The 44,027-nt window shown below is 64.2% G+C and carries 31 protein-coding genes (1 of these 31 only partly in view); 12 read left to right on the forward strand and 19 right to left on the reverse strand.

Features of this window, described 5'->3' with window-relative positions; translation table 11 throughout:
- From yhfZ to ACFMO7_RS07525, 7 genes are all read right to left on the reverse strand, one after another.
- On the reverse strand, positions 1-643 hold the 5' portion of the coding sequence (yhfZ, locus tag ACFMO7_RS07495) for a GntR family transcriptional regulator YhfZ (protein WP_376794901.1). 281 nt of this gene lie to the left of the window's left edge; 643 of the gene's 924 nt are visible here — the first part of the coding sequence; the start codon lies at positions 641-643; its stop codon lies off the left edge, out of view.
- Positions 644-1,136: 493 nt separating this feature from the next.
- Positions 1,137-2,138 (reverse strand): fumarylacetoacetate hydrolase family protein, encoded by a 1,002-nt coding sequence (locus ACFMO7_RS07500; protein WP_376794902.1) that lies wholly within the window; start codon positions 2,136-2,138, stop codon positions 1,137-1,139.
- Positions 2,139-2,236: 98 nt separating this feature from the next.
- Positions 2,237-3,340, reverse strand: coding sequence for a branched-chain amino acid ABC transporter permease (locus ACFMO7_RS07505; RefSeq protein WP_376794903.1), 1,104 nt, complete (start codon positions 3,338-3,340; stop codon positions 2,237-2,239).
- Complete coding sequence (locus ACFMO7_RS07510; RefSeq protein WP_376794904.1) at positions 3,337-4,206, reverse strand: branched-chain amino acid ABC transporter permease; 870 nt, start codon at positions 4,204-4,206, stop codon at positions 3,337-3,339. Before ACFMO7_RS07510 ends, ACFMO7_RS07505 begins: the two co-directional genes overlap by 4 nt.
- 218 nt (positions 4,207-4,424) lie before the next feature.
- Positions 4,425-5,642, reverse strand: coding sequence for an amino acid ABC transporter substrate-binding protein (locus ACFMO7_RS07515; RefSeq protein WP_376794905.1), 1,218 nt, complete (start codon positions 5,640-5,642; stop codon positions 4,425-4,427).
- 165 nt (positions 5,643-5,807) lie between these two features.
- A complete protein-coding gene (locus tag ACFMO7_RS07520; RefSeq protein ID WP_376794906.1) occupies positions 5,808-7,526 on the reverse strand; it encodes an ATP-binding cassette domain-containing protein in 1,719 nt (572 codons plus the stop codon).
- A 113-nt stretch (positions 7,527-7,639) separates the two neighbouring features.
- Complete coding sequence (locus ACFMO7_RS07525; RefSeq protein ID WP_376794907.1) at positions 7,640-8,401, reverse strand: SDR family NAD(P)-dependent oxidoreductase; 762 nt, start codon at positions 8,399-8,401, stop codon at positions 7,640-7,642.
- Positions 8,402-9,126: 725 nt separating this feature from the next.
- Here ACFMO7_RS07525 and ACFMO7_RS07530 point away from each other — a divergent pair.
- Complete coding sequence (locus ACFMO7_RS07530; protein WP_376794908.1) at positions 9,127-10,539, forward strand: FAD-binding oxidoreductase; 1,413 nt, start codon at positions 9,127-9,129, stop codon at positions 10,537-10,539.
- Positions 10,540-10,737: 198 nt separating this feature from the next.
- On the opposite strand, the gene ACFMO7_RS07535 is transcribed toward ACFMO7_RS07530, so the two are convergent.
- The 3 genes from ACFMO7_RS07535 to ACFMO7_RS07545 form a co-directional block, all read right to left on the reverse strand.
- Entirely contained in the window at positions 10,738-11,736 is a 999-nt protein-coding gene (locus ACFMO7_RS07535) for an amidohydrolase family protein (protein ID WP_376794909.1), read from the reverse strand.
- A 116-nt stretch (positions 11,737-11,852) separates the two neighbouring features.
- Entirely contained in the window at positions 11,853-12,992 is a 1,140-nt protein-coding gene (locus tag ACFMO7_RS07540) for an FAD-dependent oxidoreductase (protein WP_376794910.1), read from the reverse strand.
- A 57-nt stretch (positions 12,993-13,049) separates the two neighbouring features.
- Complete coding sequence (locus ACFMO7_RS07545; protein ID WP_376794911.1) at positions 13,050-14,081, reverse strand: VOC family protein; 1,032 nt, start codon at positions 14,079-14,081, stop codon at positions 13,050-13,052.
- A 517-nt stretch (positions 14,082-14,598) separates the two neighbouring features.
- Between ACFMO7_RS07545 and ACFMO7_RS07550 the strand changes: the two genes are divergently transcribed.
- From ACFMO7_RS07550 to ACFMO7_RS07575, 6 genes are all read left to right on the forward strand, one after another.
- Positions 14,599-18,372 (forward strand): NB-ARC domain-containing protein, encoded by a 3,774-nt coding sequence (locus ACFMO7_RS07550; protein ID WP_376794912.1) that lies wholly within the window; start codon positions 14,599-14,601, stop codon positions 18,370-18,372.
- Positions 18,373-18,759: 387 nt separating this feature from the next.
- Positions 18,760-19,761: an NAD-dependent epimerase/dehydratase family protein gene (locus ACFMO7_RS07555; RefSeq protein WP_376794913.1), complete on the forward strand. Its 1,002-nt coding sequence runs from the start codon at positions 18,760-18,762 to the stop codon at positions 19,759-19,761.
- A gap of 147 nt (positions 19,762-19,908) precedes the next feature.
- Positions 19,909-20,241 carry a putative quinol monooxygenase gene (locus ACFMO7_RS07560; RefSeq protein ID WP_376794914.1) on the forward strand — a complete coding sequence of 111 codons (333 nt, stop codon included), beginning with the start codon at positions 19,909-19,911 and terminating at the stop codon, positions 20,239-20,241.
- Positions 20,242-20,244: 3 nt separating this feature from the next.
- Complete coding sequence (locus ACFMO7_RS07565) at positions 20,245-21,294, forward strand: fumarylacetoacetate hydrolase family protein (protein WP_376794915.1); 1,050 nt, start codon at positions 20,245-20,247, stop codon at positions 21,292-21,294.
- Positions 21,295-21,357: 63 nt separating this feature from the next.
- On the forward strand, positions 21,358-22,395 hold the full coding sequence (locus tag ACFMO7_RS07570) for an SMP-30/gluconolactonase/LRE family protein (protein WP_376794916.1): 1,038 nt from the start codon (positions 21,358-21,360) through the stop codon (positions 22,393-22,395).
- A gap of 206 nt (positions 22,396-22,601) precedes the next feature.
- Positions 22,602-23,183, forward strand: coding sequence for a VOC family protein (locus ACFMO7_RS07575; protein ID WP_376794917.1), 582 nt, complete (start codon positions 22,602-22,604; stop codon positions 23,181-23,183).
- Between the two features lie 231 nt (positions 23,184-23,414).
- Here ACFMO7_RS07575 and ACFMO7_RS07580 read toward each other — a convergent pair whose 3' ends face one another.
- Entirely contained in the window at positions 23,415-23,573 is a 159-nt protein-coding gene (locus ACFMO7_RS07580) for a DUF5679 domain-containing protein (protein WP_052890408.1), read from the reverse strand.
- Positions 23,574-23,903: 330 nt separating this feature from the next.
- Between ACFMO7_RS07580 and ACFMO7_RS07585 the strand changes: the two genes are divergently transcribed.
- A complete protein-coding gene (locus ACFMO7_RS07585; protein WP_376794918.1) occupies positions 23,904-25,316 on the forward strand; it encodes an MFS transporter in 1,413 nt (470 codons plus the stop codon).
- A gap of 158 nt (positions 25,317-25,474) precedes the next feature.
- Here ACFMO7_RS07585 and ACFMO7_RS07590 read toward each other — a convergent pair whose 3' ends face one another.
- Together ACFMO7_RS07590 and ACFMO7_RS07595 are read right to left on the reverse strand one after the other, a co-directional pair.
- Positions 25,475-26,155: a GntR family transcriptional regulator gene (locus tag ACFMO7_RS07590; protein WP_376794919.1), complete on the reverse strand. Its 681-nt coding sequence runs from the start codon at positions 26,153-26,155 to the stop codon at positions 25,475-25,477.
- A gap of 145 nt (positions 26,156-26,300) precedes the next feature.
- Positions 26,301-28,082: a DUF2079 domain-containing protein gene (locus ACFMO7_RS07595; protein ID WP_376794920.1), complete on the reverse strand. Its 1,782-nt coding sequence runs from the start codon at positions 28,080-28,082 to the stop codon at positions 26,301-26,303.
- A 530-nt stretch (positions 28,083-28,612) separates the two neighbouring features.
- On the opposite strand from ACFMO7_RS07595, the gene ACFMO7_RS07600 reads away from it, so the two are divergent.
- Entirely contained in the window at positions 28,613-31,237 is a 2,625-nt protein-coding gene (locus tag ACFMO7_RS07600; protein ID WP_376794921.1) for a hypothetical protein, read from the forward strand.
- A 115-nt stretch (positions 31,238-31,352) separates the two neighbouring features.
- Here ACFMO7_RS07600 and ACFMO7_RS07605 read toward each other — a convergent pair whose 3' ends face one another.
- Genes ACFMO7_RS07605 through ACFMO7_RS07625 form a run of 5 tightly spaced genes read right to left on the reverse strand, consistent with a single transcriptional unit; the run spans position 31,353 to position 35,847 of the window.
- Entirely contained in the window at positions 31,353-32,048 is a 696-nt protein-coding gene (locus ACFMO7_RS07605; protein ID WP_376794922.1) for a riboflavin synthase, read from the reverse strand.
- Between the two features lie 10 nt (positions 32,049-32,058).
- Positions 32,059-32,586: a 6,7-dimethyl-8-ribityllumazine synthase gene (ribH, locus tag ACFMO7_RS07610; RefSeq protein ID WP_376794923.1), complete on the reverse strand. Its 528-nt coding sequence runs from the start codon at positions 32,584-32,586 to the stop codon at positions 32,059-32,061.
- Positions 32,564-33,892, reverse strand: coding sequence for a GTP cyclohydrolase II (gene ribA, locus ACFMO7_RS07615; RefSeq protein WP_376794924.1), 1,329 nt, complete (start codon positions 33,890-33,892; stop codon positions 32,564-32,566). Before ribA ends, ribH begins: the two co-directional genes overlap by 23 nt.
- Entirely contained in the window at positions 33,864-35,117 is a 1,254-nt protein-coding gene (ribD, locus tag ACFMO7_RS07620; RefSeq protein ID WP_376794925.1) for a bifunctional diaminohydroxyphosphoribosylaminopyrimidine deaminase/5-amino-6-(5-phosphoribosylamino)uracil reductase RibD, read from the reverse strand. The genes ribA and ribD overlap by 29 nt, the downstream gene beginning before the upstream one ends.
- The gene (locus tag ACFMO7_RS07625) at positions 35,110-35,847 is read right to left on the reverse strand and encodes a sigma-70 family RNA polymerase sigma factor (RefSeq protein WP_376794926.1); all 738 of its coding nucleotides are present in this window, start codon (positions 35,845-35,847) and stop codon (positions 35,110-35,112) included. The genes ribD and ACFMO7_RS07625 overlap by 8 nt, the downstream gene beginning before the upstream one ends.
- A gap of 657 nt (positions 35,848-36,504) precedes the next feature.
- Here ACFMO7_RS07625 and ACFMO7_RS07630 point away from each other — a divergent pair.
- From ACFMO7_RS07630 to ACFMO7_RS07640, 3 genes are all read left to right on the forward strand, one after another.
- Entirely contained in the window at positions 36,505-37,647 is a 1,143-nt protein-coding gene (locus ACFMO7_RS07630; protein ID WP_376794931.1) for an amino acid deaminase/aldolase, read from the forward strand.
- Positions 37,648-37,834: 187 nt separating this feature from the next.
- Entirely contained in the window at positions 37,835-39,193 is a 1,359-nt protein-coding gene (locus ACFMO7_RS07635) for a D-arabinono-1,4-lactone oxidase (protein WP_376794927.1), read from the forward strand.
- 225 nt (positions 39,194-39,418) lie between these two features.
- Positions 39,419-40,063: a hypothetical protein gene (locus ACFMO7_RS07640; protein ID WP_376794928.1), complete on the forward strand. Its 645-nt coding sequence runs from the start codon at positions 39,419-39,421 to the stop codon at positions 40,061-40,063.
- Between the two features lie 386 nt (positions 40,064-40,449).
- Here the strand turns inward: ACFMO7_RS07640 and ACFMO7_RS07645 are convergent, their stop codons facing one another.
- Complete coding sequence (locus ACFMO7_RS07645) at positions 40,450-43,842, reverse strand: glucodextranase DOMON-like domain-containing protein (protein WP_376794929.1); 3,393 nt, start codon at positions 43,840-43,842, stop codon at positions 40,450-40,452.
- Positions 43,843-44,027 lie beyond the last annotated feature (185 nt).

Here is a 44,027-nt window from a genome sequence, read left to right on the forward strand (position 1 = left end):
CCCAGTCTTGGCGCTCACGGAACTCCTCGGCGGTGAGCAGGATCTCATCGAGGGAGGTCTGGTCAACGCCGACGCGCCGGATCTGCTCGCGCGGCAGGCGACTGATGAGAATATGCTCGCTGACGTAAGAGCCGGGCGGCAGGCTGGTGACAATGGCCAGCTCGGGATAACGCCCTACCAGATGCTCGGCAGCCAGCAGCGACATCACGGCGTAGTGATAGTGCCCCTGGCGCACCATCTCGGCCCGCGAGAGCGAGCCTCGCTGATAGGTCATGTTGAAGGGCAGACCCGAGGCCTCCAGTCGGTCGTAAAGGGCCGTCGCTAGCCCCTCATAGCGCAGCGTGTAGGGCAAGGGCATGGAGCCAATCACCCATTCGTTGCCAGCATAGCGCCAGAGCAGCGGATAGTCTACCTGCTCCAGCACCGAGCCTTGAGATCCATGGGCCGCAACCACGATGGCTCCCGCCCGCGTCAGATAGCTGAAGGCTTCTTGCACGGTCCCATTGCCCGCACGCAGCCGACGCGCTACGTCTACCATGCGCGGCAACCGCTCACCCTGGCGATAGCTCAGCAGCAGGCGCGCCAGCCCCAGGGTCACCTTGCCCGTCTGGGAGAGGAAGTCTTCGGTCTCCGGCAGAGCCATATTGGTGGCGCTCTCCTTCTCTCTCCTCACCGTCTTCACTCAACTCAATATCCAGAATACTGGATAGAGTATAACCGATGGTGCACCCTTTGTCAATGCGGCGCCTTCCTTGTCCAGGGAGAGGAAAGTGGGAAGGCCGCCCCCTGTCACGGAAGGGAGTGAGATCGCTCTCCTCATGGTAGAGAAGCGTTGCTCAGCTTGCGCTCTCCTCTGGAGAGCACCCGAGTGAGCCGCGCAGATGGGCCTGGGCGCCCAGGGAGCGCCAGCCGGTCTGCTCCCTGGTCCATCGAGAGGGGCAGAAGGCCACAGACAACGGGAGGGGAGGGGCTGCCGGCGGGGGAAAAGGGGAGGCCGCGGATGGACGCCCGGGACGGACCGTCCACGAGCGCAGGCAGAGGTAGGGGCAACGTGCTCCGCAGCCTCCCCGTCTGCTCGGGGCTGGAAACAGGGGAGGACTGCCCGGGTCAGATCGTCTCAGGCAGGGCCAGTCCTTTCAGCTCGCAGCGGAAGCCTGGCGCGGCTTCGGCAGCCAACCGGGAGGCTCCGGCTGGCCGATGCGATTGCGCAGCAGGCCCAGGCCACTGACCTCTAGCTCGACTAGATCGCCGGGCTGCAGCGAGCGCCCATGTTCGGCTCCGCTTCCCGTTCCAACGGTGCCGGAGCCAAGCAGCTCGCCGGGCCAGAGGGTCTCGCCGCAAGCGGCGTACGCCACCAGCTCCTCGATCTTCCAGGTCAGGCTGGCCGTTGAGCCGCGCGACCACTCTTCGCCGTTGACGCGCGCCACCATGCTCAAATCGTAGAGAGCAACTTCATCGCAGGTGGCAATCCAGGGACCGAGGGCGGTTGCAAAGTCCTTGCCCTTCGCCGGACCAAAGCCGCTGCTCATCTCAGGTCCCTGAACATCGCGCGCGCTGAAGTCGTTGAGGATCGTCACCCCAAAGAGATGGGAGAGGGCTTCCTCGGGGAGCAGGTTGCGGCCAGGCTTGCCGATGACCAGTCCGATTTCCAGCTCGTAGTCCAGATGGCGAGTATAGTGTGGCCAGGGAACCTCGGCCTCGGGCGCGATCATGCCCAGGGGATTGATCTTAAAGTACGGTGGCCGCTGGTAGAACTCCGGGAAAATGGTCCCTCCCTGGCGAGCCGCCATATTGCGCACATGCTGCTCAAAGGCCGTAAAATCGCGGATCAAGGGGGGATCGAGCGGTGGCAGCCAGCGCAGACCCTCGAGGGGCCGCACTGCCTCCTCCGCTGGGGCGGCGCTCGCCTCGGCAGCCGCCTCGACAAATGGCTCCCCCAGGGCGATGGCCGCGCTCATGCTGGCTGGGAAGAGAGCCGTGGCCAGCCGCCGGGCCGCCTCGCGCGTTGCCCCCCGCCGTTCGAGGCGCAGGCGCCAGGCCGTGGCCAGATCGATGACGCGCCGTTTCTCCGGCTGGACCACGACCAGACGCGCCTCTTCTCCATCGACGCCAGTAATAGCGATACGAGCGAATTTCACAGTTTTATCACCTTTCTAGCCTTATTCTCCTCTATTGCTATCTCTCTTGCCCAGAGCGATCAGGTCCTGCCTTCCTGTCCTGGCGGCCCGCGATCCCGTCAGGGCTGTCGCCCCTCGCTCAGGCTGGGCCGGCCAGCGACGGCCTCCTCGGGCGCCAGAGGGGGCGCGGAACCTGTTGAACGGCTGATTCGGCTCAGCAGCAGCTCGCCCAGATGGCGACCAAGCTTGAGCGCCAGGGGCCAGAGTCCCTCGGGGGCCAGGCGAATGATCAGGATCAGCATCAGCCCGGTCAGCAGGCTGCTGAGGTCCTGCGAATTCTGCAGCACCTGCTGCAAGGTAAAGAAGACCACAGCCCCCACCAGTGGTCCCGTCGAGGTGGCAATACCTCCGATGATCGTAATGATGATCATCGTGATCACCCAGTTCATGCTGAAGGCCGAATCCGGCTCGATCTCCAGCTTGTTGAGGGCAATCAGCCCACCGGCCAGGCCGACAAAGAAGGCGCTGACCGCAAAGGTCACCAGCTTGACCGGAAAGCTATTCACTCCCAGTTCGGCAGCCGCCTCCTGATCATCGCGGATGGCCATCAGGCGCAGGCCGAAGGGACTGCGCACCAGCAGGACGATGGTCAGAGTCGTGGCGACCAACAAGGCCAGCGCCAGGTAGTAGAGCGTCGAGTAGTCGAGCGTAGCTGAGGGAGGCAGGTTCAGGCCGCTGGTGGCGCCCGTGAAGGACCAGTTGAGCATCCAGGTCAGGCTGGCCATAGCCAGGCCCAGCGAGCCGATCGAGAAGTAAGCCTCACGCAGGCGCATCAGCAGGAGGGCCGCCAGGGTTGCCAGGATCGCCGCCAGCAGGCCGCTCAGCAGCAGATCTAGCAGGAGCGGCAGGCCGGTATGCAGCAGCAGCACGGCGATGGTGTAGGAGCCGGCTCCCACAAAGAGCGAGTGGCCCAGCGAGAACTGACCGCCATAGCCCCCTAACAGGTTCCAGGACTGGGCCATCGTCATATAGTTAAAGAGCGTAAAGGCCAGCACCAGATCAAAGGCACTCAAATAGAGCGGCCCCAGCGCGGCCAGGAGCAGGAGCAGCCCCAGGAGGCCCCAACCAAGCCAGGGAGCCAGGCGGCGCAGGAGTGGCAACTGGGGCCAGGACCAGGGACGAGAGGACCGGCCCTGATCGGATGGAGCGGGGCGCATTCTCATTTTGCCACCCCCACGCGTTGACCGAAGAAGCCCTCGGGTCGCACGATCAAGACAATCACCAGAAAGGCGAAGACGATCAGATCACGGAACTGCGGCCCAACAATGCTGGCCGCCACCTCCTCGAGGATACCAATGAGCAGTCCACCGAGCAAAGCTCCCCAGAGCGATCCCATGCCACCCAGAACGATCACCGTGAAGCTGCGCAGCAACCAGCTAGAGCCAGTGGTTGGACCGAAGCCGAAAGAGAGGCCGATCAGGGCACCCCCGACGGCAGAGATGGCCGCCGCCAGGCCAAAGGTGATCCCATAGACCAGCGGCACATTGATCCCGATCGAGGCCGCGGCCCCGGGGTCCTCGGCTGCCGCCCGAATGGCCTTCCCAAGCGGTAGATAGGTCAGCAGGAGATGGGTCCCGACCACCAAGAGCAGGGCAGCCACCAGGGCAATCACATAAATGGTCCGCACAGTATCGCCAAAGAGCGTGAGGCCGGTCATAGTATAGGAGGCGCTCAGGGAAAGGGTGTCGTTTCCATAGATCAGCCCAAAGAGCGTCTCCGCCACCAGCAGCAGGCCGAAGGTCGCCACCAGCAGCGTCTCCTGCCCACGGGGAATAAGCGGATTGAGCAGAAGGCGCTGCACCAGATAGCCAATGACGAACATGAGCGGGGCCACCAGTAGCAGGCAGAGCAATGGATCAAGATGGGTGAGGCTAGACAAGGTATAGGTGAGGTAGGCTGAGCCAATCAAGACCTCGCCCTGTGCCAGATTGACGGTATTCATGACGCCAAAGACCAGCGTCAGCCCCAGGGCGATGGTCACGTAGAGGCCGCCCAGAAAAAAGCCATCGATCAGATGGTAGAGAAACATAGCGGTCCCTCTTCTGCTTCTTCCCTCTCGCTAGAGACAGCGGCACAGGCAGCGCCGCGATGGCAGGGAGGCGGGGCCGAGCTGGCTCGCTGTCGAGCCAGTCCGGTCCCGCTCGCACTAGTGCAACCAATGGTAAGGCAACAGAGCACTGTGGGCGCTTCTGCTGTGGCTCGTTGGCCGCGCGCTGGTGCCTGCGTCTGCCGGTCGCCTCGGCCTGCTCAGGCCAGGCCCCTGGCGGGTGCCTCCAGGCTCACGCCAGAGACCGGCGGATAGACCTGGACCGTCTCACCATTCTGCCATTGGAGCATAATGGCCTGGACGGGATCGGCGTGGTTGCTTCCGAAGCGGATCGGGCCAACCGGATAGGTCTTGTCGGTCTGGCCAATGGCACGGTTGATAGCCGCAGGATCGGTCGAGCCAGCGCGCTTGATGGCATCGAAGAGGACCTGGGTGATCGAGTAGCCCATGATGTAGCCGGCCTGCTCGATGGTGGCCTTGATGCCGGCCTTCTGCGCGCGGGCCGCCAGCTCCTGGCTGCCCGGGTAGTTAAAGGAGCGCGACCAGAAGTTCGCGATTAGGGCGCCCTCGCCGACACTCCCCAGGGCCTGCATCCAGGTTGTGGTCGACGACCCCTTCTCGCTCTCGGCGATAATCGGATGGTAGCCCAGAGCCTTCATCTGCTTCCAGAGAGCCATCGCATCGGGAGGCGTCATCTGAGTAATGAGCACCTCGGCATTGGCGGCCTTGGCAGCAGCGATCTGGCTGGAGAAATTGGTGGTGCCGACCGGGAAGATGGCATGATAGGCGATGGTATAGCCGAACTGCGGCGCCTCCTGAGTCCAGAGCTTGCCCATCGTGACGCCGTCTTCCTCGTTATCCGTGAAGAGGGCCACGCGCTTGTTGGTCTTGACCATGTTGGCCACCTGGAAGCTCATGCTCGTCTGCTGCTTCTCATCGAAGAAGACATCCCAGGCGTATTGCCATCCGGATGGGCGGGCCGAGAGCCAGGCCTCGATGGGCGCGGTGGTGGAGATCAGGGGTCGCTTGACACGCTCGGCCACCTGCGAGACCGGAATGACCAGCGGCGGCGTGAAGGGTCCCAGAAGGGCCACAGCGTTGTTCTGCAAATAGAGGGTTGTCGCCTGGTTGCTGGCAGTGTTGGGGTCGGAGGTGTTATCGAGAATCACCAGGTTGACATGATACTTTTGCCCGTTGACCTCCAGTCCCCCGGCGGCGTTGATGTCGTCTACCGCGGCCTGATAGCCAGCCTTGAGCAGGACGCCGACGGCGGCCAGAGATCCCGTTAAGGGCAACGTCGCCCCAATGACAATCGTCTGATTGCTGGAAGAACCACCCGTACCGCCACAGGCTACGACGCTCAGAGCCAGCATGACCATCAGAAATAAGGACCGCGCTGCCTTACAGACTGTGCTCATATACTTCTCCTCCTCTGCAGTGTCTGTTTCTCGACCGGAGACGTTCGCCGCTGAACGCTGGCGACCTTCTATGCTCGCGTGGGCGCTGGTTTGTGTAGCTGTTGTCGAAAATCCTCCCCTTCAAAGGGCAGACCTGGCGGGGGCTGGCTGGCCGCCCGCCCAGGCTTATGTTCCCGAGACGGGATGCTGCTCGTGCTCGCTGGCTGCGGGCGCATGGGAAACAGCGGTGGAGGTTGCCGCAACACCCAGGTAGGCCTGCTGCAGCGCCGGGTGGGCGCGTACCTGATCCGGCGTACCGCAGAAGACGACTCGCCCCCGTTCCAGGACGTAGACCCGGTTGGCTACTGCCAGTGAACGCTGGACATGCTGTTCGATGAGGACGACGCTGATCCCCCAGGCCAGGATACGCGGCAGGGCAGCAAAGAGCTGGTCGACGACCGCTGGCGCCAGCCCCAGCGATAGCTCGTCTAGCAGCAGCAGGCGAGGCTCTGCCATCAAGGCCCGTCCGATGGCGACCATCTGTTGTTGCCCTCCCGAGAGGCGTCCCGCGTGGCTCTCGGCCCGCTCGCGCAGGACTGGAAAGAGATCGTAGACTCGCTCCAGGCGCTGGGCGAAGCTGGTAGTGGCTCCATGGGCGGCGTAGGCGGCGCTCAGCTCCAGATTCTCACGCACTGTCTGCTCGCGGAAGAGCCGCCGCCCTTCATGACAGAGGGCAATGCCCAGGCGGGCCCGCCGATGAGCGGGCTGGCGAGTGATGTCCTGGCCGGCAAAGAGGATGCGGCCTTCGCTCACGGGCACCAGACCGCTGATGGCCTGGGTCAGAGTGGTCTTGCCAGCTCCGTTGGCTCCCACAACCGCCACGATCTCCCCCTCCCCCACGCTGAAGTCCAGGGAGCGCAGGGCGCGCAGCTTGCCGTAGTCGACGCTGAGGCGCTGCACGTCGAGCAGCGGCGGCGGGGAAGGCCGAACCGCCGCCGTCGACGTAGCTCGGGCAGAAGGGAGAGGTTGTCTGCTGCCGCTGCTGCTTTGGCCCCCTCCGGTGAGGGAGCCGGCGGCCTCGCGCTCGCGGGCGGCGCCCTGGGTCGATACCGGCGCCGGCGGCTGCGCTGCCTGTTCGCTGCCCAGGTAGACGGCGATCACCTCGGGATGGCGAGCGATCTCTTCAGGACTCCCTTCGGCGATCTTGCGCCCCCAGTCCAGCACAATGACGCGGTTGGCTAAGGCTCGCACCACCGCCTGGACGTGCTCAACGAGGATGATGGTCACGCCGCGCGCATGGATGGAGGCGATGAGGTGGGTGATCTCGTCGACCTCCTGGCCTACCAGGCCGGCGGCCACCTCGTCCAGCAGCAGCAGCCGTGGCTGCAGGGCCAGGGCGCGGGCCAGCTCCAGGCGCTTGAGGTCGAGTAAGGCCAGAGAGCCAGCCTGTCGATCTTTGCGGTCAAGCAGGCCGCAGAGGCGCAAGATTTCTTCGGCGTCCTCGGCGAGGTGCCGCCGACCCTGGGTCTCGTTCCGCCGGGCATGGACGGGGATCAGGACGTTTTGCAGCACGGTCATACGTCCGAAAGGGCGCGGGATTTGATGGGCGCGCCCGATACCGAGGCGCGCGATGGCGTAGGCGGGCAGGCGGTCCAGACGCTGCCCGGCAAAGAGGATCTCCCCTTCGCTGACGCGCTGGGCCCCAGAAATGAGGCTCAGGAGGGTGCTTTTGCCCGCTCCATTAGGCCCAATGACGCCGAGCAGCTCGCCGCTGCGTACTTCGAAACTGATATCGTTGAGGGCCGTGACGCCCCCGAAGCGCCTGGTTACATGACGCAGCACCAGCAACGGGACCGCTTCAGGCTGCTGCCGGTCCTCGCCAACAGTGGAAGCTGCTTGCATCATGCCCCTCCCTCTCTTGTGGCTTGCCTCGCGTGCTGTCGCTGTCGCTCGCTGGCTTCGCTCTGCTGTTCTTGCTCGCCGGCTCGCTGACCGGCCTGTTCCTGTCAGACGATGCCCTAGAAGGCGCTGGCTCCGCCGTCAACGGCGAAATCGGCCCCGGTGACCCACGAGGATTCGTCGGAGGCTAGATAGATGGCGCAGAAGACTACGTCGTCCGGCGTGCCAATCCGTTTGAGCATCAGCTTGCGCATGATGCCATCCAAAGCCCCGGAGGAGATGGCCCACTCGGTTTGCGGTGTACGAATCAGGGCCGGCGAAATGGTGTTGGCGCGTATGCCGTATTTGCCCCCCTCGGCAGCAAGCTGGCGCGTCATGGCGATAACGGCCCCTTTGCTGGCGGCGTGGGCCAGACCGGGCACATCCTCGCTGCCAAACTTGGCGGAGACGGAACCAACGTTGATAATGGAGCCTCCTCCCCGGGCAATGAGATGGGGCCAGGCAGCTTTGCACATGTAGTAGACGGTATCCAGCTCGCTGCGCAGGGTATCCTGCCACATGCGGGTTGTCATCTGCTCGATCGGCGCGATCCAGGCCGTGCCTGCGTTGTTGTAGAGGATGTCGAGGCCACCATAGGTGCTGACCGCCAGCTCGACGACTCGCTGGGCCTGCTCGGGATCGCTCAGGTCGCAGGGGTGCAGCGAGACCATCTCGCCGCCAGCTTCCCGCACCAGGCGAACGGTCTCTTCGGCGCCCGCGACGTTGAGGTCGCAGCCAACAACTTTGCAGCCTTCGGCAGCAAAGCGCAGGGCGGCCACACGTCCCTGACCGCTGGCCGTCCCGGTGATGATCGCGACTTTGCCTTCGAGTCGTCCGCTCATTGTCTGCTCCTCCCACATGGTTGTGCGCCTGCTTATTCCCTTACCTTTACCTTACCTGGCGCACTCAGGCCGGCAGGCCACTTGCCGGGTCAGTCCGCCTTTTCGTGACCGGCCTGTGACTGTGCCTTTCCTGCAGTGTATGGGAGGCGTAGGACAAAATCACTACCACTCGCTTCCGTTTTTCCTTTCCGGTCGCTTCCGGTTCGGAAGAGGCCCCAACGGAGCCTCTTTTCTCTCCGACCGAAGGCCCGCTCGCCCCCTCTCTTCTCCACGTTTGCCCCTTGCAGCCGAACCTGAGCGGGGCCGCCAGGCGCCAGGCCAGACAGGCTGGCGCTTCTGGCGGGAAGCGAGCGGAAGAGGAAGTCGGAAGCAAGTGGTAGTGATTTTCTCGTCCAGCTCGGCTACACTGCCTGATCGAGGACAGGTCGCTAGCCTTCGTCGACGGGCCTTCCTTCCCCTGGTGCGGGTTTACTCCTCTCACCGCCCGGGAGAGGCAGTTAGCAGGGCAAGGCCCCGTTGGCGCAGGGAGGAGCCGCGGCCTGTCCCGCCGCACCGGCGCGCCCGGACCGGTGCGCCAGGGGATAAGTTTGCAAGACCAAGCGTTGCAGGCAGAGGAGAGGTCTGGATGCCATGCGCAGAGTAGACCGTCTTTGTTATTTTCTTCGGAGGGTTGTTGTGAGCCAGAGCCAGGGTCAGAGAGGAGCCTGAGGAGAAAGGTAGGGGATATGAGCGAGCCGAGCAAGCAGAACAACGGAGGAAGGCCGGCGGCCCTGCAGGGCCGTCTCTTTTGGCGGGGCCAGCCCGGTTACGAAGAGGCGCGCTGTGGACGCATCTTCAACGGACGCCGACCCGCGCGCTATCCCGCCGCCATTCTGATGGCCACCAGCGAAGAGGACGTGGTGGCCGGAGTTCGCCTGGCCCGCGAGCAAGGGCTGAAAGTCTCGGTGCGCGCCGGTGGCCATAGCTGGGCCGCCTGGAGTCTGCGCGACGATGCCTTGCTGATCGATCTCGGAGGACTACGCCAGATCGAGCTGGACCGCGAGGCCGGGATCATGCGCGTCAGCCCGGCAGTCACGGGAAGCGAGCTGAACAACCTGCTCACGCAGCAGGGCCTGATGTTCCCTGGGGGACACTGTCCCGATGTCGGTCTGGGCGGCTTCCTCCTGCAGGGAGGCATGGGCTGGAACTGTCGCGGCTGGGGCTGGGCTTGCCAGCGCGTGGCGGCCATCGACGTGGTGACCGCCGAGGGCGAGCTGTTGCACGCCGACGAGCACGAGCACGCCGACCTGCTCTGGGCGGCCCGCGGGGCTGGTCCTGGTTTCTTTGCTATCGTGACCCGCTTCTACCTGCGGGTGCGCCCTCTGCCGGCGGCCCTGACGCGCAGCAGCTTTTTCTATCCCGCCGCCCTCTTTGACGAGGTCATGGGCTGGCTCTACGAGATTCACCCCCGACTGGCCCCTAGCGTCGAGGTTGTGGCCGTCGGCATGGGCAGCGGCGGCGATCTGACAGGCACGGCGGCCCCGCTGCTGCTGGTCCAGGGCCTGAGCTTCGCCGAGTCGCCTGCCGAGGCTCGCGAGGCCCTGGCTCCTTTCGAGAGCTGCCCGGCACGTGAGCGCGCCCTGCTGGCCCAGACAATGGTGCCGACCACACTGGCCGCCGAATATGCCGAGCAGCGACGCGCCAACCCGAAAGAGCATCGCTATGCCGTCGACAACGCCTGGCTGAATGCGCCGGCGCCTGCGGCCATTCCTGCCCTGCGCGAGGCCTTCGTCAGTTTGCCGACACCTCAGTCCTTTTCGCTCTGGTTCGGCATGGCCCCCCTCCACCCCCTGCCCGATATGGCGCTCTCGCTCCAGGCCGACGTCTACTTCGCCAGCTACGTGGTCTGGCAGCAGCCCGAGGATGATGCCCGCTGTCGCCGCTGGCTGACCGAGCAGATGGGCCGTATCGAACCACTGAGCGAGGGCCTCTTCCTGGCCGACTCCGACTTCACAACACGCGCCGCACGTTTCATGGAGGAGAGCCACTGGCAGCGTCTGCAGGCGCTGCGCGCTCGCTACGATCCGACGGGCCTTTTCCACGCTTACCTGATCAATCCCGAGACCCCCATCAACACGAACGCCTGGAACCCGTCTTGAGTGAGAGCAGCCAGGGCCACCGGCCCAGCCAACCCCAGCCCCCGCAAAGGTCAACTGCCAGGCAGGCCGTCGAGAGACCCTGGGCTGGGGAGGCCCTGGCCACGACTGGCCCTCGCAAGCAAGCGGAAGCGGACGGCGCAGTCTGGTTGTCAGACGGCACCGTCCGCTGAGGACCATAGGGAGAAGAGAGTCTGCAGCTCAGTCCCCCGGCCGAAGGCCAAGGAGGTCGGTGTGCCCCTGCAAAATGCACTGCTGCTCTTGAGGCGCTAGCCCGGCGCCAAAGAGGGCGACAGGCTCGCGCGTTCCCATGTCGAAAGGCCAGTCGGAGCCGAGAACCACGCGCTCGGCCCCCAGAAGAGCCACCAGATAGCGCAGCGGCTGCGCCCCGTGCACCAGCGAGTCTACATAGATGCGGCGCAGCAGAGCCAGCGGCGTTTCACCCAGATGGGCCAGCTCGGGTCGGACACGCGCCCCATGCTGCCAGCGCCCGATTACGAAGGGGGCCACGCCGCCACCGTGGGCCGCCACAAAGCGAATCTGCGGATAGCGCTCCACCACGCCTCCAAAGAGCAGTGAGGCCAGGGCAAAGGCCGTCTCCGCTGGATTGCCCAGCAGATTGCGCAGATAGTAGCGCGTCAGCCGTTCAGCCCCCAAAACCTCCAGCGGATGAATAAAGACCAGGGCCTGGCGCGCCGCCAGAGCCTGCCAGACCGGCTCTAGTTCGGGTGCATCGAGATTCCAGGCATTGACACGCGTTAGGATCTCGACACCGGCAAGCTGGAGCCGATCCATCAGATAGGCGATCTCCTCAACGGCCCGCTCCGGGTCCTGCAGGGGAGCCAGGCCCAGGCCGTGGAAAGTACGAGGATAGCGATGCACCACGGCTGCGATAGCCTCGTTTTGCTCGCGCAGGAGAGGAGCCGCCTCGGCTCCCGGCAACTCGTAGAAGGCCATGAAGGGCGGCGGCGAGAGCACCTGCAGATCCACCCCGGCCCTGGCCAGCAGCTCCAGCCGCCTATCGAGATCGTAAAACTCCTCGGGCTGGCAGGCACTGCCAAGCGGCTGCCCGCCGGTCTCCAGCACTGTCTCCCTGCCTTCCCTGCGCCAGCGAGCACCAAGGATGCGCCCATCAGGGGCCTGGGCATGCATCTCAAGATGCTCGCGCGCCAAATAATGGGCATGGAAATCGATAATCATCAGACAGCTACTCTCCCGGTTTGAGTAAGCGGTTCCCGCTCTCGGAAGGGATCAGATCGGATCAGGCCACCCATCCGTCGGCCAGGCACCGGGCCAGTTGTTTGGCAGGTTCCCACTCAGATTGGGGCGGCAGCAATCTCGAACGAGCGGCGCGTCAGGCCCTCCACGTCGGCATCGGGAACCTGGTCGCGCTCCCACTGACTGAGCTGAGAGGAAATCTCTACCAGGGCCTTGCAGCGCTCGTAGCGTCGCTGCATAAAGCGTTCCAGAGCCTGCGGCAGCGGATCGCCGCTTGCCACCTCTTCGGCCAGCACGATGGCGTCCTCGATGGCCATCGCCGCTCCCTGAGCGACATGGGCCGTCATGGCGTGGGCCGCATCGCCGATCAGCAGGACGCGCCCGCGATACCAGGGCGGAGGCAGGAGCAGGGTCTCGAAGGGGCGATAGATCACCTCCGACTCATCGGTGATATAGCGATCGCGCACCAGAGCCACCGGTCCCCCAAAGGGAGCCAGCCGCTCACGATAGGCTGCCGGCAAGCACTCGCGCGGGAAGCGCGGCGGCGGCCCCGGCGGAGGTGTCTCCACCAGCAGGATGTACATCAGATCGGGAGCCAAAGGAATAAAGCCGGCCTTGCCATAGGGGCCGCCCTCGAAGAGCCAGCCGGTCGTCACTTCGGGCAGGCGCGGCACATTGCAGCGCCAGCAGACCTGGCCCACGTAGGTCGGCTGGTACTCGGAACCGAAGACCAGGCGGCGCATCAGCGATTTGAGACCATCGGCTCCGACGACCAGATCGTAGCTGGCAAAGGAGCCATCGGAGAAAGTCACCATGACCTCGCTGTCGGACTGCGCCAGGGTGGCCACCGTCAGGCCCAGGCGGATCGCCGCTCCGGACTGGCGTACGGCGTCCTGCAGAATCGCGTGCAGGCGCGAGCGGGTCAGGCCATTGCCTGGGGGATAGCGTGGCCCGGCAATCTGGGGCTGAGGAACCTCGAAGAGAAAGGTTCCCTGGTGATCGTAGAAGCGAACACCCCCCATCGGGTGCCCGGCGGCGATGCACTTCTCGGCCAGGCCAATGCGGTCGAGGGCCCGCAGGGCGTTGCCCTGCTGGATAATCCCCACGCCATAGACAGACCACTGGGGATTAAGCTCGACTACCTCAACCTCGCAGCCGATCTGCCGCAGCGCCACTGCCGCCGTCAGGCCAGAGATGCCGCCGCCGACAATCAATATCTTCTGCGCGCTTCTGTCCATCGTAGGACACTCCATCCATCTTTCGCTGAGGATTCTTCCACCGCCCGGACGAGCAGCCTAGCCACGCCCACGCTGCCGGAAGGGATTGACCAGGTCCGGATCGACCGGCCTGCCCCCACTGGCCGCCGGCTCAGGGAAGGAGCCGCCCGGCGCCAGCGGGAAGGATTCCGTCATCGAGTCGGGCATGGCCGCATTGCGGTACATGGTGTTCGATCCCTGCGAGGGTACCCAGCGCACTGGCTCCCAGTCGGGAATGTAGTTGCGATAGCCACCTGAGTTCAGCTCAATGCGCATGCCGCCAGGCTCGCGGAAGTAGAGGTAGTATTGCTCCCCCATGCCGTGCTGGCCAGGGCCGTACTCCATGCTCAGCCCGGCCTCCAGCAGGATATCGGTGGCCCGCAGGAGGTCCTTGATCTCCGGCAGGAAGAAGGCCACGTGATTGAGACGGCCCGGCACCCCCGAAAAGTCAGCCACAAAGCCGAGATCGTGCGACTTCTCGTTGGTGGTGATCTGCGTAAAGACTACGATCTCAGGCCGCTCATCGGGCACGGTGTACTCCATGAAGCGGAAACCCAGGGTATCGCAATACCAGCGCGTATCTCGCATGACGTCAAGCGAGGCAACGGTGACGTGATCGATCTGACGCGGGGCTACACCGCGGCCAGTGAAGCGCTGCGGACGGGGCGGATAGGTCGAGCGGAGCTCGGGCGGCGCCTGGTAGCGATCTACTTCCCAGAAGAGTTCGTTGAGGTGGCCGCCGGGTCCACGGAAGCGATAAGCCGGCCCATGCCCCGGCCCGCGCTCGATCCAGTGGCCCTGCTGGCCGGCAGCTTCGACTTCTTTGACGGCTCGCTCTAGCTCCTCCGGTCCCCAGGTGCGCCAGCCGATGTGCCCCAGCGCCGGCTGCTCGCCCGCGGTGAGCACCAGGCTGTGATGGTAGAATTCTCCCCAGCAGCGCAGATAGCATGAGTCACCGACGCGCTCGCTCAGCTCCATTCCCATCAGCTCTGTAAAGAAGCGCAGGGAATCCTCCAGGGCCGGCGTGATGATCTCCACATGAGCCAGGTGGGCAAGCAGGTGTTTGCTCATGGTCTCCTTCTTTCTTCCTTCGTTCGTTTCTTGCTCTCCTCATCGAGTGGGTGAGTAGCGGTAGATAGCACAGCCTCACTGGCCGCAAGCAGCCCAGGATTTGTCGCGCGGCGCGGCACGGCACGGCACGGCTCAGGCTCAACTCAGCGGCCCGTTCAGCGAGCCAGGCCGGAAGAGGCCGCCCTTGATTGACGCTCAGCCAGTTCTGTGCTACCATAACAGCCAGGAAGCCGCTGAGTACCCGTCGTGCCGCTCACAACGCTGTGAAAGGACCGCTCTTCTCGCTGGCTGGCAAGCGGCGGGCCTCGGGGTCAGTGCCTGACCGAAGGCTGGGCCTGGTGTAGAGATCCGTCGTTTCTCCCCCCTGTTCGCCAGACTCGCTCACAGTGTAGCGAAGGGTGGGAGAAAGATCACTACCACTCGCTTCCGCTTTTCTCTTTCCGGTTGCTTCCGGTGAGGGAAAGCGCTCGCTGCGCACTGTCCAACGCAAGGACATCGCCTTGGGGAGCACGATGCCGTGGGCTATCACCGTCGGTATAAGCTCAAAGATGACCGCTTCGGTCTGCTGGCACTCACGCTGCGCGAGAAGGCCGGCCTGACACAGGCCGAGATCGCGACGATGCTCGGTGTGTCGGAGCGCACCATTCGCCACTGGGAGGGTGGCACGGCCTTCCCAACAAGCGAGAACCTGAAGAAGCTGATCGAGATTTATTTGCATTACGGCGCCTTCCACGAGGAGCAGGCCCACGAAGAGGCTCGCACCCTCTGGCAGCAGGCCGCCGAGAGCGCGGCCCGGCGTTCGATCCCCTTCGATGAGCTGTGGTTTGCGGAGCTGCTTCAGGCCCGGCGCCGTTCCTCTCAGCCTCTACCTGCCCTCTCTTCCTCTGCGATCGCCGCCCGGCCCTCTTCGCCGCTGCCGCCAACAGGCGAGCCTGCACCCGACCCTCCGACCGCCCCTCGTGCCGCCCGCGCCGAGTGGGGCGAGGCCCCCGACGCCTCTTCCTTCTATGGCCGTCAGAGCGAGCTGGCCACTCTGGAACGCTGGCTGCTCGCCGATCACTGTCGGCTGATCGTCGTCCTGGGGCTGGGCGGCATCGGCAAGACCACCCTGGCCGTTCGCTTCGCTCAGCAGGTGGCGCCCCATTTCGAGTTTGTCCTCTGGCGCTCTCTGCGCAACGCTCCCCCTCTCGATGAGCTGCTGGCCGACTGCATCCAGGCCCTGACCCAGCAGCAGGGCCTCTCGCTTCCATCTCAGCTCGAAGGCCGCATGACCCTTCTGCTCGACCTGCTGCGCAGGCGGCGCTACCTGCTGGTCTTCGATAACCTGGAGACTTTGCTGCAGCCCGGTAGCTTCGAGGGAGGCTATCGCGAGGGCTACGAGGGCTATGGGCGCCTGCTGCGCCAGGTGGCCGAGTGCACTCATCAGAGCTGCTTGCTGCTGACTAGCCGTGAGCTGCCCGGCGAGCTGGAGCCGCTGGAGGGACCGCTCTCGCCAGTGCGCGCCCTGAAGCTCTTCGGCCTGGAGCGCGAGGCCATCCAGCAGTTGCTAGAGGAGCGCCGCCTTGTGGGTTCGCCGCACGCCTGGGATGAGCTGGTGCACCACTACGCTGGCAACCCTCTGGCGCTCAAGCTGGCCGCCGCCACCGTCCAGGAGGTGTTCGGCGGCCAGATCGAGGCTTTCTTGCGCGAGGGGCCGAGGCTCCTGCACACCGTCCGTCAGCTTCTGGATTACCAGTTCGAGCGCCTCTCTTCCCTGGAACGTGACCTGATGTACTGGCTGGCGATTGAGCGCGAGATGGTACCGCTCGAGGAGCTTGGTCAGGATCTGCTGGGCGCCATCTCGCGCCGCGAGCTGCTGGCCGCCCTGAAGTCGCTGCGCTGGCGCTGCCTGGTGGAGCGAGCCGAGCAGGGAGCGATTTTCACGCTGCAGCCGGTGGTAATGGAGTACGTCAGCGAGCGTCTGGTCGAGGAGGTCTGCGAGGAGATTCTGCAAGAGCGTCCGCGGTTGCTGCTCTCGCACGCCTTGATGAAGGCCAGCAGCAAGGATTATATTCGTGAGAGCCAGGTCCGCATGCTGCTGCAGCCTCTGCTGGAGCGTCTCCTCTCGCTCTGCGGGGACGAGCAGCGGCTGGAGGAGCGGATAATGGCCTTGACGGGTAGCCTGCGCGGCCTGCCCTACGCGGTCCAGGGCTATGGCGGAGGCAATCTGGTCAATCTGGTGGCCACCCTGCGCGGCCATCTGCGCAATATGGATTTCTCCGGTCTGGCTGTGCGCCAGGCTTATCTTCAGGGCATCGAGGCCCAGGGCGCCAGCTTTGCCGCCGCCTGGATCAGCGACTCGCTCTTTACGGAGCCGGTCGAGAGCATCGCCTCACTGACCCTCAGCCCCGACGGGTGCCTGCTGGCCGTGGGCAGCTTCAGCGGTCAGATCCGTCTCTGGCATCTGGCAGAAGGACGCCCGGTACTGACGCTGCGCGGTCACAGCCGCATGGCCTGGGCCCTGGCCTTCAGTCCCGACGGGCGCCTGTTGGCCAGCGGCGGCTACGACCGCAGCGTGAAGCTCTGGCATCTCCGCGGCGAGGAGAGTGGACATTGCTTCCGCGTCTTGCAGGGTCATGAGAAGTGGGTGCGGGCCGTGACCTTCAGCCCCGACGGGCGCCTGTTGGCTACGAGCGGGATGGACCAAACCATCCGCCTCTGGGAGATCGAGACGGGTCGCTGCCTGAAGGTGCTCTATGGCCACATCGGCCCCGTCTGGGACCTGGCCTTCAGTCCTGATGGCCGCCTGCTGGTGAGCAGCGGCAACGACGAGACGGTGCGTCTCTGGGAGGTAGAGTCGGGGGCTTGTGTGCGGATCTTGCACGGCCACCGGGGCGATATCATGGCGGTAGCCTTCCATCCCGAAGGGAAGCTCTTTGCCAGCGGTGGCGAAGATGGCCTGGTTAATCTTTGGGAGGTGGCCAACGGGCGCCTCCTGGCCACTCTACGCCTGCATACGAGGCGTGCCGCTACCATCGCCTTCAACCCCGAGGGGACAATGCTGGCCAGCGGCTGCGACGATGGGGCGGTCGAGATCTGGCGACTGGGCGCTGAGGCCCAGCGGCTGCGTATTCTGCACGGTCACTCGACCTTTGTGAGCGTCGTGGCGTTCGGCCCCGCCGGTCTGCTGATCAGTGTCTCTTACAGCGGCAAGGTCAAGCTCTGGGATGTAGAGAGCGGTAAATGCCTGCGTACCCTGCAGGGCCATAGCAGCGTGGCGCGTTCGATGGCCTTCAGTCCGGACGGGCGCTATCTGGTGAACGGCGATGACAATGGCCTGCTGCGCCTCTGGTTGCTGGCCCCCAACGGCCAGGCCCGCTGCCTGTACGCCTTCCAGGGGCACGCCGGCCCCATCTGGTCGATTCTTTTCCAGCCCAACGGTCGCACCTTCATCAGCAGTGGCGACGACCAGGCGATCCGCCTGTGGAGGCTGACAGAGCAAGAGGGCGCGCACTGCCTGAAAACCTGGCACGGCCACAGCGCCGTCATCTGGTCGCTGGCTCTGGCTCCCGACGGCCAGCTTCTGGCCAGCGGCAGCCACGATCGGACTGTCCAAATCTGGGATCTGCGCCGCGATGGCCAGGAAGCCTGCCTGAAAACACTGCACGGCCACGGCTCAATGGTCTGGTCGTTGGCCTTCAGCCCCGATGGCTCCCTCCTGGCCAGCGGCGATAACGACGGCGAGATCAAGCTGTGGGAGGTCGACAGCGGGCGCTGCCTGCGCACCCTGCAGGGCGAGGCCAGCCCTATCGGCGCCCTGGCCTTTAGTCCCGATGGCCGCTGGCTGCTGAGCAGCAGCAACGATGGAAGCCTCAGCCTCTGGGACCTCAGCAGCGGCTATCGTCGCCAGCGCTGGCCCGGACACGGCGCCCTGACCTGGTTCAGAGCGATCGCTTTCAGCCCCGATGCCCGCCTGCTGGCTAGCGGCGACGAGCACACCCTGCGGCTCGGCCAGATCGAGGACCTGAGTTATCACCTCTGCTCGCAGACCTTCGCCAGCCATAGCGGCCAGGTCTGGTCGGTAGCCTTTAGCGCTGACGGCGAGCTGCTGGCCAGCGGCGACGATAATGGGATCATCCAGATCTTCGAGACGAGAACCGGGAACCGCCTCTACCTCCTGCGCAGCGAGCGTCCCTACGAGCGAATGAATATCTGCAAGGTGCGCGGCCTCAGCGAGGCGCAAAAAGCCTCCCTCAAGGCCCTGGGCGCCTGCGAGGGTGGCGAGACCGCGCTCTCTCATTCGTATTCGTGATTGATTAGCAGTAATAATAAGGAAGAGGGACAATTGCCCAGCCCACCCATCTCCCCCTGGCCCCCCCCCAGCCCGCTCAGCTCCCCTCCCTCCCTCCCTCAACCGGAAGCAACCGGAAAAGCGAAAACGGAAGCGAACGGTAGTGACCTCTGACGATAGCCCGGCTACACTGAGCAGCAGAGTGGAGGAACAGATGCCCTCTGCTATGCTCGCGCCCGCCCAGGCCTCGGCTGCTTGCTCTCTCTGGCCAGCACGCCGGCGGCGAGCAAGCCCCCGGCGCGAGGGGAATCCGGCAGCCACCTGGCAGGTGCGGGCATAGCGGCAGGCATAGCGGCGCTGAAGCGCCAGGTAGCAGAGCAGAGGGAGGAAGGAAGGAAGCAAGCGAGCATGGCCCAAGAACGCTTTCTTGTCACGGGGGCCCTGGGCTGTATTGGGGCCTGGATCGTGCGCAATCTGGTGCGCGAAGGCATCCCAGTCGTGGCCTTTGACCTGGGCCAGGAGAGGTGGCGGCTCAAGCTCATCATGACGCCGGACGAGCTAGCCCAGGTGACCTTCGTTCAGGGCGACATCGCTGAGCTGGGCGCCCTGGAGGAGGTCCTTGATCAGCAAGAGATCACACATGTCGTCCACCTGGCCGCCCTACAGATGCCCTCCGTGCGCGCCAATCCGTCGTTGGGAGCGCGCGTCAACGTCGTCGGCACCGTTAACGTCTTCGAGGCCGTTCGCCGGCGCACGGAGCAGATCCGGCGACTGGTCTACGCTTCCTCGGTGGCCGTCTATGATTCCCAGGCTGGCGGGGCGAGCGGCGTAGTGCAGCATGAGACGCCGCAGCGCCCGAACTCGCTCTACGGCGTCTTCAAGCAGGCCAACGAAGGTACGGCCCGCATCTACTGGCAGGAGCACGGCCTCAGCAGCATCGGCCTGCGGCCCGCCACCGTCTATGGGCCAGGACGCGATCAGGGCTTGACCTCGGCCCCGACGCGCGCCATGCTGGCCGCTGTGCTGGGGCGTCCCTTCCATATTCCCTTTGGGGGACGGGGCGAGTTCCAGTACGTCGACGATGTGGCCAGGACCTTTATCGCCTGCGCCCGCGTGCCATTCGAAGGGGCAGAGGTCTTCAACCTGCATGGAAGCGTCGCCCACATGAGTGAGATCGTGGCCCTTATTGAGGAGCTGGTACCCGCCAGCCGCGGCCTGATCACCTTTGCCGAGCCAGCTTTTCCCTCGCCCGAGAGCTACTCCGCGGAGGCGCTTAGCCGCCTCATCGGCTCGCCGCCTCATACTCCGCTGCGTGAGGGCATCGCCGCCACCATCGCGCTCTTTCGCCAGCAGGTCGCCCGCGGCGAGCTGGACCAGTCCGCCCTCCAGGGCGGAGCCGCTGCCCGTTGAGCAGGCACCAGCCAGCCAGCCAGCCGACGGGTCCTGGTGGCCAGGGCTACGCGGGTCGCCCGTTCGTCTTCCGCTCGAGCGGAAGCACATTCCCCAAGGAGCAACGTGTACAAGCGCGAAGGAGAGGAGAAAGGAAGAGCAGTATCTATGATCGTCCTGGTAGCCCGTTATTACGGCAAACCGGGCCAGGGCGACGCCATCGAGGCCGCCCTCAAACAGATGGCGCCGCGCGTCGCCACAAGCGAGCCTGGCTGTTTGCTCTATCACGCCTGTCGCTCGCAGGAGCAGCCCGACCAGTTTCTGCTCTACGAGCAGTACGCCGACGAGGAGGCCCTGCAGCACCATCGCCAGACCCCGCATTATCGCCAGTTCGTCGAAGAGACCATCCTGCCGCTGCTGGAGAAACGCGAGCGAGATCTCTACACGCTGGTTGTTGGTCAGCCACCGGTGAGCACAGACCAGAAGAGAGCAGGCGAGTAGCAGATGAGCACCCGATTCTTTGTCCTTGGTTCGTTTTCCGTGGCCGGCTGTCCACCATTTGCCGGCCTTGTCCTCGACGAGCAAGTGGTGGCGGTTGACGCCCTTCAGCCGCTCTGCGAACGGCTTGGGCAGCCGCTCTGCGGCAGCAAGAGCGTGTTGGAGCTGCTAGAGCACTGGGAGCAGAATCTGCGCGCCCTCCAGCGAGCTGTCGAGGTCCTCAGCCTGGAGTCGGCCCACCCAGCGGCCACCCCAGAGCTGAGCTGGCAGCCGCTAGAAGCCCTGCACGTCCACGCACCGGTACTCTATCCGCGCCAGGTCTTCTGCGCCGGCGCCAACTACCGTCAGCACGTTATCGAACTGGCCGTCGCCCAGGGGCATGGCGCCCATGACCAGACAGACGAGGACGAACGGCGCGCTCTGGCCGAGCGCATCATGGATGCCCGCATCGCCAATGGCCAGCCCTACGTCTTTACCAAGATCCCTTCGGCGATCACCGGTCCCTACGACCCGATCTTCCTGCCCGCAGACAGTCAGCAAGTGGACTGGGAGCTAGAGCTAGGCGTCGTCATTGGGAAGGCCGCGCGCCATGTCAGGCGCGATCAAGCACTGGACTACGTCGCCGGCTATACGATTGTCAATGACCTGACCTGCCGTGATCGCGTCTATCGTCCTGACCTGCAGGCCATCGGCAGCGACTGGCTGCGCAGCAAATGCCCACCCGGCTTTCTGCCCAGCGGCCCCTTCCTGGTCCCAGCCAGCTTTGTACCCGACCCCCAGCGACTCCACCTGACCCTCAAGCTCAACGGTCAGGTCATGCAGGACGAAGGGACCGACGACATGATCTTCGGTGTTGCGCGCCTGATCGAATATATCTCCCACTATGTGCAGCTCTGGCCCGGAGACCTGATCTGCACCGGCTCGCCGCGCGGCAACGGCATGCACTATCAGCGCTTCCTGCAGCCTGGCGACGTTCTGGAGGGGAGCATCAGCGGCCTCGGCACCCAGCGCAACCGCTGCCTGGCCGAAGAGGAAAGCCCCGGCCGGGCGCGCTAAAGAGCCGGCCAGCCTGGCCAGGCTGTCCAGGCCAACGAGGCCATAGCAAAGGAGAGCAGGATCATGGTATCCTCAGCCAACCCACTCAAAGACTGGCAGGTCGACCGCAGCAGCATTCGCAACATCGGTCACGATCTGCAGCGTCCGGAGTGCATCCTGGCCGAGCGCGACGGCACCCTCTGGGTCGCTGACGCCCGCGGCGGCGTCATGCGCATCGATCCCGATGGCCGCCAGCAGCTGATCTTGCCCGTGGTCGAGCGCCCCCAGGCGTCCCCCACGGGCAGCGAGACCAGCTTTGAAGAGCGCTACGTTCAGGCCTATGGATCGCTTCCCAATGGGCTGGCCTTCGCCGAAAACGGCGATCTGATCATCGCGAACTGGGGAACCGATGCCGTCGAGATCATGACGCGCGACGGGCGCCTGCGTACCCTCTATACGGAGATCGACGGCCAGCCGCTGGGCAAGGCCAACTTCGTCCTGCGCGACAGCCACAATCGCATCTGGCTCAGCGTCAACACTCGTGAACATCCCTGGACCAACCAGCTCAACACACGCACCGCCGACGGCTACATCGCTCTCATAGATGAGCGCGGCATCCGCATCGTCGCCGAGGGCTTCTGCGGTACCAATGAGATCCGCTTCGACGCGCGCGAAGAGTGGCTCTACGTTGTTGAGAGCACGGCCTGGCGCATCAGCCGCCTGCGGGTCCAGCCCGATGGATCCTTGACCGATCGCGAGATCTACGGCCCCTCACGTCTGCCGGGCTTCCCCGACGGCTTCGCCTTCGATGCCTGTGGTAATCTCTGGGTGACGCTGATCTTTACCGATCAGCTCATCGCCATCACACCCGAGGGCGAGGTTCTGACCCTGCTCGACGATAGCAATCCCGAGACCAAGGCCCGCCTCTTCGCCCACTACGAGAGCCACAGCCTGACGCCTGAGATCCTGGCCGCCACCCATGGCACGATCGCCCCCTGGCTGGCCAGCCTGACCTTCGGGGGACCGGACCTACGCACCGTCTATCTCGGCAGCCTGCGCGGAACTACGATTCCTTACTTCCGCAGCCCTGTTCCCGGCCTGCCGATGATCCACTGGCGCTAAGCCATCCTGCCCGGGCCGGAGCACCTCCAGGCTGCCGGACTACTCACCTGCCCGACCGCTCCCTTTCAACCTTCCCGCACCCCGGCAGCCCCTCCGGCTCCTCTATCAGCCATCAGCAGGCAGGCTCATAAATCAAGCGATTAACGATCAACAAAAAAGGAAGAGCGAAGGCCAGGCATATCATCATCAAGGGAGACCAAAGACTTATGTCCACAAAGCAGATATCTTCGTCCCTCGCCGCCCTGACTGCCGCGGGCGCACGCTGGTTTCAGATCGCCTATGCCGTCAACGATCTCGCCGAGGCCCAGAGCTTCTTTCAAGCGACGCTCGGCGTATCCCGTTTCTTCGTCATCGAAGACATCCAGTTTCGCGACTACATCTATCGCGGCCAGGCAGCTTTCTGTCGGCAGAACGTCGCCTTCGGCTACGCAGGCCCCCTGCAGATCGAGCTAATGCAGCCGCTGGAAGGCGAGAACAGTCTGACAGCCTTTCTGCGCCAGCGCGGCCCAGGCGTCCATCACCTGGGACTGGAGGTCGACGACCTCGAGCAGGTTCTGCGGGCGCTCCTGAATCAGAGAGGACCAGGAACAGAGGGGAGAGAGAGCCAGGGGGTCAGCAGGGAGCCGGAGAGCAGTCCGCTGACCATCGTCGAGAGTGGCATCGCTGGCCAGGGCACTCGCTTCGCCTTTCTGGATACCCTGGCCAGCAGCGGCACCTACCTTGAGCTGGTCGCCCTCGATGAAGAGAATCGCGCCCTCTTCGAGCGCATTCGCCGCGGCGACTTCTAGCCAGCTCAGCAAGCGGACTCCACCATTAGCGCCAGGGAAGTAAGCCCAGCCTCTGGCAGCGAGCAGCCCGACCTCACGCCGCCGCGGCGTGGGCGGCTGCTCACTCCTGAGCTGCCCACACCGCTGCCACAGAAGAGCCGGGCGGGCATACAAGCCTCCTACGCCGCGGCGGCGCTGGCGGTCAGGCCACCCCTGACGGGTCGCAACGACAGGGCAGCCAGCGCTGTCGCCCTATTTCTTGCTCGCACCAGGCAGAATACGGTTCAGGCGCGTGCCACAGACAGGGCAGGTACCCTGCAGCGCCGCCCGGCCGTTCTTCATGGTCACCTGATGCGCATCCTTGATCTCCCGCTTCTCTTTGCACTTGACGCAATAGGCCATGTCTGCCATAACTCACATTCCTTTCCGTCTAAAGCTTATGTACACGACAAACAACCGTCGGTCACGGTGGTTAATCGTGCTCTGCCCCTCGTACTTCACGAAGGACAGAGGCTATCTAGGTACACGACAATATTACTCTCTCTGGTTCATTTCCTGAAAGCATAGGGCTGGATTGGCTATGCAAACTGTCTCTCTCGCTGTGCTATAGTAAAATCCGGAGCTTTGTCGCTCGCTTGTTATAGGGGCAAGAAAGTTATAGATGGATTAAATATAACAAGACACCACAAAGAGGCGACAATCAGCTCAACCACTATTGTGGGCAATACGCGAGGAATGTCTGTGAGGGAACTTGACCCAGAACGAGGAGCTTCCGCTGCCTCGACTGCCACGGGTGGGCAGGGGCCTGCGGAAGAAAGCCCGGTGCAGGTGCGCCACGATCCTTATCGCGCTCTGCGCTATCGTAACTTTCGCCTGCTGTTCATCGGTATCTTTCTCTCTTCGATTGGAGAGCAGATGGTCACAGTGGCCATCGGCTGGGAGCTGTACGACCGGACTCGCTCGGCCCTGGCCCTGGGACTGGTTGGCCTGGTTCAGGTACTGCCGGTACTCTGCTTCTCGCTACTCGCCGGCCATCTGGCTGACCGTCAGAACCGGCGCCGCATGGTCATGCTGGCCCAGACCATTCTGGCCCTTTGCTCTTTGGGACTGATGCTTCTCTCCTGGCTGCGCGGTCCTCTCTGGCTCATCTATGGCTGTCTGCTGATTATAGGCATCGCTACTGCCTTCAACGAGCCGGCGAGTGCCGCTCTCCTGCCGCAAACGCTGCCGCCAGCACTCTACGCCAACGCGGCCACCTGGGAGAGCAGCGCCTGGCAACTGGCGTCGGTCGTTGGGCCGGCCCTGGGCGGCTTTCTGCTGGCTCTCTTTCGGGGAGCCACCCCAATCTACGGTCTCAATGCCCTGGCCATCGCCCTCTTTCTGTTGCTCCTGGCCCTCTTGCGCCTGCCGCCGGCAGCCCCGGCCTCGCTTCAGCAGCAAGAAGCGGCACAGGCAGAGGGGACCCTGCGCTCGCTAGCTGAGGGCCTGCGCTTCCTGCGACGTACCCAGGTAATTCTGGCAGCGATCACTCTCGACCTTTTCGCTGTCCTCTTTGGAGGTGCCACTACCCTCTTGCCGATCTACGCCCGTGACATCCTGCAGGTCGGCCCGACCGGTCTGGGCTGGCTCCAGGCCGCCCCTTCCATCGGAGCCGTCTGCATCGCCTTCCTACTGGCTCACCTGCCGCCCTTTAAGCGGGCCGGGCGCACCCTCCTGCTGGCCGTGGCCGGTTTCGGCCTGGCCACCATCGTCTTTGGTCTTTCCCGCTCCTTCTGGCTCTCACTGCTCATGCTCTTCATCCTGGGGGGACTCGACAATATCAGCGTGGTTATTCGGGGCACCCTCCTGATGACGCGCACACCCGACCATATGCGCGGACGGGTGGCAGCGGTCAACACGATCTTTATCGCCGCCTCTAACAAGCTGGGAGGCTTCGAGTCGGGCCTGGCCGCCCAGCTCCTCGGTCCCGTGATGGCCGTCGTCGGCGGTGGTCTTGGCACCATCCTGGTGGTGCTCTGCGTGGCCCTGATCTGGCCCGAAATGCGCCGCCTTGGGCCACTCGCCCCCGAAAGTCAGGCTCAGCCAGCCGAGCCGCTGGCCGCCCAGCTTGCCGGACAAGGCTCAGCGGAAAGCACGGTTCCGCGCCAGCTCTGAGCGGGCACCTCTCGCCGCCCGAAAGAAGTCAGAGGCAGGGCGGAGCACCTCAGCCTCTCTTCCGCGTCGTCACCAGCACCTGACGAGACGAGAAGCCAGCCCGAGGTCTCTCACCCTGCCTCTCTCGGTCGCGCCGATCAGCAGAGGTGGGCGCGCCTTCACTCCTGCCCGGACTCCTCCGGCGAGAGGGGAGCCGCCTGCAGCCATTCGCCAGCCTCCTCAATATGGCGGCGCATCACCTGCTCGGCCCGCAGCGGATCGTGGGCCTGCAGAGCCTCGATGATCACTTGATGGCGCTCGGCTAGTTCCTGCGGCGTGCGCTGAGCCATCGCTACCGTTACGAAGGTCGTCGTATAGAGCTGCATGCTGTCCCAGTACTGCAGCAGCAGGCGATTGCCCGCCGCCTGCACGATCAGGCGGTGGAAAGCAATGTTGGCCGCCGTCTGGGCATGCAGCTCGTTGCGCACAGCCGCCTCGCGCATCTCGGCAAGCAGTTCCTCTAGCTGCCGCAGCGTGGCCTCATCGATGCGCTCCGCCGCCGCGCGGGCCGCGACCCCTTCCAGCGCGGCCCGAATAGGATAGAGTTCAAGCAGATCGCGCCGCGAGACCTTGCGCACCTGGGTCCCGCGGTAAGGCGAGCTGACCACGAAGCCGAGCAGCTCCAGGTCGCGCAGCGCCTCGCGCACCGGCCCCTGGCTCACGCCCAGCTCCTGGGCAATCCGGCTCTCTACGATGCGCTCTCCAGGTCGGTACTGCCCCCTGATGATGGCATCGATGAGAAACTCCTTAATGTCTTCGCGCAGAACGCGCCGGCCAAGAATAGGTGTCCGTATATTCATCGGTGTAGAAATCCTGCACACATTGGCCCCGTATCCCGGGACGCTGCTCCTCACTTACAAAGAGGCACAATCGATTATTGATTAGTATAGGTCAGAGAGAAAAAGGGCGTCAAGGCAGAGCCAGACGCCCTTGTATGAGCACGAGCTAATCAGTATGGCGATAGCGAGCCACCATGCGAGTCGCCTGTTCATTGGCGGTGGAAGGAGCGCCTTTCTTAAGGAGGATATAGCCATCCTGCATATCGATCACACCATACTCCCCGCTACTCAGCACCGCATCGACCGCATGTTCATAGTCAGCGTAGGTTTTGAAGGGATAATAGTAGCCTGGGGCATTGAGCAGGATATAGTCGGCATAGCCCGCTCCATAGGGGAAGAGATAGATACTGGGCCGCTCGCTCAGATGGGGCACCAGCATCGTCTGGGTTGAGACCGAGGCCGCGGGCGGAATCTCCTGCAGAAAATGATAGGCCAGGCGATCGTGAGCATCCTGGGCCGGCCAAATGAAGCCCGCCGCATAGGGCATGGCGCTGTAGACGTCGTAGCGGGCCGTCGCTTTGACCGCATGCACCATCACATAGCTCAGGAGGAGCAGCAAGAAGAAGGCCCGCAGCAGGGGCCAGAGCCGCCAGCCGATGACGGGCGCGCCCCGCTCGTCTCGCGCGTTCCGCACCTCCCACCAGCGCCCTGCCGGCAGCCAGGAGGGAGAGGCGGCCCTCGCCCTCTCGACGATCCCTGGGCTGGCCCTGAGCACGCTCTCCCCAAGCTGCTGAGCTAGCAGGAGGCCGCGCCGGAGCAGCCAGAGCAGGACTACAGTGGCCTCGATTGTGGCGAAGATCAGGATGGGCACAATCTCGGCATTGTACTGGTAGCGGCCACTATACATGTTGGGCGAGGAGCTGAGCAGGTTGAGGGCCAGCGTCGGGGAGGCCAGCACCAGGACCCAGGGGGCCAGGAGCGGCAAATAGCCTGCCGGCGTCAACAGCTTCTCCAGATAGAGCAGATGCTGGGGCTCCAGGACATGCTCGCGCACAACCTGCAGCGGATGCCTGAGTATCGTTAGAATCACCTCGAACGGGGAGTCGCCGTACTCAGACCAGCGCGAGGCCAGCAGGGAGTGACCCACGGGACTGGCGTAGTGCACCACGAGCAGGCCGATGGCGGTCCAGCTAACTGCCAGCCCGAAGACGATCAGGCCGACACGCCAACGCCGTTGGAAGAGCGCTATCCAGAGGCCCAGCAAGGCAATGACTCCGGCTATCTCTTCCTTGCAGGCCAGCGAGAGAATGGCAAAAGCCAGGAACCAGCCGTTGCGCTGGGTATACATGAAGTAGAGCGCGAAGAGCAGCAAGGAGAGCGTGAGTGTCACCGCGTGGAAATCGTAGTCGACCGCATATTGCTGGGCCGGATAGAGCAGATAGAGCAGGGCAAAGGGGACAGCCGCCAGGTCGCTGCGGAGGCGCAGACGAGCCAGCCAGAAGGCCGGCAAAGCCCCCGTCGCCACCACTAAGACCTGAAGAACCAGTAACGTTTTCGGATCAGCCCAGAAAATATATAGGGGGACAATCAAAAAAAGAATCGGCTCATAGTGGATGGCAAAGCGGTTGATGCCCTCCAGACCGTAGCAGTTGGTGTCGGTCAGGATGTTGCAGATCGTCTGGTGGAGCGGCGCGCCATGCAGCGTGTTCCAGATGGCCTGGTCCATGATGCCCAGGTCTTCGCCGTTGGTGGCAAAAGCATCCTGCTTGCTGGTGACAAAGACAATGAAATAGATGCTGTAAGCCAGGATCGCCAGCACCACCAGGCCCAGAGCCAGCCAGAAGGCTCGCCCCCGCGGCAGTGGCTCAGGAGGGGGATAGGGTTCCTTCCTCCAGACCACCCGCCAGCGCCGTAGTGTTAGATGGAGCCACTTGCTGATTTTGTTCATAGGCCAGGACTCTCAAGGGGGTTACAAAGCGAGGCCCTCGCAAGGTTTGCGAACGGGTTGGGAAAGGCCTCCTTTGCAAGGCGATTAGCCCTGTTATGATAGCATGAATCTTTTCCTCTAGCCAGTCTCCAGGACGATTGGCTAATACTCCCTAAGAACAGTCAGATGATTTCTTGTGTGCCTCCTCTCTCTCCCTCACTGCCTCTGTCAATCTATTGATCATGCTTGAGATACTGATTTTCATTTTGTGTCTTGAGTATCATAAGTAATGGAAGTAGCACGTACGCTGCTTCGGCGGAAGTAAGCCGGTGTACATGCCGTGATGCAAGTCAGTAAGCCACGAATCGTAAATGCACGAAATCGCCTCCTCTACGGGGTTGACACGACGCGCGAGTCGACGCAAGGAAGAAGCAAGCGAACAAGCAAGCAAGCACGAGGAGAGGAAGAGCTGCTCCTCCGTTCCTGATCGCCGGCGGGCAGTAGATGCTAGACCCCTGCTTGCTTAGAACTGCAGTGGTGAAGGAGACGTGATGATCAACCTCTCTCGCTTGTTGCCCCGGGTAGCGGCAGTACTGCCCCTGCTGCTACTCGGGGGCCTGCTCTTTTCCTCCTGGCTGCCCGGCGGGGTCGGCAGGGCCCTGGCCTGGAGGCCGGCCTCCGACCAGCAGGCTGCAGCCCCAGGCTCCCAGCCTGCTTCCTACGCTGCCCCAGCCAGCGGTACCTCTGTGCTGACCTTTAAGTACAATAACCGGCACAGCGGCCATAATCCGGCGGAGGTGCTGCTGACGACGAGCAATGTCAATGCCAGCACCTTCGGGAAACGTGTGACGCTGGCCGTCGATGGCCAGGTCTATGCCCAGCCGCTGTACGTGCCCAGCTTGCCGATTCAGGGTCGGGCGCGCAATGTGGTCTTTGTGGCAACTGAGCACGATAGTGTCTATGCCTTCGATGCCGATGCTACCAGACCCGAGCGGGCCTTGCTCTGGCGCACGAGTTTCCTGGGGCGTGGCGCGCAGGTCCCAACTAACCACGATGTGGCCTGCAACGATCTGGTGCCCGAGATCGGCATCACCGGTACGCCGGTAATCGACGCCGCTACCCGCACGCTCTATGTGGTGGCCTTCACAAAGGAGGGCGGACGACTGGTCTACCGCCTCCATGCCCTGGACATCACCACCGGCCAGGAGCGCAAGGGCAGCCCGGTGGTGATCCAGGCCTCCGTCCGCGGAACAGGTGCCGGTAGCCGCCATGGCCTGCTCGCTTTCGATCCCCGTTTCCAGCGCCAGCGCGCCGCTCTGGTCCTGGCCAATGGGCAGATCTATATCTCCTGGGGATCGTTCTGCGATAATATGCCGTACCACGGCTGGATTATGAGCTACCAGTACACCGGAAGCGCCTTCCGCCAGACGGCGGTTTTTAACGATACGCCCGATGGCGCCCGGGCGGGGATCTGGGGCTCCGGCGGCGCGCTGACCGCCGATGAGCGTGGTTTTCTCTATTTTACCAGCGGCAATGGCTCCTTTAATCTTCACCTGGGCGGTCGCAACGCTGGCGATTCGGTGGGCAAGCTCTCGCCCGACCTGCGGCTGGTCGACTATTTTACTCCTTTCAACGAACGCTGCCTGGATGATGCCGATGCCGATCTCGGCTCTGCCGCTCCGTTGCTGCTGCCTTCGGTCGGAGAGCTGGTCGCTTCGGGCAAGGAGGGACGGATCTATGTTTTGGCGCGCAATCGCCTGGGCCACTACCATACGATCCCCGATGCCTGCAATCACCAGGGGCGCAGCGATGTGGATCAGATCGTCCAGGAGTTCCCTCCTACGACCATCGGCGGTCTTTTCAGTACGCCCGCCTATTGGAAGGGACCTGAGGGCGAGTATGTCTACTTTGCCAGCGTGAATCGCCCGGTGGTGGCCTATCGCCTGGTCAACGGTCGCCTTTCGTCCCAGCCCGTCTCGGCCACACCCGAGGAGTTGCCTTTCCCGGGCGCCAACGTGGTGGTGACCTCTAGCGGCGACCGTGTCGGCACGGGCATTCTCTGGCTGGTCGACCCTCGCGGGGTGCTGCGCGCCTACGACGCCAGCGATCTGGGACGCGAGCTGTACAGCAGCGATCAGAGTCCTGAGCGCGACGCCCTGCCAGGCTACGTGAAATTCAGCGTGCCGACGGTGGCCGACGGGCGCGTGTTTGTGCCGAGTGGGAAGGCGCTGGTAATCTACGGTCTGTTGCCGACGGTACATCGCTGGCCATCTTCCAGCCAGAGCCAGGGTAGCCCCCAGGAGCCTGAGCCACATCCGGTGCAGCCGCTGCGCCTGCCTCCCGGACCACAGACTCAGCCTGGTCCCCAGAGCCGGCCCGGCCCTCAGTCGGAAGCAGGTCCGGCTCAGAAGCCGGCCAGCGATCTGCAGGTGGCCCCTCGCCAGCTGAGCACGGCTCCCACCAGCGGACAGGGCCTGGCCGGGGGATCTGCCGCGTCCCCGTCAGCGGCTTCTTCCCCGTCGCCGGCCTCCGGAACAGGCCAGTCGGAGCGGCAGCCCGGGGGAGCTGCAGGCCGTGGTTCGTCCGCTAGCGCTCCGAAACAGTCCGATCCGCACACAGGGCCCGCCTATAACAATGTCGGTATCAGTAACGACGATCGACCGACGGCGGCCAATTTCGACCAGGGGGGAAACAGCTATTCGGCCCAGGCTCTCCAGCGGGCTGGCGTCAATCCTGGTGACCATGTCTTCGCGGGTGGCTTTGTCTTCGTCTGGCCTAACGTGCTCTCGGGCGAGCCGGATAACTACCTGGCGGCCGGCCAGACCTTGCCGGTCGAGCACCGGCCTCGCGCCAGGCTGCTCGGTCTGCTTGGGGCAGCCGACCACGGCGTTGCTCGCGGCCAGCTCCTGATCACCTTTACCGATGGGACAACGCTGACCGCCCCCATCGCCTTCAGCGATTGGACACTGGACGGCGGCGGCTCACGTCCGCTAACAGGCAGTCCACAGGCGGTGAGCATGCCCTACTTCAATAGTCCCGCTGGCCCGGTCCAGATGAAGTGCTACCTGTTCTACGTGAGCATCGCTCTTCCGCAGGGGAAGACAGTCAAAAGCGTCACCTTGCCGACCACGGTGAGCGGTGGCAGGTTGCATGTCTTCTCTGTGGCTTTGCAATAGCTGCTCTCTCTCTTGCTCGCTTACTTGTTTGCCTGGCAGACCCACCTCATAGCGAGCGTCGTTCATCCCGGCTGGAAGGGTAGCGGGGAAGCCAGCAAGGAGGCTGCTCTCCTCGTTACCCTTCCTGGCGTTTTGGCCCCTCTCCCTCTGCCTCCCCCCTTTCTTCTTCTTGCTGTTTCTGATCAGCCGCCTCAGTCTGAACCAGCGGGAGTGCGTAGTGGTCCAAGAGCTGAACCAGGTAGCGCCCAAGGATGTCGCTTTCCAGATTCAGCAGGCTCCCGGGACGAAGGTGGCCCAGATTGGTGTGGGCCCGCGTGTAGGGAATGAGGGCCACGGAGAAGCGGTCGGACTGGCAGGCGACTACGGTGAGGCTGACACCGTTGAGGGCCACGAAGCCCTTGGGCACGACAAAGGGTCGCAAGGCAGCGGGCAGAGCAATTTCGCAGACAAGCGAGTTGCCTTCCTCATGGGTGCTCAGAACAGGAACAACGGCCTCGACGTGCCCCTGAACGAGGTGCCCGCCGAAGCGCCCGCCCACCGGCAGCGAGCGCTCAAGATTGACGACGCGCTCGCCCTGGCCGGCGCTTTCTCCCGCGACCAGGGCGGCAAAGCGCGTCCGGCGCAGGGTCTCGGGCATGAGTTCGACCCGCAGCCAGTCATGGCCGCGCGCGACGACTGTGAGACAGGCCCCATCAACGGCCAGGCTGTCGCCGAGCCTGACATCGGACCAGACGCCTGGGATGGCGATCTCCATGGTGGTGGCGCTGGTGCTCAGAACAGTGCCTACAGCTTCGACAATTCCGGTAAACATAGCCGCTTGTTTAATTGCTCCTTTCCTCCGCGCTGACGCAGCCTGGCCGCTCACTCACCCTGACCTGCCGAGGAGCTGGACCGCGAATGCGCCGGAGGGTAGACGCCAGGTCAATGGCAGCCAGGGCGCACTCGGAGGCTCGGGGGATGCGCGCCTGGGCCTGGAGGCGATTGGAGGCGCAGATGACGCCAAAGATCACTGGAAGGCCACTTTCAAGGGCAACGCGCTGGATGCCCTGGGCGGCAGCATCCCCGACCAAGACGTCGTGGCGCGTCTCCCCTTTCATGACACAGCCCAGGCAGATGATGGCATCGTAACGCCGGCTGGCGGCCAGGGCCTGGGCCAGGATGGGTAGCTCAAAGGAGCCGGGAGCGTGCCAGATCTCGATGTCTTCTTCGGCGACACCGTGGGCAACAAGGCTGCGCCGGGCCTTCTCCTGCATGGCGCCAGTGATCTGGGGATGGTAGCGGGCGACGGCGAGGGCGATGCGCAGCCCGCTGCCGTCGAGTCGCTCTTTAGGATCGGCGATCTCCGGCATGACGCTCCTCCTCTCTGGTCCTGCCATTGAGGCAGGCCTGCCCGCCGTTCTCAGACCCGGCCAGGTCCGAGTGCGCGCCAGCCAGGGTCGTGAGCAGATGGCCAAGGCGACGGCGGCGGGCCTCAAGATAAGCGCGATTCTCCTCGCAGACGGCGATCTCCAGGGGAACGCGTTCAACCTGGAGACCGGCGGCCTCCAGGGCCTGAAGCTTGGCCGGGTTGTTAGTGAGCAGGCGCAGGCGCTTCAGACCTAGCTCCGTCAGGATGGCAACGGCCTCATCGTAGGTGCGTCCATCGGCGGGGTAGCCGAGACGTTCGTTAGCTTCGACGGTATCGTGGCCATGATCCTGGAGGCGATAGGCATGCAGTTTACCGGCCAGGCCGATGCCACGCCCCTCCTGGGGTAAGTAGAGTAGGAGGCCACGCCCTTCGCGCCCGATGAGGGTTAGGGCCTGCTTGAGCTGGGCCTGGCAGTCGCAGCGCCGGGAGCCGAAGACTTCGCCGGTGGTGCAGGCCGAATGGAGACGCACCAGCGGCGGCTCCCGGCCCTTGTCGAGTTCCCCCAGGATGAGGGCCAGGTAGTCACGCGCCCGGCGTGTGTCACGGTAGTGACGGAGCTGAAAGTGGCCTTCAGCCAGCGGCAGGCGCGTCTCGTTGACCAGCATCACGCGCCGCTGGCGGCGGAAACGAGCGATGGCGTCCACGCTAATGAGGCCCAGGCCGTGGCGACGGGCGAAGCGCAACAGGGTCGCTCCGCGCGCCGGCTCGCCTTCTTCATCGAGGACCTCACAAATAACCGCCCCCGGCTCCAGACCAGCCAGGCGCATGAGGTCGACCGCCCCCTCGGTGTGACCGCGACGGCCCAGGGTGCCGGCTGGATGGGCCCGCAGGGGGAAAAGATGACCTGGGCGAGCGAAGTCCTCCGGCTGAGCGCTTGGGTCGACGAGCAGACGAGCCGTTATGGCACGATCGCGGGCCGAGACACCGGTAGTGGTGCCATGACGGGCATCAACGGAGGCCGTAAAGGCGGTATCCTGCAGGGGAGCGTTGGCACGCTCAGCCAGGGGAATGTTCAGTAGATCGAGGCGCTCGCCGGCCAGGGCCACGCAGAGCAGGCCGCGCGCCTGCTGCAGCATGAAATTGATGCGCTCGGCGGTGGCAAACTGGGCCGCCAGACAGAGGTCGGCCTCATGCTCGCGCGTCTCGTCGTCGCAGAGCAGGACCATCTGACCAGCCTGCAGGCGACCTACGGCTTCGGGCACAGATAACCACAGGTCGTCAGTCTCTAACACTTGGCTCGCTTGCATTGCCTGTTTTCTCACTTTCTCGCCAGGGTAGCTGATCGGTTGCGGGCACGACGGGAGAGAGGGAAGCCCCGTAGCAGACCTGGCCCTCGATCAACAGGTCGTCGCCCAGAGGCTGGACGCGCCGGTTGAGCAGAGTGGCGGCCAGGCCCGGATGGGGCAGGCCCTGGCCCGCGAGAGGGACAGGCGCGCTGGCACCCCCGATGAGCCGGGGGGCGACGACGATGGCTACCTGGTCGATGCAGCGGCAATCGAAAGCGCTGCCCGTGAGAGCCGCCCCGCCTTCGAGCAGGATATGCATGAGGCCCTCGTCGGCCAGGCGCAGTAGGGCCAGGCGAAGATCCACACGCCCTGTCGACTCGCAGGGCACCTCGATAAGGCGTACACCCGGACGGACCAGAGCCGCCCGTCGCTCCGGGGGGACGCGCTCGCCGAGCAGCAGCCAGGTCTCGCCCGCCTCAGGCGTCGTGAGCAGCCGCAGCTGTGGCGCGAGCAGCCCGCTGCTCGTCACCACGAGACGCCGTGGAGGCTGGGGGCGCGGCCTGCGCGCGCTGTTGGTCTCCAGGCGCACAGTAAGGAGGGGATCATCGCGGCGCGCCGTGCCGGCTCCGATGAGGATGGCATCGACGCGATCGCGCAGGTCATGAGCCCAGGCTCGCGCCTGCGGCCCGCTGATCCAGAAAGCATCTCCCGTGTAGGCCGCCATTTTGCCATCCAGGGTCATGGCCCACTTGGCCGTGACATAGGGGCGCCGCAGACGCACCAGGCAGCTAAAGGGACGCAGCAGCTCGCGAGCCTGCCGCGCCAGGGGATGGTCTTCGGCCAGCAGCTCGACCACGAGTCCCGCCTGGCGCAGCCGTTGCAGACCGCGCCCATCAACCTGCGGATTGGGGTCGCGAGCGGCTACCACGACGCGCCGGACCCCAGCAGAGATGAGGGCCTCCGTGCAGGGCGGCGTGTGCAGAGCGATGCAGCACGGCTCTAGCGTCACGTAGAGATCGGCCCCCCGAGCCTGCGGACCGGCCTCGCTGAGGGCGAGGGCTTCGGCATGCGGCCCATAAGGGGGAGCAGTCGCGCCCTGGCCGACGATCTGCCTGTCTCTTACCAGGACAGCTCCCACCGGAGGGCGTGGGCTGGTTCGCCCCTCGACGGCCAGCGCTAGCGCCAGAGCCTGGCGCATCATCGCTTGCTCCCAGTCGCTCAGCGAGGTCGTTTCCTCTTCACACATGGCACTCCTCCCTGACCGCCAGGGCCAGCAGCTCCTGATCTCCGGAAGCCGAACCCGGGGCTGCCTCCCTGACAACGGTGGTCTCTCCTGCTCCTCCGTCTCCTATCTCTGTCCTCACCTCCACTCTGGACACCTCCGCGCCAGGCAGAAGCATCTGCACCAGAGCCTGAACCTGGCCCCCTCGGGCCGCAACCAGGAAGCTGTTCAGGAGCGCCCGATGCTCCTCGGGCCTGACGCTGAAGCGTGCCCGCGCCTGAGCGAGGCGCAGCCGCGCCCGATGCAGAAGCTGGCGGCAGGCGCTGGTGCTCCTGTTGAGCAGGCAGGCAATTTCCTCGTAGGGATAGGCGAAGGCTTCGTGAAGGAGAAAGACAGCCCGCTCGGCGGGACTGAGACGCTCCTGGAGCAGCCAGAGGGCCTGAGCCAGAGCCTCGCGCTGCTCAAGGGTCTCGATCACCCGAGCTTCCAGCTCGCCAGCCATTCCCGCCGCTGGCACCGCGGGCCAGAGACCAAGGGGCTGCTCACGCTGGACACGGGCCGATTTGAGGTGATCCAGACAGAGGCGGGTGACGATGGTCAACAGATAAGCGCGTAGCGAGCCTATCTGCTGGGCCGCTGCCGCAGTATAGCGAATGTAACTCTCTTGAAGAATATCCTCGATCTCATCGCTGCTGCCCAGCAGGCTACGCGCAGTGGCGAAGAGCAGAGGATAATAGCGCTCGAATTCTTCCAATCGTCAGTCTTCTCCTATCGGACTATACCGTCGGCCCTGGAACTTCCCCAGGTCATGCCCTCGCCCCGCTATGCGACAGCGGGCGCGGGGGCGTACGGGCTGTACCGCCGATCGGGAATTGGGAGAGGCCGTCGCTCAGGCCCATGGCCCCAGCTCCGGCCCGGCTCCCTCACCCTGCCCCGAAGACATGGCTCTCTATTTATGATTTTCTCTGTTCTATAGAGGAGACGAGTCAGGCCCCTTTTCTGTGACAGGTTGCCGCCCTCCCCCGGGTAGTCGGCCCCCCCAAAGAGAGTACCGGTCTCACGGCAGCAATACGCTTGATTTCTCAAAGGCGACAATGCTACGATTGAACTGAGCCGCGGGGGAGAAGAGGAGGGCAGAGGGCAGGCGGCCTGACCTCACCCGCCGTCTTCTTAGCCTTCGTCTCGTCTCACCTGGCCTCGCCTCGCCGGCAACAAGGAGGAACCGCCAATGACAGAGTCGCAGCTCCCTCAGACTCACCACCAGCCGCCAGGCGCCGGCACGGAGCAGTCTTCCACGTCGTCGAGCAACGGCGCCGGATCGCCGATCAGCGCGCAAGGGGGCCGTCACGCACCCGGATCAGCTCCACTTCGCGATTACCACTATTACCGAGAGGTCTTTCGTGGGCGCCAAATGCCTTTTGCCTACGTTGACCTGGACCTCCTGGAGGAGAACATTCGCCTGACGCGCCAGCGCGCTGGCGGCAAGCGGGTACGAATTGCCTCTAAATCGCTGCGCAGCGTTGCCATCATCAAGCACATCCTGGCCGCAGAGGCAACTTTCCAGGGGATCATGGCCTTTACGGCGCGGGAGGCCGTCTATCTGGCTCGCCAGGGCCTGAACGATCTGCTGATCGGCTATCCCACCTGGCATGAGAAGGACATCGCCGCCGTAGCAGGCGCTACGGCGGAAGGGGCCCACATTACCCTGATGGTCGACAGTCTCGCACACGTCGAGCATATTGAGGCCATCGCCCGCCGCCTGGGTGTGCGCCTCCCCCTCTGCCTCGATATCGATATGGCCGTCGACTTCCCTGGCCTGCATTTCGGCGTCTGGCGCTCGCCACTGCGTACGGCGGAACAGGTGCGCCCCGTCATCGCGCGCATTATGTCCTCGCCCCATGTCTGGCTCGACGGCATCATGGGCTATGAGGCCCAGATCGCCGGCGTGGGCGATCGCTATCGGGGTCAGCCACTCAAGAACGCCCTGGTGACCTGGCTCAAGCAGCGCTCGCTGGGCGAGATCGCGGCGCGACGCGCGGCCCTTGTCTCACTGATCAGGGAGTACGCCCCCCAGGTGCGCTTCGTCAACGGCGGCGGCACCGGCAGCGTGCACACGACGCGCCTGGAAGAGGCTGTGACCGAGATTACCGTTGGCTCGGCCTTCTATGGCCCAGCCTTGTTCGATCACTATCGCGACTTCCGCTATCAGCCGGCGGCTGGCTTCGCCATCGAGATCGTGCGCCGCCCGCATCCGCAGATCTATACCTGCCTTGGCGGGGGCTATGTGGCCTCCGGCGCCGCCGGTTCCGATAAACTGCCGCAACCCTACCTGCCGCAGGGAGCGCAGCTCATCGCCACAGAAGGCGCTGGCGAGGTCCAGACTCCCATCCGCTACAGCGGTCCCGTGTCTCTTGCCCTGGGCGATCCGATCTTTTTGCGCCACGCCAAGGCCGGCGAGCTGTGCGAGCGCTTCACTCACCTGCTGCTGGTGGCCAACGGCACCATCGTCGATGAGGTCACCACCTATCGCGGCGATGGCCAGTGCTTCCTCTAACTGGATTCCCTGACAGGGGGCCTCGGTCCGCTCCCAAGCGTCTAGCCCTTCCCTGTCCCCACCTCTCTGAACTAACTATAAGAAAGACATTTCTTGGCGAGCGGGAAGGGAGCCTGCCAGGGCCACGAGCGTCGGGCAGCCATGCATCATATACCAGCAAGGAAGGAAGTAAGGAAGGAGCAGACTCATGATTGCTGGAGAGAAAGAGAGCTGGCGGAACTGGTCAGGCACCGTTGCCTGCCGACCGGAGATGATCCGCCCGGCTACCGTTGAAGAGCTAGCCAGGACGGTCGCCGAATGTGGGCGCGCCGGGCGCCACCTGCGGGTTGCTGGCGCCGGCCACTCGTTCACTCCGCTGGTTGAGAGCGATGACGTCCTGCTCTCCCTGGACCGCCTGCAGGGACTCGAGAAGGTTGATCGCGAGCAGGGCACGGTGGTTGTGCTCGCCGGTACACGTCTCGGACGCCTGGGCGAGCTGCTTCTCGCAGAGGGCCTCGCTCAGGAGAATCTGGGCGACATCGATGTCCAGAGCATTGCCGGCGCCATCAGCACCGGTACCCACGGCACAGGTATCCGCTTTGGCTCCCTGGCCACGCAGGTCGTCGGCCTGACCCTCGTGACCGCCAGTGGCGACCTGGTCGAGTGTTCCGAGGAGAAGAACCGCGATCTCTTCAAGGCGGCCCAGGTCTCCCTGGGCGCCCTGGGCGTCATCGCCAAGGTGACCCTGCGCGTCGTACCAGCCCGCCCCTTGCACTACATCGGTCGCCGCACCTCACTACAGGACTGCCTCGACCACCTGGAGCGCTATCGTGAAGAGAACGAGCACTTCGAGTTCTTCTGGTTCCCATATACCCCCTGGGTCCAGGCTAAGTGGATCAACACTACCGGGGAGGCCGTCCGCCAGAGCAGTCGCTGGGGCCGACTGTGGAGTAACCTGAATCAGCTTGTTCTGGAAAACGGCGTCTTCTGGCTGCTCTCGGAGGCCAACCGCCTGGTACCGGCCCTCTCGGCTACGGTCAGCCGGATCTCGGCCCTGGGCGTGGCCAGCGTCGATGAGATCGACTATCCTCACCGGATCTTCGCTACTCCCCGCCTGGTGCGCTTCGTCGAAATGGAGTACAGCATTCCTGCTGCTCAGCTGCGCCCCGTTGTCGAGGAGATTCGAGCCTGTATCGAGGAGCAGCGCTTCAAGGTGCATTTTCCTGTCGAGTGCCGCTTTGTTAAGGGAGACGATATCTGGTTAAGCCCAGCCTATGGACGCGACTCGGCCTACGTGGCTGTCCATATGTATAAGGGTATGGAGTATAAGCCTTATTTCCGCCACGTGGAGGCCATTTTCCGGCGCTATGCAGGGCGCCCGCATTGGGGGAAGATTCATACGCGCCGCGCCGACGAGCTGGCAACGCTCTATCCGCGCTGGCACGACTTCCGCCGTCTGCGCGCCCAGCTCGATCCCCAGGGCGTCTTCCTGAACCCCTACCTGCGCGAGCTGCTGGCCGCCGACGAGCCGGTCCCCGCTCCAGCCAGCCAGGAGCCGACAGTGTGAAAAAGCTCACAGTCCGATTGTGAGCTAGTGCATTGCCGCTCCTGGCGCTAACAGGCACACTCCTTTTAAGGAAGCAGGCTCCCTTTCAGGACAGCCGGGGCCCGCCATCGCGGCCCCGCTCTGCCCGCCCGGTCGAGGCAGGGGCTACATTTCAGACCCGTCTATTGTACTGCCACGTATACTCTCTTTTAAAGCATCTATCAAAAATTAAAGGATCAAAAGTAAATGACTAGAAACGTAACGCCAAGGCGCCCTGCCTCGCTGCGCCTCTCTCTGCTCGCCCTCTGCGCCCTCAGCCTGGCCCTGGCGGCCTGGCTGCTGCCGACCAGCGGCATCAACCTTGCTCAGAGCCAGGCCAACGCCGCGCCCATGATTCAGGGCCAGCAGGCCAGCTCCTCAGACGCGAGTGGCTACCCGATCAAGGTCTTCTTCTCGCGCTACCCTGTCTCTGTCGAGAGCGATCCCAGGGCGGTCTACCCGGTGCAGCGCATCTCGCCGACGCTGGCCGTGGGGACCTTCGCCCTGCAGATGCTGATCGCCGGACCGACTCCCAGTGAGCGCAGCGCCGGCCTCTTCAGCGAGCTGAATACGATGCTCAGCGGTCCCTCCAACTGTACGGCCCCGTTGCCGGTCGGGGGTCCCGATTTCACGCTGGCCCTCAACCAGCGTGGCAGCCGCAGCGAGCCTGGCACGGCCACCGTGCGCTTCTGTCGCCAGCTCACCTCGCCTGGTACTGGGGCAGATGCGCGTGTGCAGGCCGAGATCACGGCTACCCTGACGCAGTTCTCTAGCATTCGAAGGGTGGTGATCCTGACGCGCGATGGCCACTGCTTCGGCGACAGCAGTGGACTCGACCGCTGTCTGAGCTAGACCAGATCTCAGAGATCGGAAAGGAGCCGTCCGTCGGCAGGAGAGACCAAGGCGGACGCAGCGCCGGTGCAGACTGTTCCTCTTCTTTCACGCTGTGCTCCTTTCTTGTCTGTGTCTTGCACAGGGGGATTGCTTCCCCAGGTAATGCAGCGGAGCCGTTCCACCCCGGCGAAAGGGGTGGAACGGCTCCGCGCCCTCTGTACCAGTACTGAGCGTGGGTGGGTGTATTGCCCTTGAACGACAGAGCGCCAGAGCAAGGAGTCAGCCGGGGACCAGCAAGGGTACCCGGGGCGGGAATGGCGCTCCTCGGCACCGGGCCGGGGTCCAGGGCCAAGGAGCGCCGCCAACACCCCCGCGGGAAGGACGACCCGAAGGAAGAAGCACAGCTAAGGAATGACGATATCCTGCAAGACCACCGGTTGATGGCGGGTATAGTCCAGCTCGTCAGCTTGCTGCACGCCAGGCGGCGTCAGGACATCCATCACCTTCGGTACGCTATTCGGGTCAACGCTGCAGTGCGGGTCGCTGCTGGCCGTCTGACAGACGCCAAAGGTGTAGGGGCCAGGTGTGCTTGTAAAGGCCCGCGCCTGATCCGGCTGGAAACCATCCTGGCCGGTCAGGGTGACCGTAAAGCCCCAGCCTGGTCCGGGCTGGCCCAGGCTGGCCTTGGGGACGCTGAAGGTGATGAAGCGCGAGATGCTGTTAGCGCTGATGTTGACGCTTCCCAGGGTCGTTCCGTGGGCATCGATGTAGCGCTGGCCGAAGCCCTGGACCTCGATCAGCCGACTCCAGGCCGCCGGGGCGGCAATGGTATAGTTGCGCTGCGGGAAGGAGGGAGCCGTCGAGGTGTCGCCGGGGAGAGCGTTGGGATCATGCACGTAGACATCGATGAGCTGGGCCCCGAGGGGACTGCCAAAGGTCGGGGTCAGATCAGCTACTTTGAGCTTGAAAACGATGCTGTCGCCACTGTCGATGACGCGCAGTTCCAGGATATCAAAGGCGCCGGTATGGAAGTCGGCAGCCGTCGGATAGGCGTAGTTGCCAGGTCCATGATCATCGCCAGCGGGATCGCTGACGTCGAGCAGGACTGTGCCAGGCGTGTAATCCCAGACGATGGTGCGTGTGGCGTGAGCGGTGGCTCCCTGGGGACTCACAGCGACAACCGTGATGACGGTGCTCCCTCCGCTGATGGGCAACTGGAGACTGAAGGAGCCGTCCGCCGCGGCGATGGTGCTCACCAGGGTCGTCTGATCGTTGCTATCGGTGTTGGTGCCAGCTACATAGATCCTGTTACCTGGGGCCGAGCTGCCGCGCACCGTCACCGATGAGCCATCGACCGCCGACAGGTCACCAGGGGTGGCGATGCTGAGTGTGGTCTGGCTGGGATGGTGGAGCACGTAGCGAGCGTAGGTTGCCGTGGGCCGCTCGAGCAGGGTGTGGGACCCCAGGTCGAGGAAGAGGCGCACAAAGGCCCCCTCGGCCCAGGTGAGTGGGGAGGCCGAACCAGCGGGATGGCCGTTCTGAAAACCGATCGAGGCTATGGTTGGATCGCTGCCATAGGGCGAGGCAGCCAGATCGGGCAGCTCCCAGTCTTGTTCCGGGATAAGGCCCACGCCCGAGGCAAAGCGCTGCATGGTCGCGAGCAGCTCGCCCGCGGTCGCCAGGTCCCCATTGGCCAGGGCATACTCGCCGCGCTCCTCATCCAGGACCGGCCAGACGTGTCCTGTGCCGACCCCCGAAGGCGCCCAGGGATGGCCATCGCTGGCCGCGTCGCCATAGCCGTCCCCGTTATAGCGATGCCAGCCCGGGCCGCTGCTCGTCTGACTTTTGATGGTGGCATCGACTACCGGCAGCGACTCGGCGATCACTGGGTCGTTGGCTGGCTTCAGCCCCAGGCGCACCAGCTCCAGAAAGCCAGCGTCGATGACGCTGCGCTGGTCGAGGGTCGGGCCGCCGTTGCCCAGATTATAGCTGATGGCCGCATTGGGATCGCCCGTCTTCGAGAGGCGAATGTAGTACGGATGATTGGCCAGCGGCCCATTGGTGGTCACGGTCCAGCTTTCCAGGGAGCGCTGCCAGTCGTCAGCCACCCCCAGCCAGAGCCAGGCGTTGGCTTCATCGCCGTTGGCGCGCGCGATCTGGGCTGCGGCCACCAGACCGGCGATCTCGGCGGCCAGCGTCGAGGGCGAGTAGCCACTCTGCTCCTCCCAGCGCTCCACACCGTAGGCCGGACCATGACTCATAATGAAGTAAGCTGCCGGCTTGATGTGATGCTGATAGAGATCGGCAGCCGTCATCTGGAGCTGATAGGCCATCAAGATAGGATAGCTGGTCTCGTCGAGCTGAGTGCCAAAAGAATCGGGAGCAAGCTGACCGTTGAGAAGGCTGTTGCGCGGCATGGAGCCGTCGGGACGCTGCTGACGGTAAAACAGGAAGTTTACCGCCGCGCGCGCCGTCTGCAGGTCGCCGTCCAATAGCAGGCCAGTCCAGGCCTCGTAAAGATCGCGGGCGAAGACCTCGCGATAGGAGCCGAAGAAGAGGTTATTGGGATCGCCCGCAGAAACGGCCTGGCCCCAGGGAGAAGCCAGGCTGGCGACGATAGCCCCGGGGAACGTCTTGTCTTCCGAAGCCTTGATGATGTTGGCGCTCAGATAGTACTCACGCCGCAGCGCCTGCCACTCGCTCGGGTCAATGCCTGGCAGACGGGGGGCCGGGCGTAGGCTGGCATCGTAGCGCAGCCAACCAGCGGCATAGTCAGCCCGTATGCGGGCAAAGGGAACAGACAGCGAGCCGCGGGCGGCTTGCAAGGCTTCTGCGCGCGTGGTGCCAAAACCCAGGGCGATCGTCAGCTCGGGACCGTGGCTCAGATCTAGCTGGCTGGTCTGGACTACGTTGCCGTTGTCGGCCTCATCATAGATCTGGGTCAGGGCGTGGGCCTGCTCAAGCTGTACCAGTCCATCGCTGGCCGCTCCCAGAAAGCCATTGCTGACCTGGAGGAAGGGGCGCGAAGCTGCCAGGGCCGCGTAGACAGGGACGGCATAGTCACGGTTGGCAGCGTTGCTGCGAGTGTTCGTGTCGAAGGCCAGCGGCAGCGGCTGCCCGGTCGAGGTGTCGGTCAGGGCGCTGTCAGCGCCGCCGTTGCCAGCACCGCCACCGCCGTTGCCGTTGATCGTGGGGTCGAAATAGAGGTAGAGACGATAGTCGCCAAGGCTGCCTACCAGAGGCGTAAAGCGCAGGTGCATGACGACGCTGTTGCGCGCCGGATCGGTCAGATAATCGGTGACGATGCGATAGCGCCCACTGCGGGCCGTGGTAACAACACGACAATCCAGGACTGCCCCATCGAGCAGTTGCACACTATAGGTGGTATCGCGTGTCTGGAGATCGGTAAAGGTGCGTCCATCCGTCACGATATATTGCAGGGCTTTAACGTTGGTGTTGTCAATGGTGGGATAATAAACGTCGCTGAGCGCTCCGTCGGCCAGGGTAAACCAGACTTTCGAGGTGGTGTCGCGCGCGGTTCCTACACAGTCTTTACGCGCCAGGTCAAAATAGGCCAGGGAGCCTGGCCCATCGGCGGCTAGCCGGTAGGAGTGCTGGGCTGTAGCACTGGCAGGGCCACCAGAGAGTGTCAGCAACAATAGAGAGGAGAGTAAAGCAAGGATCAGGCGCGTTGCAGCCGCCTGTCCCCGGCAGACGCCAGGCCCCACACGGGTGACCCGACCTCTTGCCTGCTGCGCGCTCCCCGCTCGCACTGGCGCGAACTTATCGGCAATCATGGCAGCTTTCACCTCCGGCGATGAAGAGCCGCCCCCTCCAGGGGCTTGCCTCGCTCTCCGTCGTCTGCCCTTCTTTCTCTTGCTTCTCTTCCCTGCTCCTCACTGAGGCACCTCGCTCCTGGCAAAATAGGAGTGCAAGAATCATGCCTGCTTCTGTGCTACACAGAACACACAAAGGAACCTGG

Source organism: Thermogemmatispora sp. (genome assembly GCF_042408735.1).
GTDB lineage: Bacteria > Chloroflexota > Ktedonobacteria > Ktedonobacterales > Ktedonobacteraceae > Thermogemmatispora.

What these genes read in the sequence shown, in the direction of transcription:
- ACFMO7_RS07505 (WP_376794903.1), bottom strand. Translation starts at nt 3,340, where the DNA reads ATGAGAATGCGCCCCGCTCCATCCGATCAGGGCCGGTCCTCTCGTCCC.
- ACFMO7_RS07510 (WP_376794904.1), bottom strand. Translation starts at nt 4,206, where the DNA reads ATGTTTCTCTACCATCTGATCGATGGCTTTTTTCTGGGCGGCCTCTAC.
- ACFMO7_RS07515 (WP_376794905.1), bottom strand. Translation starts at nt 5,642, where the DNA reads ATGAGCACAGTCTGTAAGGCAGCGCGGTCCTTATTTCTGATGGTCATG.
- ACFMO7_RS07520 (WP_376794906.1), bottom strand. Translation starts at nt 7,526, where the DNA reads ATGATGCAAGCAGCTTCCACTGTTGGCGAGGACCGGCAGCAGCCTGAA.
- ACFMO7_RS07525 (WP_376794907.1), bottom strand. Translation starts at nt 8,401, where the DNA reads ATGAGCGGACGACTCGAAGGCAAAGTCGCGATCATCACCGGGACGGCC.
- ACFMO7_RS07530 (WP_376794908.1), top strand. Translation starts at nt 9,127, where the DNA reads ATGAGCGAGCCGAGCAAGCAGAACAACGGAGGAAGGCCGGCGGCCCTG.
- ACFMO7_RS07535 (WP_376794909.1), bottom strand. Translation starts at nt 11,736, where the DNA reads ATGATTATCGATTTCCATGCCCATTATTTGGCGCGCGAGCATCTTGAG.
- ACFMO7_RS07540 (WP_376794910.1), bottom strand. Translation starts at nt 12,992, where the DNA reads ATGGACAGAAGCGCGCAGAAGATATTGATTGTCGGCGGCGGCATCTCT.
- ACFMO7_RS07545 (WP_376794911.1), bottom strand. Translation starts at nt 14,081, where the DNA reads ATGAGCAAACACCTGCTTGCCCACCTGGCTCATGTGGAGATCATCACG.
- ACFMO7_RS07555 (WP_376794913.1), top strand. Translation starts at nt 18,760, where the DNA reads ATGGCCCAAGAACGCTTTCTTGTCACGGGGGCCCTGGGCTGTATTGGG.
- ACFMO7_RS07560 (WP_376794914.1), top strand. Translation starts at nt 19,909, where the DNA reads ATGATCGTCCTGGTAGCCCGTTATTACGGCAAACCGGGCCAGGGCGAC.
- ACFMO7_RS07565 (WP_376794915.1), top strand. Translation starts at nt 20,245, where the DNA reads ATGAGCACCCGATTCTTTGTCCTTGGTTCGTTTTCCGTGGCCGGCTGT.
- ACFMO7_RS07570 (WP_376794916.1), top strand. Translation starts at nt 21,358, where the DNA reads ATGGTATCCTCAGCCAACCCACTCAAAGACTGGCAGGTCGACCGCAGC.
- ACFMO7_RS07575 (WP_376794917.1), top strand. Translation starts at nt 22,602, where the DNA reads ATGTCCACAAAGCAGATATCTTCGTCCCTCGCCGCCCTGACTGCCGCG.
- ACFMO7_RS07580 (WP_052890408.1), bottom strand. Translation starts at nt 23,573, where the DNA reads ATGGCAGACATGGCCTATTGCGTCAAGTGCAAAGAGAAGCGGGAGATC.
- ACFMO7_RS07590 (WP_376794919.1), bottom strand. Translation starts at nt 26,155, where the DNA reads ATGAATATACGGACACCTATTCTTGGCCGGCGCGTTCTGCGCGAAGAC.
- ACFMO7_RS07595 (WP_376794920.1), bottom strand. Translation starts at nt 28,082, where the DNA reads ATGAACAAAATCAGCAAGTGGCTCCATCTAACACTACGGCGCTGGCGG.
- ACFMO7_RS07600 (WP_376794921.1), top strand. Translation starts at nt 28,613, where the DNA reads ATGATCAACCTCTCTCGCTTGTTGCCCCGGGTAGCGGCAGTACTGCCC.
- ACFMO7_RS07605 (WP_376794922.1), bottom strand. Translation starts at nt 32,048, where the DNA reads ATGTTTACCGGAATTGTCGAAGCTGTAGGCACTGTTCTGAGCACCAGC.
- ribH (WP_376794923.1), bottom strand. Translation starts at nt 32,586, where the DNA reads ATGCCGGAGATCGCCGATCCTAAAGAGCGACTCGACGGCAGCGGGCTG.
- ribA (WP_376794924.1), bottom strand. Translation starts at nt 33,892, where the DNA reads ATGCAAGCGAGCCAAGTGTTAGAGACTGACGACCTGTGGTTATCTGTG.
- ribD (WP_376794925.1), bottom strand. Translation starts at nt 35,117, where the DNA reads ATGTGTGAAGAGGAAACGACCTCGCTGAGCGACTGGGAGCAAGCGATG.
- ACFMO7_RS07630 (WP_376794931.1), top strand. Translation starts at nt 36,505, where the DNA reads ATGCCTTTTGCCTACGTTGACCTGGACCTCCTGGAGGAGAACATTCGC.
- ACFMO7_RS07635 (WP_376794927.1), top strand. Translation starts at nt 37,835, where the DNA reads ATGATTGCTGGAGAGAAAGAGAGCTGGCGGAACTGGTCAGGCACCGTT.
- ACFMO7_RS07640 (WP_376794928.1), top strand. Translation starts at nt 39,419, where the DNA reads ATGACTAGAAACGTAACGCCAAGGCGCCCTGCCTCGCTGCGCCTCTCT.
- ACFMO7_RS07645 (WP_376794929.1), bottom strand. Translation starts at nt 43,842, where the DNA reads ATGATTGCCGATAAGTTCGCGCCAGTGCGAGCGGGGAGCGCGCAGCAG.